Annotated in this window: 53 protein-coding genes and 3 pseudogenes (2 of these 56 running past the window's edge); 40 read left to right on the top strand and 16 right to left on the bottom strand. The window is 64.4% G+C overall.

All coding sequences use genetic code 11. From position 1 onward, the window contains the following. Positions 1–807: the 5' portion of an Ldh family oxidoreductase gene (locus tag AAFF27_15315; protein XAH21392.1), read on the bottom strand. Its footprint begins 216 nt before the window's first position; only the first 807 of its 1023 coding nucleotides appear in the window; the start codon lies at positions 805–807; the stop codon falls past the left edge of the window. Positions 808–891: 84 nt separating this feature from the next. Between AAFF27_15315 and AAFF27_15310 the strand changes: the two genes are divergently transcribed. Then, on the top strand, positions 892–1611 hold the full coding sequence (locus AAFF27_15310; protein ID XAH21391.1) for a GntR family transcriptional regulator: 720 nt from the start codon (positions 892–894) through the stop codon (positions 1609–1611). Here AAFF27_15310 and AAFF27_15305 read toward each other — a convergent pair. Next, positions 1522–1893, bottom strand: coding sequence for a hypothetical protein (locus AAFF27_15305; GenBank protein ID XAH21390.1), 372 nt, complete (start codon positions 1891–1893; stop codon positions 1522–1524). The two genes, AAFF27_15310 and AAFF27_15305, sit on opposite strands and share 90 nt — an antisense overlap. Positions 1894–2082: 189 nt before the next feature. Further along, a complete protein-coding gene (locus tag AAFF27_15300) occupies positions 2083–2859 on the bottom strand; it encodes an SDR family NAD(P)-dependent oxidoreductase (protein ID XAH21389.1) in 777 nt (258 codons plus the stop codon). 238 nt (positions 2860–3097) lie between these two features. On the opposite strand from AAFF27_15300, the gene AAFF27_15295 reads away from it, so the two are divergent. The 10 genes from AAFF27_15295 to AAFF27_15250 all read left to right on the top strand — a co-directional run bounded on the left by AAFF27_15295 (position 3098) and on the right by AAFF27_15250 (position 14952). Further along, positions 3098–4006 carry a LysR family transcriptional regulator gene (locus AAFF27_15295; protein ID XAH21388.1) on the top strand — a complete coding sequence of 303 codons (909 nt, stop codon included), beginning with the start codon at positions 3098–3100 and terminating at the stop codon, positions 4004–4006. Between the two features lie 238 nt (positions 4007–4244). Continuing rightward, positions 4245–5972, top strand: a complete 1728-nt coding sequence (locus AAFF27_15290; protein XAH21387.1) for a tannase/feruloyl esterase family alpha/beta hydrolase — start codon at positions 4245–4247, stop codon at positions 5970–5972. A 229-nt stretch (positions 5973–6201) separates the two neighbouring features. Then, complete coding sequence (locus AAFF27_15285; GenBank protein ID XAH21386.1) at positions 6202–7914, top strand: tannase/feruloyl esterase family alpha/beta hydrolase; 1713 nt, start codon at positions 6202–6204, stop codon at positions 7912–7914. 392 nt (positions 7915–8306) lie between these two features. Then, the gene (locus tag AAFF27_15280; protein XAH21385.1) at positions 8307–8501 is read left to right on the top strand and encodes a hypothetical protein; all 195 of its coding nucleotides are present in this window, start codon (positions 8307–8309) and stop codon (positions 8499–8501) included. Further along, entirely contained in the window at positions 8498–9268 is a 771-nt protein-coding gene (locus AAFF27_15275; GenBank protein XAH21384.1) for an ABC transporter ATP-binding protein, read from the top strand. Before AAFF27_15280 ends, AAFF27_15275 begins: the two co-directional genes overlap by 4 nt. Then, positions 9268–9975: an ABC transporter ATP-binding protein gene (locus AAFF27_15270; GenBank protein ID XAH21383.1), complete on the top strand. Its 708-nt coding sequence runs from the start codon at positions 9268–9270 to the stop codon at positions 9973–9975. Before AAFF27_15275 ends, AAFF27_15270 begins: the two co-directional genes overlap by 1 nt. Positions 9976–10042: 67 nt before the next feature. Beyond that, positions 10043–11245 (top strand): ABC transporter substrate-binding protein, encoded by a 1203-nt coding sequence (locus AAFF27_15265; GenBank protein XAH21382.1) that lies wholly within the window; start codon positions 10043–10045, stop codon positions 11243–11245. Positions 11246–11287: 42 nt separating this feature from the next. Next, the gene (locus AAFF27_15260) at positions 11288–12163 is read left to right on the top strand and encodes a branched-chain amino acid ABC transporter permease (protein ID XAH21381.1); all 876 of its coding nucleotides are present in this window, start codon (positions 11288–11290) and stop codon (positions 12161–12163) included. Between the two features lie 76 nt (positions 12164–12239). Continuing rightward, a complete protein-coding gene (locus AAFF27_15255; GenBank protein ID XAH21380.1) occupies positions 12240–13220 on the top strand; it encodes a branched-chain amino acid ABC transporter permease in 981 nt (326 codons plus the stop codon). A gap of 70 nt (positions 13221–13290) precedes the next feature. Beyond that, positions 13291–14952 carry a tannase/feruloyl esterase family alpha/beta hydrolase gene (locus tag AAFF27_15250; protein ID XAH21379.1) on the top strand — a complete coding sequence of 554 codons (1662 nt, stop codon included), beginning with the start codon at positions 13291–13293 and terminating at the stop codon, positions 14950–14952. Between the two features lie 121 nt (positions 14953–15073). Here the strand turns inward: AAFF27_15250 and AAFF27_15245 are convergent, their stop codons facing one another. The 3 genes and pseudogenes from AAFF27_15245 to AAFF27_15235 form a co-directional block, all read right to left on the bottom strand. Beyond that, the gene (locus AAFF27_15245) at positions 15074–15361 is read right to left on the bottom strand and encodes a hypothetical protein (GenBank protein XAH21378.1); all 288 of its coding nucleotides are present in this window, start codon (positions 15359–15361) and stop codon (positions 15074–15076) included. Between the two features lie 100 nt (positions 15362–15461). Next, a pseudogene (locus AAFF27_15240) lies at positions 15462–15744 on the bottom strand (IS4 family transposase). Positions 15745–15864: 120 nt separating this feature from the next. Then, a complete protein-coding gene (locus AAFF27_15235; GenBank protein XAH21377.1) occupies positions 15865–16842 on the bottom strand; it encodes a LysR family transcriptional regulator in 978 nt (325 codons plus the stop codon). Between the two features lie 89 nt (positions 16843–16931). Here AAFF27_15235 and AAFF27_15230 point away from each other — a divergent pair, with 89 nt between their 5' ends. Together AAFF27_15230 and AAFF27_15225 are read left to right on the top strand one after the other, a co-directional pair. After that, complete coding sequence (locus AAFF27_15230) at positions 16932–17906, top strand: tripartite tricarboxylate transporter substrate binding protein (GenBank protein ID XAH21376.1); 975 nt, start codon at positions 16932–16934, stop codon at positions 17904–17906. A gap of 11 nt (positions 17907–17917) precedes the next feature. Further along, positions 17918–18724, top strand: coding sequence for an alpha/beta hydrolase (locus tag AAFF27_15225; GenBank protein ID XAH21375.1), 807 nt, complete (start codon positions 17918–17920; stop codon positions 18722–18724). Positions 18725–18972: 248 nt separating this feature from the next. Here AAFF27_15225 and AAFF27_15220 read toward each other — a convergent pair whose 3' ends face one another. After that, the gene (locus tag AAFF27_15220; protein XAH21374.1) at positions 18973–19251 is read right to left on the bottom strand and encodes a hypothetical protein; all 279 of its coding nucleotides are present in this window, start codon (positions 19249–19251) and stop codon (positions 18973–18975) included. 18 nt (positions 19252–19269) lie between these two features. Here AAFF27_15220 and dusA point away from each other — a divergent pair, with 18 nt between their 5' ends. Beyond that, a complete protein-coding gene (gene dusA, locus AAFF27_15215) occupies positions 19270–20277 on the top strand; it encodes a tRNA dihydrouridine(20/20a) synthase DusA (GenBank protein XAH21373.1) in 1008 nt (335 codons plus the stop codon). 89 nt (positions 20278–20366) lie between these two features. Here the strand turns inward: dusA and AAFF27_15210 are convergent, their stop codons facing one another. Further along, entirely contained in the window at positions 20367–20747 is a 381-nt protein-coding gene (locus AAFF27_15210) for an STN domain-containing protein (protein ID XAH21372.1), read from the bottom strand. A 225-nt stretch (positions 20748–20972) separates the two neighbouring features. Here AAFF27_15210 and AAFF27_15205 point away from each other — a divergent pair, with 225 nt between their 5' ends. The 12 genes and pseudogenes from AAFF27_15205 (at position 20973) to AAFF27_15150 (ending at position 34615) form a co-directional block, all read left to right on the top strand. Then, positions 20973–21545 carry a sigma-70 family RNA polymerase sigma factor gene (locus AAFF27_15205; protein XAH21371.1) on the top strand — a complete coding sequence of 191 codons (573 nt, stop codon included), beginning with the start codon at positions 20973–20975 and terminating at the stop codon, positions 21543–21545. Continuing rightward, the gene (locus AAFF27_15200) at positions 21542–22540 is read left to right on the top strand and encodes a FecR family protein (GenBank protein XAH21370.1); all 999 of its coding nucleotides are present in this window, start codon (positions 21542–21544) and stop codon (positions 22538–22540) included. Before AAFF27_15205 ends, AAFF27_15200 begins: the two co-directional genes overlap by 4 nt. Positions 22541–22665: 125 nt before the next feature. Further along, the gene (locus AAFF27_15195; GenBank protein ID XAH21369.1) at positions 22666–25116 is read left to right on the top strand and encodes a TonB-dependent receptor; all 2451 of its coding nucleotides are present in this window, start codon (positions 22666–22668) and stop codon (positions 25114–25116) included. A gap of 2 nt (positions 25117–25118) precedes the next feature. Then, entirely contained in the window at positions 25119–26513 is a 1395-nt protein-coding gene (locus AAFF27_15190; GenBank protein ID XAH21368.1) for an MFS transporter, read from the top strand. Positions 26514–26555: 42 nt separating this feature from the next. Then, positions 26556–28232 carry a serine hydrolase domain-containing protein gene (locus tag AAFF27_15185; protein XAH21367.1) on the top strand — a complete coding sequence of 559 codons (1677 nt, stop codon included), beginning with the start codon at positions 26556–26558 and terminating at the stop codon, positions 28230–28232. Further along, a pseudogene (locus AAFF27_15180) lies at positions 28229–29644 on the top strand (M81 family metallopeptidase). Before AAFF27_15185 ends, AAFF27_15180 begins: the two are co-directional and overlap by 4 nt. A gap of 75 nt (positions 29645–29719) precedes the next feature. Further along, a complete protein-coding gene (locus AAFF27_15175; protein XAH26247.1) occupies positions 29720–30610 on the top strand; it encodes an alpha/beta hydrolase in 891 nt (296 codons plus the stop codon). A 140-nt stretch (positions 30611–30750) separates the two neighbouring features. Then, complete coding sequence (locus AAFF27_15170) at positions 30751–31587, top strand: MotA/TolQ/ExbB proton channel family protein (GenBank protein ID XAH21366.1); 837 nt, start codon at positions 30751–30753, stop codon at positions 31585–31587. 34 nt (positions 31588–31621) lie between these two features. After that, the gene (locus AAFF27_15165) at positions 31622–32050 is read left to right on the top strand and encodes a biopolymer transporter ExbD (protein XAH21365.1); all 429 of its coding nucleotides are present in this window, start codon (positions 31622–31624) and stop codon (positions 32048–32050) included. Positions 32051–32062: 12 nt separating this feature from the next. After that, positions 32063–32497, top strand: a complete 435-nt coding sequence (locus tag AAFF27_15160; GenBank protein ID XAH21364.1) for a biopolymer transporter ExbD — start codon at positions 32063–32065, stop codon at positions 32495–32497. After that, complete coding sequence (locus AAFF27_15155; protein XAH21363.1) at positions 32494–33156, top strand: energy transducer TonB; 663 nt, start codon at positions 32494–32496, stop codon at positions 33154–33156. Before AAFF27_15160 ends, AAFF27_15155 begins: the two co-directional genes overlap by 4 nt. Positions 33157–33160: 4 nt before the next feature. Continuing rightward, positions 33161–34615 (top strand): M81 family metallopeptidase, encoded by a 1455-nt coding sequence (locus AAFF27_15150; protein ID XAH21362.1) that lies wholly within the window; start codon positions 33161–33163, stop codon positions 34613–34615. 73 nt (positions 34616–34688) lie between these two features. On the opposite strand, the gene AAFF27_15145 is transcribed toward AAFF27_15150, so the two are convergent. Further along, a complete protein-coding gene (locus tag AAFF27_15145; protein XAH21361.1) occupies positions 34689–35324 on the bottom strand; it encodes a GntR family transcriptional regulator in 636 nt (211 codons plus the stop codon). A gap of 409 nt (positions 35325–35733) precedes the next feature. Between AAFF27_15145 and scpA the strand changes: the two genes are divergently transcribed. The 10 genes and pseudogenes from scpA (at position 35734) to AAFF27_15095 (ending at position 47144) form a co-directional block, all read left to right on the top strand. Then, a complete protein-coding gene (gene scpA / locus AAFF27_15140; GenBank protein ID XAH21360.1) occupies positions 35734–37911 on the top strand; it encodes a methylmalonyl-CoA mutase in 2178 nt (725 codons plus the stop codon). Continuing rightward, positions 37814–38173 (top strand): annotated as a pseudogene (locus tag AAFF27_15135) (GIY-YIG nuclease family protein). The gene scpA and the pseudogene AAFF27_15135 overlap by 98 nt, the downstream one beginning before the upstream one ends. Before the next feature lie 282 nt (positions 38174–38455). Beyond that, positions 38456–39454: a methylmalonyl Co-A mutase-associated GTPase MeaB gene (gene meaB, locus AAFF27_15130; protein XAH26246.1), complete on the top strand. Its 999-nt coding sequence runs from the start codon at positions 38456–38458 to the stop codon at positions 39452–39454. Positions 39455–39492: 38 nt separating this feature from the next. Continuing rightward, the gene (locus AAFF27_15125) at positions 39493–41025 is read left to right on the top strand and encodes an acyl-CoA carboxylase subunit beta (protein ID XAH21359.1); all 1533 of its coding nucleotides are present in this window, start codon (positions 39493–39495) and stop codon (positions 41023–41025) included. 48 nt (positions 41026–41073) lie between these two features. Beyond that, complete coding sequence (locus AAFF27_15120; protein XAH21358.1) at positions 41074–41358, top strand: hypothetical protein; 285 nt, start codon at positions 41074–41076, stop codon at positions 41356–41358. Between the two features lie 58 nt (positions 41359–41416). Next, on the top strand, positions 41417–42628 hold the full coding sequence (locus tag AAFF27_15115) for a serine hydrolase (GenBank protein ID XAH21357.1): 1212 nt from the start codon (positions 41417–41419) through the stop codon (positions 42626–42628). Between the two features lie 63 nt (positions 42629–42691). After that, entirely contained in the window at positions 42692–44740 is a 2049-nt protein-coding gene (locus AAFF27_15110; protein ID XAH21356.1) for an acetyl/propionyl/methylcrotonyl-CoA carboxylase subunit alpha, read from the top strand. Beyond that, positions 44740–45762: a biotin synthase BioB gene (gene bioB, locus AAFF27_15105; GenBank protein XAH21355.1), complete on the top strand. Its 1023-nt coding sequence runs from the start codon at positions 44740–44742 to the stop codon at positions 45760–45762. Before AAFF27_15110 ends, bioB begins: the two co-directional genes overlap by 1 nt. Further along, the gene (locus AAFF27_15100; GenBank protein ID XAH21354.1) at positions 45759–46247 is read left to right on the top strand and encodes a VOC family protein; all 489 of its coding nucleotides are present in this window, start codon (positions 45759–45761) and stop codon (positions 46245–46247) included. Before bioB ends, AAFF27_15100 begins: the two co-directional genes overlap by 4 nt. Positions 46248–46253: 6 nt before the next feature. Then, entirely contained in the window at positions 46254–47144 is an 891-nt protein-coding gene (locus AAFF27_15095) for a LysR family transcriptional regulator (GenBank protein XAH21353.1), read from the top strand. A 182-nt stretch (positions 47145–47326) separates the two neighbouring features. Here AAFF27_15095 and AAFF27_15090 read toward each other — a convergent pair whose 3' ends face one another. The 3 genes from AAFF27_15090 to AAFF27_15080 are packed head-to-tail and all read right to left on the bottom strand — an operon-like array spanning position 47327 to position 49443. After that, a complete protein-coding gene (locus AAFF27_15090) occupies positions 47327–48109 on the bottom strand; it encodes an SDR family oxidoreductase (GenBank protein XAH21352.1) in 783 nt (260 codons plus the stop codon). A 54-nt stretch (positions 48110–48163) separates the two neighbouring features. Further along, positions 48164–48553 carry a Rid family detoxifying hydrolase gene (locus AAFF27_15085; protein XAH26245.1) on the bottom strand — a complete coding sequence of 130 codons (390 nt, stop codon included), beginning with the start codon at positions 48551–48553 and terminating at the stop codon, positions 48164–48166. Between the two features lie 11 nt (positions 48554–48564). Further along, a complete protein-coding gene (locus AAFF27_15080; GenBank protein ID XAH21351.1) occupies positions 48565–49443 on the bottom strand; it encodes a PhzF family phenazine biosynthesis protein in 879 nt (292 codons plus the stop codon). Positions 49444–49615: 172 nt separating this feature from the next. On the opposite strand from AAFF27_15080, the gene AAFF27_15075 reads away from it, so the two are divergent. The 4 genes from AAFF27_15075 (at position 49616) to AAFF27_15060 (ending at position 54287) form a co-directional block, all read left to right on the top strand. After that, entirely contained in the window at positions 49616–50557 is a 942-nt protein-coding gene (locus tag AAFF27_15075; GenBank protein ID XAH21350.1) for a LysR family transcriptional regulator, read from the top strand. Between the two features lie 156 nt (positions 50558–50713). After that, positions 50714–51694: a tripartite tricarboxylate transporter substrate binding protein gene (locus tag AAFF27_15070; protein XAH21349.1), complete on the top strand. Its 981-nt coding sequence runs from the start codon at positions 50714–50716 to the stop codon at positions 51692–51694. A 1-nt stretch (position 51695) separates the two neighbouring features. Then, positions 51696–52688, top strand: a complete 993-nt coding sequence (locus tag AAFF27_15065) for a succinylglutamate desuccinylase/aspartoacylase family protein (protein XAH21348.1) — start codon at positions 51696–51698, stop codon at positions 52686–52688. Between the two features lie 93 nt (positions 52689–52781). Continuing rightward, entirely contained in the window at positions 52782–54287 is a 1506-nt protein-coding gene (locus AAFF27_15060) for a methyl-accepting chemotaxis protein (protein ID XAH21347.1), read from the top strand. Between the two features lie 99 nt (positions 54288–54386). Here AAFF27_15060 and AAFF27_15055 read toward each other — a convergent pair whose 3' ends face one another. The 4 genes in view from AAFF27_15055 to AAFF27_15040 are tightly spaced (at most 37 nt apart) and all read right to left on the bottom strand, a layout consistent with a single transcriptional unit that may run on beyond the window. Further along, positions 54387–55205, bottom strand: coding sequence for a GntR family transcriptional regulator (locus AAFF27_15055; GenBank protein XAH21346.1), 819 nt, complete (start codon positions 55203–55205; stop codon positions 54387–54389). A 37-nt stretch (positions 55206–55242) separates the two neighbouring features. Continuing rightward, the gene (locus AAFF27_15050) at positions 55243–55749 is read right to left on the bottom strand and encodes a MaoC family dehydratase (GenBank protein XAH21345.1); all 507 of its coding nucleotides are present in this window, start codon (positions 55747–55749) and stop codon (positions 55243–55245) included. Beyond that, the gene (locus AAFF27_15045) at positions 55746–56861 is read right to left on the bottom strand and encodes a CoA transferase (GenBank protein XAH21344.1); all 1116 of its coding nucleotides are present in this window, start codon (positions 56859–56861) and stop codon (positions 55746–55748) included. The genes AAFF27_15050 and AAFF27_15045 overlap by 4 nt, the downstream gene beginning before the upstream one ends. Next, positions 56858–57671, bottom strand: the 3' portion of a protein-coding gene (locus AAFF27_15040) for a CoA transferase (GenBank protein ID XAH21343.1). Its footprint extends 386 nt past the window's final position; only the last 814 of its 1200 coding nucleotides appear in the window; its start codon lies beyond the right edge, outside the window; it ends in the stop codon at positions 56858–56860. Before AAFF27_15040 ends, AAFF27_15045 begins: the two co-directional genes overlap by 4 nt.

Below are 57671 nucleotides of genomic sequence, written 5' to 3'. Positions count from 1 at the left end.
ATCGCCCTTGTTGCACGGCTGCCGGGAGTCCAGGGTGCCGCACACCTGCGTGCCCGTGGCTGACGCGGTCAGGCTCGCCACCATCACCTCGAAAGCCAGCCCCAGCGCATAGCCCTTGGCATCGCCGAAGGGGGCGATCGCGCCGGACGTAGCCGCCTGCGCATCCACCGTTGGGTTCCCGCGCGAGTCCAGCGCCCAGCCGGGCTGCAGTGGCCGGCCGCGGGTGGCGTAGTCGTGGATCTGCCCCATGGATACCGCGCTCGTCGCCATGTCGAGCACGAAGGGCAGGGGCTTGGCGGGCACGCCTATCGCGATCGGGTTGGTTCCGATCAAGGCGCGCCGCCCGCCCCAGGGGTGGACCAGGGCTTCGCTGGTCGACAGAGCGATGAGTATTTGTCCCTGCTGCGCGATGCGTTCCGCGTACAGCGCCAGCATTCCCAGATGGTTGCTGTCATGGATGACGGCGGCGGTCAGCCCTGTCTCCCGGGCCCGGGAGGAAAGCTCTTGCAGTGCTGCAAGCGCCACCACCGGCCCGAGGCCCTTGGCGCCATCGACCTGCAGCAGGGCGCTGCCGCGCCAGGTATGCAAGCCGGTTTGCACCGGGTCCGCCACGCCATTGCGGATGCGCTCGATCACCCGGGGCAGCCGCATCACGCCGTGGGATGGGCGGCCGCGCAGCTCCGCCTCCAGCAGCAGTTCTGTCTGGATGCGGGCGTTGTCTTCGGGTACGCCGTGAACTGTCAGTGCCCGTACGCAGTGCGCTTGGACGGTGGGATAGGGGATGGGAATAGCTTCCACAACTGCCATATATAAAATCCGATCGGATATACGATTTAATTAATGGTATGGTTGCCACCATCCTGTGTCAAGCCATCTTTTCGGAGCCTCACCATGTCAACCGTCGACTCCAAGCTGAGCAAGCTGTTGGTGAACCTGGACCAAGACGCCAGTCCCGGCGTGATCCGGCGCGCGTCCCTGGGTGACGAGGTCTATGAAAGCCTTCTGTCCCAACTGATCTCGCTGAAGATCGCACCGGGCAGCCGCATCGCGATCGATGCGCTAGTGCGCGACCTGGGGGTGTCGCAAACGCCCATCCGCGCCGCCCTGATACGGCTGGAGAACGAGGGCTTGGTCGTCAAGACCCACAACATTGGCTACAGCGCGGCGCCCATGCCCAGCCAAAACCGCTTCTCGCAGATCTACGAAATGCGCCTGTTGCTGGAGCCGCACGCCGCCTTCTTGGCGGCGCGTGGGCTGCAGGCCAAGGACGATGTAGAGCTGGATGCCATCGTGGCCGGCATGGAGCGGCCCGATGCCGATGACGCCAAGGTGGCCTATGGCAAGTTCGCAGTGCAGGATGCCGAGTTCCACAACTGGATCGCCCGCCATAGTGGCAACGACCTCATCGTCGAGACATTAGCCCGCCTGCATTCGCATATGCATCTGTTTCGGCTGCGCTTCCATGTGCAGGTGACGCAGGAGGCGATCCATGAGCATGCGCTCATCGTCGAGGCGCTGCGTTCAGGCAATGCCGAGCAGGCGCATGACGCAATGCGGCATCACCTGGAATGTTCCCGGCAGCGCATGGCGCCGTTCTTTCAGCCTGATTGAATGGGTGCTTGCCTCGGCAACCCGGGGGTACATGTGCGCCATTCCTGTTTGCTGGGGCCGAAGTTCCGCAAAGTGCTGGACGTTTGAGAACGTGTCTACGATCTCTATGGCGCGGTGCGCCGTCCATGGCTTGTCCTGCCGGCGGAATGCGCAGACGACCGGCAGGTCGAAGTTCGTTGCGAAGGCAATGATGTTGGCACCGGCCTCGCGCGTCCACCCGCCACCGCCCAGTACCAGCAATGGCCGATCGGCGCGCTGCAGTTCAGCGGCCAGGCCGTCCATGGCCTCCTTGGTCGGGCACGGACACAAGATTGGTCAGCATGTCCTCGGGCAACGCCAGGGCCGGCCCAATGTTGCGACGTGGAACGCGCGGCTGATGAATCCGGGCAGGCACCGAGTACCGTCGGCATGGTCGACCACATTTTCGAGTCGACCATGCGTTTCTCCAAGGCAACTGCTTCCAGTGCCCGCTCAGGATTGCAGTCCTGCGGTCACGCCTACACCGGCGGCGAGGTAACCTCCATCTACGGCCAGCAGCACGCCGTTGATGTAAGCGGCTGGCTCGCTGGCGAGGAAGGCGATAGCACTCGCCACGTCACCGACCGTCCCAAGGCGCTTCGCCGGAATCATGTTCTCGAACGCGCGCTTCGTGTCGGGCGTGTAGATCTCCTCGGTCAGCGGGGTGCTGACTGGGCCCGGGGCGACTGAGTTTGCAGTGATTCCGTAGGCACCAAGCTCCATCGCGAGTTGCCGAGTAAGCCCTGCGACGGCGGCCTTGGACGTGCCATAGGCAACCCTGCCGATGCCGGCGCGTTCGGCGCTGATGGAGGTCAGATTAACGATGCGTCCGTACCGCTGGGCGATCATTCCTTTGGCTGCACGCTGCGCGCACAGGAAGGTACCAGTCACGTTCACTTCCATGATGGTGTTGAAGTCGCTTGCCTGGCAGTCAAGCAGCGGCACGACGTTGATGATCCCGGCGCTGTTCACTAAAACGTCCGGGCACTTTCGCCACTTCTCGATCGCCTCGAAAGCCCGATCGACCGAGTCGGCCTGTCGAACGTCCATCACCAGCGCAAGAGCCTGCCCCCCGATCGCTTCGATCGCCCGCGCCACGGCGCTGACCTTGTCGCTCTGGATGTCGATGACGGCGACGTGAAAGCCATCTTCCGCCAGCTTCATCGCGGCTGCTTCGCCGATGCCGGACCCCGCACCGGTAACGGCCGCCACCTTGAGGCGTTGCGCCATTTGAGGCTTTGACATCAGTGTGCCCCCGCCTTGCGCAGATCGGCCAGCGCCGTTAGGTGGTCTCTCAATTCATCGCGCACTGGCCAATCGGCAGCGTTCATGGTTTACGTCTCCTGTATTGCCGCTCGGAGCAGGATGCGTCCACGAATCAGCACTGTCGGCAGCAGTATCTGACTTCCTCCTCTTCGCAGCTACGGCAAACCATGCAAAACTATGGTGCAAAAAAGCACGAAGAGACATGCCAAAATTTCCTGAGTGGACTGACGTCCGGTACTTTCTCGAGGTCGCAAGGACTGAAAAGGTCACTCTCGCGGCCGAGCGGCTTCAGGTTGAGCATTCGACCGTATCGCGTCGTATTGATCGCCTCGAGCATCAGCTAGGGACCGTGCTGTTCGACCGGCGCCGCAACGGCTATGTGCTGACAGACGCCGGTCGCGCACTCGTCCCCCACGCGGAGGCCATGGAGAGTGCACTCCTCGACGCGATGGACGAGACTCGATCCAACGCGAACGAAGTTGCGGGCACCGTTCGGGTCGGTACGTTGGAGGCCTTTGGCATTTGCGTCCTCGCTCCCCGGTTGGGACCTTTTAGAGCGCTTCACCCCAACTTGCATGTCGAACTGATGGCACAACCGCAGTTCCCCAGCCTCGCCACGCGGGAAGTCGAAATCCTCGTTACCGTGGAGCCGCCCCAAGTGGGCCGCTACAAGGTGGCTCGACTGCTCGATATGAACTATTACCTGTACGGTTCGCCCGAATATCTCGCGAGCCGGCCGCCCATCCGCGACATGGAAGACGTCGCCACGCACGAATTTGTGGATTACGTGCACGACGGCTTGATGAGCGAGCGCTTCCGCTTTCTCCAAGAAGTGGTGGCTCGTCCGAAGCGTGCTTTCTCCTCGACCAGCATTCTTGCGCAACGCGAGGCTGCAGCAGCTGGAATGGGCTTGGTTCTCCTCACTCCGTATGTCGTTGGGGCGCGCTCTGACCTCGTGAGTGTGTTTCCGGGCAACCCACAGGTCACGCGGACCCTCTGGCTCGCCGCTCCCGAAGACCTTTTCAAGATCCGGCGAGTACGACTGACTTGGGATTACATCCGGCAGCTCGTGTTGAAGGAGCCACAGCTCTTCGAAGCGAGCACGGGCTGAATCTCGTGCTTCCCCTTACGGAGGGCATAGGGTGGGCGCAGGGCGGCCCATTGCACCTGGGGCCCCGGCGCAGTCGCAGGGCAGCATCGTGCATCCATGCACGATGGGGTTGCGCCAATCGCCGTTGCAGAGCAGAAGCGCCCTCGCGATACTGAAAAGAGCCACGCTGCCGCAGGCCTCGTCGGATTGAGTTCTCTAGCGGTTCGCATTCAAGCTCAGTCCTCCGAGGAGACGCAAGTTGAAATTAAGCGATTCGGCGGTGATGAACGCTCTCGCCGCGATGGTTGTCGTCGCCGCCTTGTCAGCGTGCGGCACGACGTTTGATCGTCCTCCAACGGCGCAGTTCGCCTCCCCGAAAGACTGCCAGGAACTGAACGGCATGGTCATCCCTTGGTCGACCATCGGCATGCCGACGAATGGCGCCAGCGTGACCAGCACGGAGCTCGTTCCTGCAGCAGGTATTGGCGCAGCCGCTGTCGGGGAATATTGCAAGGTTCTGGGTGACATCAACCCGGTCGACTCGCGCGCACCCAAGATCAAGTTCCAAGTGAACCTGCCGGTTGCCTGGAACAATAAGGCCATGATGTTCGCGGGCGGTGGGTACAACGGCATCATGGCCCCGAGCACGTTGAACGTGCCCGCCGGCCCGGCCGACAAGCAAACTCCGCTTGGGCGAGGCTATGCCACGTTCGGCAGTGACTCCGGTCACCAGGCCAATGCCAATGGCAACCGGGATGGCACTTTCGGCTTGAGCGACGAGGCGCTGAACAATTTTTCCAGCGACGCCCTCAAGAAAACGCGCGACGTGGCGATGACGATTATTACGGCTCGTTATGCGGCGACTGCGACGAAGACCTACTTCACCGGGGGCTCCACCGGCGGCAGGGAGGCGCTGTTCGCGGTGACACGTTGGCCGCAGGACTTCGACGGCGCTATCGTGTTGTACCCGGCCTGGAACGCAGCCACCCTAAACCTGCAATTCGGCCGGATGACACGTGAGCTGGCCAAGCCAGGGGCCTACCCGAACCTCGCCAAGCGCCAGGTGCTGTACAACGCAGCCGTCGCTGCGTGCGACGCGTTGGACGGTGTCGACGACGGCCTGATCAGCAACGTGAAGGCCTGCAATGCCAGCTTCAACCCTGTCACCGCGACGCTCAACGGCGCACCGATCCGCTGTGAGGGTGGTGTGGACGCGGGTGACTTTTGCCTTTCCGATGCGCAGATCGCGGCCTTCAATATATTGAACACGCCGTTGGTGCTGGACTATGCGGTCGCTAGCGGTGAGCGTACTTATCCTGGCTTCAACACCTGGGGCACGGACTTCGGCAACCCTGGCGCTGGCCCATTGCAGCCGACGGTGTTGACCCTTTCTCTTGGCACCGAGCAGCCGGCGAACCCGATGCCCGCAGTAACCGCCACGGCGATGCCGCCGTTCGGCAGCACGTTCTGGGACCAGTGGGTAAAGTACTTCGTCACTCGTGACCCCACTTTCAATTCGCTCGCGTTGGATCCGCAGGATCCCGGTCCGTGGCGAGAGCGCATCCTGGACCTCACGCGTGTCCAAGACGTCAACGTCAGCGACCTGACCCCGTTCATGGCCAAGGGCGGAAAAATCCTGATGGCACACGGCTCCCAGGACGCTCTAGTGAGCACGCGCGCCACCGCGCAGTTCTATGAACGCGTGCGCAAATCCATGGGCGCAGCCAAGGTGGACAGCTTCATCCGCTATTACGAAATTCCGGGGTACGGCCATGTAGTCAGCAACGTGTTCAACGCCGGCTGGGACTCGGTGACGGCACTGGAGGATTGGGTCGAGAAAGGTACCGCCCCTGGCAAGCAAGTTGTGGCCGACAAAGGTGCAGTGCCGGAGCGCACCCGACCTCTGTGCCCCTATCCCAGCTGGCCCCGGTACCACGGGTCGGCGGACGTGAACTCGGCGCAGAACTTCAACTGTGTGACGGAGTAGGCGCGCACCGTGGCCGAGAAGTGTGAAGGGCTCGGCAATCAGCTCGTTGCGCCGTCGACCAAGTGGCGGTGCAACCGCTTGGGGGTCGCAATCCCGCATGACCGACTCGACCGCATCACGTTTTCAGATTTGGGCTGAAGCGCCCAATTCACCGTCAGACCGTCAGACCGTCAGACCGACGGTTCGACTCGCCCAGTAGTGCCCCTTTATATAAACAGCAGGAGACAACATGCGACAGCCTCAACCTTCTCTCGGTCGCCATGCCCTTTTCGTGGCGCTTTCCGCTTCCGCCCTGGTGGTCGCCTGTGGTGGTGGTGACGGTGGCAACAGGCCGCCGCAGCCGTTGAGTTGCGGAGATTTGACTGGAATGACGATCGCGGCAGCCAATATCGGTCTGCCGACAACAGGCGCGATAGTCACCGCTGCGACGCTGGTCGCGGCCGCCGGCAGCGGTGTGGGTGCCACGCCCGAGTACTGCAAGGTCGGCGCCGCGATTTCGCCCGTCGATTCTGCGGCGCCGAAGATCCTGATGCAGGTCGCCCTTCCGAGCACCTGGAACGGCAAGGTAATGATGTTCGGCGGTGGTGGCTATGACGGGACGATCCCTGACGTGACCGGCAACGTGCCGGTGGGCCCCGCTGATCAGCCAGCTCCGCTTGGTCGTGGCTACGCGACATTCGCAAGCGATTCCGGCCATCAGGCAAATGCGCTCGGCAGCCAGGATGGCTCCTTCGGCGTCAACGACGAGGCCGTCAACAACTTCTCCGGGGACGCGCTGAAGAAGACGCGCGATGTGGCGATCGCGATCATCAACGCCCGCTATGCCGTGAATGGACCGGCCAAAGCGTACTTTGCCGGGGGTTCTTCGGGTGGCCGCGAAGCGCTCAAAGTAGCGCAAGATTGGCCGCAAGACTGGGACGGTGTAATAGCCTTGTACCCGGCCGGAGCGGCCGCCAGCCTCGATCTTCAGTTCGGCCGTATCACGCGGGCGCTCGCGCAGCCTGGCGCGTATCCCAACGCGGCGAAGCGAAAGGTGCTTTACGACGCGTCGATTCAGGCGTGTGACACGCTGGACGGTGTTGCCGACGGGCTGATCAGCAATATCAAAGCCTGCAACGCGAACTTCAATCCAACGACGGCGACCGTGAATGGCCAGCCACTGCGCTGCGCGGGGGGCGCTGACACCGGCGACACCTGCCTGTCGGATGCGCAGATCGCGGCGTTCGATGTCATCAACACGCCGATCACATTCAGCTACACGCTGGCGAGCGGCGAGACACAGTATCCCGGCTTCAACACGTGGGGGACCGACTTCGGTATCCCGAACGCCAGCCCCCTTCAGGCTGCTGTTTCGTTCCTTTCGTTGAACAGCGCCCAACCTTCCAGCCCGATGCCAAATGCGGCGCCGTACGGCAGCGTGTTCTGGGATCAGTGGGTGCGCTTTTTCGTGACGCGGGATGCGAACTTCAACTCGCTGACACTCGACCCGCAGAACCCCGGTCCATACCAAGCGCGAATCAGCACGCTGACCGGCCTTCAGGACGTCAACAAGACCGACCTCACGGCCTTCCAATCCAAGGGCGGCAAGATCTTGATCGCACACGGCATGAGCGATGCGCTCGTCAGCACGCGGGCGACGGAGCAGTATGTCGACCGCGTTCGCGCGACGATGGGTGATGCCCGCACCGACTCGTTCCTGCGCTACTACGAAATTCCTGGCTACGGCCATGCGGCCAGCACCGTCTTCAACGCATCCTGGGACTCGTTGACAACTCTCGAGAACTGGATCGAGAAAGGCACGCTGCCACCGAATCAGATCGTGACCGACACCGTTGGTGTGCCCGGCCGCACGCGTCCGCTCTGCGATTACCCCGCTTATCCGCGCTACAACGGCAGCGGGGACGTCAACTCCGCCTCGAGCTTCAGCTGCTCGATGCAGTAACCCAGCCGTCCCACACGGCAGCGTCGGCCGACGCTTCCCCACCGGCAATGCCTTGCACCGCCGGTGTACCCCGATGCAGAGGGCGCTATGAGCGCCGCTCTCCGTATGCGCATCGTGATTCCTTTCTCCAAAAAAGTGTTGATTTCCAGCCAGAGGTGACGGGGGCAGGATTCCATGGAAATCAACTCCCTCGGGAATTCCTTGCGGTGCCGTCCTGTGCAATCCGAGTCGCATCTTCGTACGGCTCGTTGTGCATCAATGCACGATGACGTTGCGCCAAACGCCATTGCGGAGCAAAAACGCTCCCGCGATACTGAATCGAGCCAATTTGCCGCTGGAGTAAAAGCCCAGCCCACGCGACTTAGGCTGTACCGACGTTTAGGAGACAAACCATGCAAATTCCGAGCGCACGTTCGCTTGTTCCGCTGCAGCTCGCTGCCGGCGCCATCAGCGTCCAAGCCAAGGACATCGTCATCACACACATCGGCGCTCATCCGGGCGCCGACGGTCTGTACGGCACCGAGGTTAACCAAGGGTTCACGCGCCGGTTTCCTCTGTTCTTGCATTCAAGTGGACCGCAGGAATGAGCGACGTCATCCTCGAAACACGCCAGCTCACCAAGGAATTCAAGGGGTTCACCGCGGTCAGCAAGGTCAATCTCTCGGTGGTGCGTGGCTCCATCCACGCGCTGATCGGCCCCAACGGCGCGGGCAAGACCACCTGCTTCAACCTGCTCACCAAGTTCCTTGAGCCCACCACCGGCACGATCTTGTTCAACGGGCAGGACATCACGGGCGAACGCCCGGCGCAGATCGCGCGGCGCGGCGTCATCCGCTCGTTCCAGATCTCGGCCGTGTTTCCGCACCTCACGCTGCTCGAGAACGTGCGGCTGGGCCTGCAAAGGCGCCTCGGCACCTCGTACCACTTCTGGAAGAGCGAGAAGTCGCTCAAGCCGCTCGATGCGCGTGCGCGCGAACTGCTGGCCGAAGTGGGCCTCGAAGAACTCGCCGGCGAACAGACCGTGAACCTGCCCTACGGCCGCAAGCGCGCCCTTGAGATCGCGACCACGCTGGCCATGGAGCCCGAGCTGATGCTGCTCGACGAACCGACGCAGGGCATGGGCCATGAAGACGTGCACCGCGTGGCCGAGCTCATCAAGCGCGTGTCGGCCGGACGCACCATCCTGATGGTCGAACACAACATGAGCGTGGTCTCGACCATCGCCGACACCATCACCGTGCTGCAGCGCGGCGCCGTGCTCGCCGAAGGCCCGTACGCCGAAGTCTCAAAGAACCCGCAGGTGATGGAGGCCTACATGGGCACCACTGACGGCCAACTGCAGGGTGCGCACTGATGACCGCCGCACTCGAAATCAAAGGGCTCCAGGCCTGGTACGGCGAATCGCATGTGCTGCACGGCGTCGACATGGTCGTGCAGCCGGGCGAAGTCGTCACGCTGCTAGGCCGCAACGGCGCGGGCCGCACCACCACGCTGCGGGCCATCATGGGCCTGACCGGCGCGCGCAAGGGCAGCATCGAGGTCAACGGCAAAGAGACCATCGACACGCCGACGCACCGCATTGCGCACCTCGGCATCGGCTACTGCCCTGAGGAGCGCGGCATCTTCGCCAGCCTCTCATGCGAGGAAAACCTCCTGCTGCCGCCCGAACTCAAAGGCGCGGGGCAGGGCATGTCGGTCGAAGAGATCTACGCCATGTTCCCCAACCTGGCCGAACGCCGCAACAGCCAGGGCACGCGCCTGTCGGGCGGCGAGCAGCAGATGCTGGCCGTCGCGCGCATCCTGCGCACGGGCGCCAAGCTGCTCCTGCTCGACGAGATTTCCGAGGGCCTCGCGCCGGTCATCGTGCAGGCGCTGGCCCGCATGATCACCACGCTGCGCGACAAGGGCTACACCATCGTCATGGTGGAGCAGAACTTCCGCTTCGCCGCGCCGCTGGCCGACCGCTTCTACGTGATGGAGCACGGCCGCATCGTCGAGAAGTTCGGCGCTGCCGAGCTCGAAGCCAAGATGCCAGTGCTCACCGAGCTGCTCGGCGTCTGAACAACAAGAAAAGTCCACAAAACCGTTTCTCGCATCCCGCAAAGATTTCTTCAGGAGACAACAAGCCATGAACAAGAAACTCGGCCTCATCGCCATCTCCACGGCCATCGGCATCCTCGCAATGAGCGCGGGCGCCGTGCAGGCGCAGGAAAAAGTGAAGATCGGCTTCGTCACCGACCTGTCGGGCCTGTACGCCGACCTGGAAGGCAAGGGCGGGGCCACGGCCATCCAGATGGCCATCGACGATTTCGGCGGCAAGGTGCTGGGCCAGCCGATCGAGCTGCTGACCGCCGACCACCAGAACAAGGCCGACATCGCCGCCTCCAAGGCCCGCGAGTGGGTCGACACGGCCGGCGTCACCATGATCTTCGGCGGTACCAATTCCGGCACCGCGCTGGCCATTGCCAAGGTGGCGGAAGAGAAGAAGCGCGTGTACTTCAACAATGGCGCAGGCAGCTCGGCGCTCACCAACGAGCAGTGCAGCCCTTACACCGTGCACTATGCCTACGACACCGTGGCGCTGGCCAAGGGCACCGGCACGGCGGTGGTCGACCGCGGCGGCAAAAGCTGGTTCTTCCTGACGGCCGACTACGCCTTCGGCCACGCGCTCGAGGCCGACACCACCAAGGTGGTGAAGGACAAGGGGGGCACGGTGGCGGGCGCGGTGCGCCATCCGCTGAACGCGTCGGACTTCTCCTCATTCCTGCTGCAGGCGCAGAACTCCAAGGCGCAGATCCTGGGCCTGGCCAACGCCGGCGGCGACACCATCAACTCGATCAAGGCCGCCAAGGAATTTGGCATCAACAAGACCATGAAGACCGCCGGCCTGCTGGTGTTCCTGTCTGACATCCACAGCCTGGGCCTGAAGAACACCGAAGGCCTGCTGCACACCACCAGTTGGTATTGGGACCTGAACGACGACACGCGCAAGTTCGGCAACCGCTTCTTCGAGAAAACCAAGCGCATGCCAACCGACGTGCAGGCAGCCGACTACTCCGCCACCATGACCTACCTGAAGGCTGTGGCCGCAGCCAAGACCACAGACGCCGACAAGGTCATGGCGCAGTTGAAGAGCATGAAGATCGACGACTTCTACGGCAAGGGCCAGATCCGCGCCGACGGCAGCTTCATCCACGACATGTACCTGGTCGAAGCCAAGTCGCCGGCCGAATCCAAACAACCCTGGGACTACCTGAAGGTGCTCCAGACGCTGCCGGGCGACCAAGTCTTCACGACCAAGGCCGAAACGAAATGCGCTCTCTGGAAGTGATCCTCCGCAGGCGCGCAGCCGCCCGGGTTTGTTGAAACGCTTATGACCATTTCCCTTCCTGCGCTTTTGAGCCAACTCCTCCTGGGGCTGGTCAACGGCTCCTTCTACGCCATCCTGAGCCTCGGGCTCGCGGTGATCTTCGGCCTGCTCAACGTCATTAACTTCGCGCACGGCGCGCTGTTCATGATGGGCGCCATCCTGACCTGGATGGCGATGGAGTATTTCGGCATCAACTACTGGGTGATGCTGATCGTGGCGCCCCTCGTCATCGGCCTGTTTGGCGTGCTGATCGAGCGCTTGCTGCTGCGCTGGATCTACAAGCTCGACCACCTTTACGGCCTGCTGCTCACGCTGGGTCTCACGCTGCTGATCGAGGGCGTGTTCCGCTCGGTCTACGGCGTGTCGGGGCTGCCCTACGACGCGCCCGATGTCCTCTCCAGTGCCACCGACCTGGGCTTCATGGTGCTGCCCAACTACCGCGCATGGGTGGTCGTGGCATCGCTGGTGGTCTGCTTCGCGACCTGGTACGTGATCGAGAAGACTCGGCTGGGCGCCTACCTGCGTGCCGGCACCGAGAACCCACGGCTGGTGGAAGCCTTCGGCGTCAACGTGCCGCTGATGATCACGCTGACCTACGCCTTCGGCTGTGCGCTCGCCGCTTTCGCCGGCGTGCTGGCGGCGCCGGTGATGCAGGTGTCGCCACTGATGGGACAGAACCTCATCATCGTGGTGTTTGCGGTGGTCGTGATCGGCGGCATGGGCTCCATCATGGGCGCCATCCTCACGGGCCTGGGATTGGGCGTGATCGAAGGGCTCACCAAGGTCTTCTATCCCGAGGCATCGTCAACGGTTGTGTTCGTGATCATGGTCATCGTGCTGTTGATTCGCCCCACCGGCCTGTTCGGCAAAGAAAAATGATTGCTCGTCCCCAGGCTGCGCGCGCTTCGTGTCGCTTCGGGCGGCCGTGCGCGGCGACCTTCTTGCTTAAGAATTCATGAAGAAAATTTCTACCGTCGTCTACACATTGCTGCTGGTCGCGCTGGTGCTCGCGCCGTTCTTCGGCGCCTACCCCGTGTTCGTGATGAAGCTTATGTGTTTCGCGCTGTTCGCGGCGGCGTTCAACCTGCTGCTGGGCTACACGGGTCTGCTGTCGTTCGGGCATGCGGCCTTCCTGGGCGGGTCCGCGTACGTCGCGGGCCATGCGATGAAGGTCTGGGGCCTCACGCCCGAGTTGGGCTTGATCGCGGGCACGCTCGCCGGCGGTTTTCTGGGCTGGATCTTCGGCCTGGTGGCGATCCGCCGCCAGGGCATCTACTTCGCGATGATCACGCTGGCGCTCGCGCAGATGATGTTCTTCGTCGCGCTGCAGGCCAAGTTCACGGGCGGCGAAGACGGCCTGCAGGGCGTGCCGCGCGGCAAGCTGTTCGGCTTGATCGACCTGTCGAACGACCTGACGATGTACTACGTGGCGCTGGTCGTGGTCGTGCTGGCATTCTTGCTGATCGTGCGCACCGTCCACTCACCGTTCGGGCAGGTGTTGAAGGGCATCAAGGAGAACGAGCCGCGCGCGCTGTCGCTGGGCTACGACGTGAACCGCTTCAAGCTGCTGGCCTTCGTGATTTCAGCGGCGCTGTCAGGCCTGGCCGGTTCGCTCAAGACGCTGGTGCTGGGCTTCGCCACGCTGTCCGACGTGCACTGGACCGCCTCGGGCCAGGTCATCCTGATGACGCTGGTGGGCGGGTTGGGCACGCTCTCGGGTCCGCTGATGGGCTCGGCTGTGGTGGTGCTGCTGGAGAACAAGATCGGCGAACTTGGCAACTTCCTGGCGCGCATCACCACGGTGGACTGGTTCAGCACGCTGGGCGAGTCGGTGACCATGGTCACGGGCCTGATCTTCGTGATCTGCGTGCTGGCGTTCCGCAAGGGGATCATGGGCGAGATCATTGCGTTCATCGAGCGGCGGCGCGCGAAGTAGCGCAGCGCCGTAACGAAGAAGTAGAGCCTCGGCTCCTCGGAAAATAAAACTACCTCCATAAAAGATTGCCATGAAGAAGCAAAGGGAGACAAAATTGAAACGTACGAATCGACTTCGCCTTGGCAGTTGCATCGGAGGCATCAGTCTCCTTCTCGCAGCCTGTGGAGGCGGCTCCTACAGCTCGCTAGTTCCCGTGGTAGTAGGTACCACTACTCCGCCACCCATTACTCCAACGCAACCAGAAGGCGACAACCCGCCTCCATCTGCAGCGAGTGTCTGCGCGAAACTCAACGGGGCAACGAGTGGCGGCGTAGCTGGGTTAAGCGCGAAAGTTGTTCCCGCAACCTCAAGCACACCCACGTACTGCCAAGTCACTGGAACGATTCCCGCGCAACTAGGCATTGAGATCCTCTTCCCGGACAAATGGAACGGCAAGCTCTACTACCAAGGCGGCGCTGGTATGAACGGGTCGATTCCGGCGCTACCGGTCGCTGCTTTGTCGAAAGGGTACGCTGCAGTAGGAAGTGACGGAGGTCACAAGGGCTCAGCCTTCGATGCCAGCTTTGCCCTCAATGATTCCCTGGCGTTGAACATGTGGGGGCATCTGTCCATCCCCACTACGCTGGCATCTGCGAAGGAGGTCGTTCGAGATGCATATGGAAAATTCCCCGATCGATCCTATTTTGAAGGTTGCTCGACGGGTGGCAGAGAAGCGCTCATGACAGTGCAGCGCTACCCATACTTGTTTGACGGCGTCATCGCGGGCGACCCTTCCTATGACTTTGTTGGACTAATTGGGTGGTTCAATCGAAATGCAAAGGCCCTGGCAGCGCCGGGCGGTGCATTACCTAACGCAAAGCTAAAACTTCTTTCACAATCGGTCCGCGACGTGTGCGATGCCTTGGATGGCATTGCCGACGGCATAGTTTCCAATCCTGCCGCCTGTAGCAAGTCTGGTTTTGATCCGAAGGCCCTACGCTGCGCCGGCGGAGGCGACTTGGGAGACGCATGTCTTTCAGATGGTCAGCTGAACTCGATCGCCGCCCTGACAACGCCTGCAGAGTTCGGGATCGCGCCAAACGTCTATACGCAAGTCGGACACCCATTCACTGGAAACGAAGATACGCAGTGGCCCGCGGGTTCCACCGGTGCTGCACGCGACGGGGATTTCACGTTCAGCGCTGGATACATTTTTCAAGACACAAGCATCAAGAACATCATCGCGAGAAATGCTGCGGTCAACCCGCTGACCTTCTCGTACGATCAGGATCTGAATGCCCTGTTCTCAACAGCGTCCATCGTCAATGCCACCTCCAAAGACATTCGCCCATTTATCAATGGTGGAGGCAAACTAATCATGTGGCACGGAGGCGCTGATGATTTCTACCCAGCTCAAGGAACGGCGAACTACTACGATGCTATGGTTTCGGCAGTTGGAGGAAAAACCGTGGCAGATTCCGCCGTTCGGTTCTATGTGGCCCCGGGGGTTGGGCATTGTGGAAATGGCCCCGGCGCAGCGCCGACTGATCTGCTGCAGTCCCTCGACGACTGGGTAACGAGGGACGCGCCGCCAAATACATTGTTGGCGACGAAACTGACCTCCAGTGGTGACATCGCCTTTACTCGCCCCTTGTGTCAGTATCCGACGTACCCAAGGTACGTTGGGCCCTCGGATGACGCAGCAGCGGGAAAGCTCGCCACTAACTACACATGTACTGCGCCGGGTCCATGAATACTGGGGGCCGCCTCACGACGGCGAGCGCGGCAGAACGGGGACCAGTACGCGGAACGCGACAGACGAGGTATTTGCCGAATTGGGTTTGGCTGTGCGATCGGTGCATGAATCGATCAGCCTACCAATCATCGGTGGCTTGATTGCAGCCGGTCTGGGCATTGGCGTGATTCCGACGACGGCGCTCGCGCTGATGAACCGGCATGATCTCGTCACACGCTCTCTCAAAGCCATCCCTTTCAAGGTGTTTGAGCAGTGTCTTGCGCAGCACGCGAGCGGTGGCCAACCGCTTGCGTGCGACGGCAGCAGTCACATAGCCCCCGGGCTTGTCTTTCTTGGGCCCGCGCTGAGCCCTGGCGACACTGAGCGGTGAGATGCCTCTGGCCAGGCGCAGCAGGTAGCCCGCCACGCGCACCGGGGGCGCCTCGGACCACTCCAGCCAGGCCTGCGGCTCCAGCGCAATGTAGCCGTCAGCCGTGCAAGCTGGGCTGGGTGCCTGTGGCAGCAACCACCGACGCCAGGCGTGCTGCGCGGCCTTGCACCAGCGCGCGCAGTATCCGGGGTTCGGTGCGTTTGACCTTGTCGTACAGCGCGGCCAGGGTCACGGGCAAGCGCTCCATCTTCTTGGCACGCCGCGTGCAACGAGGGCCGCAGGCCCAATGAGACCAGCAGCATCCGCTCTACTGCGGTGGACATCAGCAGCTCGCGCGGGTATTGGCGCTGGCGACCCGCTTCGAACACTTCGTCTATCCACTGCACCGGCAAAGCCTGCTCCAGTGCTGCGCGCGCCATCACGCTGACCGGCCCTTCACGCTCGAAGCGCTCCAATACTTCTTTCCACATCCGCAGGCTTCCTCTTGATATCTCCGAGGTTACTGCTTGTCGCTCACAAGACCTTGAGAGGGATGGTTCTCAGAGCCTCTTGTCGGACGATCTGGCACGCGGAGCGCATGGGCTTTCGCTGAGCGTCAGGTGCAGGAACTGGCCGAAACAAGCTGCGGCTTGACCCACGCCAGCCTCAGGCTGCAGGATTCCGATCGGCTCGAGGGCCGCGGCGTCGCCGACGCGCAATTCCACCAGCGCGCCTTCTTCCAGCAGTGGCCGTGCCAGGTTGAGCGATATTAAGGAGAGCAGGGGCCGATGCTGCAGCAGATGCCATAGCATGTTGAGCGACTGCGTTACCACCGGATACGTCCTCGGCAGCTCTGGAAAGCTGCATGCGAGTTCATCGAAGCGCTGCCGAGCGGCAACGCCGGCCGGCAACATCAGCCACGTGGCCTGTGCGATGTCCGCCAACTTCAGCGGCCGGGCGTCGGCCAGCGGATGGTCTGAGCGGCACAGGATCACGTATCGGTCATCCCGCAGCGGATGGAACTCCCACCCCTCCGGGAGTACAGGCGGCCGGCGGCATACGACCAGATCCACCTCACCTCGCGCAATGGCCAGCAGTTGGTCTTGACCTTCCGCCTCCGCGAGTTGGACCTGGACGGCGGGGTACCGATCACTGAATGCGGGCAATGCGTCGAGTAACAAGCCGTTGATGGCAGCGCCGGAGGCGACCAGTCGGACAACGCCCTGGCCCTGCTGGTGGCGCGCGCTCACGACCTCCGCGCCGTCGGCAATTCCCAGCATCAATTGGCGGGCCACCGGCAACAAGTCGGCGCAGGCCGGTGTCGGCCGCACGCCGCGCGCGTGACGCTCGAACAGGCGCACTTCGAGCAACTCCTCCAGATAGGCCAGTGTCTGAGACACCGAAGACTGCGTCATGCCGATTGCATCGGCAGTGCGCTGCACACTGCCGAGTTCTGTCAGGACCAAGATCACCTGCGCGTGGCGGAACTTGCCACGGGCGAGCAGCCGATTCAGAAGGGCGGTAGCACTATGCGGCATAGGTATCGGAAAGTCTAATGGATACCGCTCAGATTTAATTGGCTAGCGATGGGTGCGCGGACGAAGATGCGGAAAACAAGGAGACAAGCATGAATTCCCTTTTGCGCATCGCGGCCGCCCTTGCGGCCGGCATACTGGCGACCTCCGCCGCCCACTCACAAAGCACGGACTGGCCCGCGCGTCCGATTCGCATCATCGTCCCCGCGCCGGCTGGGGGGCCGTACGACCGCGTCGCTCGGCCCCTGGGACAGTACATGGCGAAGACACTCAAGCAACCCGTGGTAGTTGAGAACCGGCCGAGTGCAGGCAACATCGTCGGCACCCAGGCTGGCGCAAGCGCAGCGCCCGACGGCTATACGCTGACCATGACCGGGATGCTCAACACGATCGCGCAAGGCATCTACGAAAACGTGCCCTTCGACATCGCCAAGGACTTCGTGCACGTGGGTGCAGTTGGCGAAAGCCCTCAGTGGCTGGTGGCGCGCAGCGATGCGGGGATGAGCACCTTCCAGGACCTGGTACAGCAGGCCAAGCGGGAGCCGGGAAAGATCAACTACGCAAGCTCCGGCGCGGGCAGCACCGGGCACCTCGTGATGGAACTGTTGCAGCGTGCTGCCGGTGTGCAGTTAACGCATGTGCCGTACAAGGGCGGTGCGCCCGCTCTGCAGGACGTGCTCGCAGGCGTCGTGTCGGTGATCGTGATCCCGCCAAGCGTCGCGCTGCCTTATGTGCAAAGCGGAAAACTCCATGTCTTGGCCGTCTCCAGTGCCCAACGCATGGCCACGGCGCCGGAGGTTCCCACCTTTGCAGAACTGGGCTACAAGCAGCTCACTGTGGCCTCCTGGGTCGGGTTATCCGCGCCCAAGGCCACCTCCTCGGCCGTGGTTCGCAAGGTCAACGCTGCGATCAATGCCGCCTTGAGTGAGCCTGCGTTGCTCAAGTTGTTGGAGACGGAGGGCCTGATGCCGCTGCCAGGAACGCCAGACCAATACGCGCAGATGGTGCGCAGCGATACCGAGCGCTGGGGCCAACTGGTACGCAGCATGAATCTCAAAGCCAACTGAGGTCTTCTCCTATGCCTTTCGTGCAAAGCCATGGCCGCGCTATCTACTACGAGCGCCATGGGGAGGGTAGCGAGCCTGTTCTTTTCTGCCATGGGGCTGGCTCCAACGCGGCGACGTGGTGGCAGCAGTTGCCCGCGTTCACGCAGCGTCACACGTGCCTGACGATGGACATCCGCTGCTTCGGGCGCTCTGTCGCGCCGCTGCAGGAGTTTTCGCTGGAGAACTTCGTAGACGATGTCCTTGCCATCCTCGATCGCGAGAAGATCGACCGCGTCACGCTGGTCGGGCAGTCACTGGGCGGGATGATCGGCATCAAGCTGGCCCTGACCAATCCCTCGCGCATCGCTGCTTTCATCGCGTGCGACACATCGCTGGCGCTCGATCACCCTGCATTGCTCGACGCGATTTCACGACGGCAGATCACGCACCGCGCGGTCACGATCGAACAACGCTCACTCGGCAAGTGGTTCCTTGAGCACCACCCCGCCAAGGCGATGCTGTACGCGCAGATCAATCATTTCAATCAGAGCGCCTATAAGCTCGACGCGGCGGAATGGGGCTCAGCACTGGGCGCGCTCATGCAGCCGGGACGGCTCATTCCGATGGACGCGCTTGCTGACGTGCGCTGCCCAACACTGCTGCTGGTCGGCAGTGAAGACCCGATCGTTCCTGTTTCCGTGATGCGTGAAGTGGCGGAACGCGTAAGCGAGAGCGAGCTTGCCGTCGTGGCGCAGGCTGGGCATTCCGCCTACTTTGAGAAACCGGAGGAGGTGAACCGGCTGATCCTGGAGTTCATCGCACGGCGGGCGAGGTACTGATCAAAGTTGATTTTCATCCAAAAGTGACCCGCTAAAGCATCCCACCGGATGCGGCAGATCCCGTCCTGGCGCATCGCTGTGGCGAGTGCAAAACACATGATTCGCCCAAGGGGATGATCTGCCGCGGATTGCTGGTGAGGTAATCGGCAAGCGCTTGCAGTTCGCCGAGGGTAGGGCGGCGCTTCGCTCCAAACCCTTGCCGGCCAGGCTCAGGCGCTTGAGCGCGGTGCGGGCCAGATCAATGGGCTCTACCTGAACGCGAATCCGTGAACGGCCGCCGCGTGAGAAACTACCAGCTTGATGTAGCCGATGCCCATGCTGATGGTGACGGGACCGGCGCCTTCCTTGCCGCGGTCCTGGCCGAACTGGATGAGCCGTCGCGCGCGAAGTCCTTCGGCTTCAGCTTGCCCCGCTTCGTCTTCAGCGCATCGAGGGTGAAGGCCTTGGAGCGCCGAGGGGCCGCAGCACTTCTTCATGTCGATGACCTGCAGATCGATCAGGCCGCCAAACGTGAAATTGGAGTGCACACGAGGGCTTCCAAGTGTATGAATGATGAGGGTAGATTGTTGATTTACAAGGAAAAAATCCTTTCTGTCGCGCCAATGATGGATTGGACCGACCGCCACTGCCGCTACCTCCACCGGTTGCTGACCCGCCATGCGCTGCTCTACACCGAGATGGTGACCACCGGCGCGCTGTTGCATGGCGATGTGCCGCGGCACCTGCGTTTCAACGCAGAGGAGCATCCGGTGGCCTTGCAGCTGGGCGGCAGCGAGCCGGCGGACTTGGCGCAGGCGGCGCGGTTGGGGGTTGAGTGGGGTTATGACGAGGTCAACCTGAACTGCGGCTGCCCGTCTGAGCGGGTGCAGCGCGGTGCCTTTGGCGCCTGCCTTATGAACGAGCCGCAACTGGTGGCGGACTGCGTGAAGGCCATGGTGGATGTGGTGGATGTGCCGGTCACGGTCAAGCACCGCATCGGTATCGACAAGGTCGAGAACTATGGCTTTGTGCGTGACTTCGTTGGCACGGTGGCCGAGGCGGGCTGCAAGGTGTTCATTGCCCACGCGCGCAATGCCTGGCTGCAGGGCCTGAGCCCCAAGGAGAACCGCGAGGTGCCGCCGCTGCGCTACGAGTTGGTGCATCAGCTGAAGCGCGACTTCCCGCATCTGGTGATCGCGATCAACGGCGGCTTTACTGCAAGCGCGCAGATTGCCGAGCAACTGGCGGTGCTCGATGGCGTGATGGTGGGCCGCGAGGCTTATCACAACCCCTGGTCGATGGCCGGCTGGGACGCGGACTTCTACGGCGCGGCGCCCTCCGCGCAAACGCGCGAAGACGTGGAAGAGGCGATGGTTGCCTACATGGAGCGCGAGGCGGCGCGGGACGGTACGCCGTGGGCCTCCATCGCGCGGCACATGCTTGGTTTGCGCCACGGCCTGCCGGGCGCTCGGCATTGGCGCCGGGTATGGAGCGATCACCGCCTGAAGTCGCTGCCGCCGCGCGAGGTGATGGCGCTGGCGCGCCAACCTGCCGCCGCCACGGTGGATGGTTGAAACCTACGGAAATTTTGAAGAAAAGTGCCCGAAACCCAGGCGGGACTAGGGTAAGTAGCTACTATTTTTATAGTTGCTGCATGCGCAGATCAGGGTTTCCTGTCTGCGGCGGCCGGTGCGTTGGTGGCGCTTGTGGTGGGCGGCGCGATAAGCACGATGGCGCCATCCGGTCCGCGGCGGATGTGCAGGCGAGTACCGTCCAACAACCGGTCCAGGGCTGCCTCAGGGGCGATTTTTCCTTTGACGCCTCGCGTTGACAGGTCCTTGACGTCTTCTATCTTGTAGATGAGTTGCACGCCTGACTGCGCGATGTAGGCGTCGAGTGCGGGCCTGAGCTCGCCGCTGCGCACGTCGAACTCCCGGGTAGAGGCGTATGACAGGCTCGCCATGAGTGCGCAGGCGGCTGCGATGGCGATGCGCCGGCTTGCTGCGAGGTGGCGGATCGGGCTCTGCCTCCCAATTCGATTCATGTAGGGGTGTTTCCTGCGAAATGGGGTTTCTTGTTACCCCTATGAGACGAGCGCGGCCGAGCTTTCCGGTAATGGCCGCGCCTCATTTCAGTGCACCCCTGAAATTTCGTGCGGTTTTCGTGCGGTGTTACCGGAAATCTTTCGGCCATTCGTCTCTATGTCTGTCGCCAATCCCGGCGAGCTGTGATCCACCGGCCTTTTGCTAGGCCCCCCAGGAGCGCTTCTTTGGTTCTCAGTGACTTGGACAACTGGTTCGTGAGGGAGGTGCTGCCGATGGAGGCCGCGCTTACGCGTTTTCTTCGCCGCAACTGGCGCGACGACGCTGAAATACCCGACCTGCGCCAGGACGTCTACATACGCATTTATGAGTCAGCCGCCAAAGGCGTGCCCGATCTGGTGAAGCCCTTTGTCTTCACCACGGCACGCAACCTGTTGATCGACCGTGCGCGACGGGCGCAGATCGTCTCCATCGAGATCATTGCCGACCTCGATGCGCTCGATTTTTCGGCCGACGAACTCACGCCCGAGCGCCACGCTGCGGGCCGTGGCGAGCTGCGGCTGCTGCAGACGGCGCTCGACGCCTTGCCCTCCAAGTGCCGCCGCGTCGTGGAGATGCGCAAGATCGACGGCCTCTCGCAGCGCGAGGTGGCCACGCAACTGGGCATCACCGAAGACACAGTCGAGCGGCAGGTGTCGCGAGGCGTGCGGGCTCTGGCTGACGCGCTGCTCTCCAGCGGCGTGCAGCTCGACACCAAGGCCTTCGGTCGGGCACAGAATGACAAGAGACTCTCGACATGACGGAAGCCCAACACATTGAATCCATTGCCGCCGACTGGCTGGCACGCCGCGACAGCGGCGCATGGACCGACACCGACCAGCAGGCCCTGGACGCCTGGATCGCCGAATCGATCGCGCACCGCGTGGCCTGGCTGCGGCTCTCCAGCGTCTGGCAGCGCAGCGACCGGCTGAGCGCCCTGCGGGCACCACCGGCGCAGGCGGCACCACCAGCAGCCGAGCCCGTACCGCAGGCAGCACCCGCGCCACGGCTGCCGCGTTTCTCCATGCAACGCATTGCTGCTGGCGTACTGCTCGCGGCCGCCGGTTGCGGCTGGCTGGGCTGGCAGTACACGCAGGGTTTGCAGGGCGAGCACTACGCCACCGCCGTAGGTGCCCGCCAATCGGTCGCGCTGCCGGATGGCTCGGTGCTCACGCTCAACACTGCAACGCACGTACGCACCTCGGTGAACAAGAGTGAGCGCAAGGTGTGGCTCGAAGACGGCGAGGCCTTCTTTGATATTGCACACGACAAGCAGCACCCCTTCGTCGTGATGGCCGGCGACCGCCGCATCACCGTGCTGGGCACGCGCTTTCTGGTTCGGCGCCAGGGCGATCAGGTGAACGTGACGGTGGAAGAAGGGCGCGTACAGATTGCGTCAGCGCAGGGCGACAAGAGCAGCAAAGGCGGTGAGCCCACCGTGCTCACGCGCAACCAGGCGGCGGTGGCCAGTGCCGGCAACTTGCTGGTGCTGTCGAAGGCGCAGAAGCAGATCGACGACGAGCTGAGCTGGCGCCAGGGCCGGCTGGTGTTCGACCAGATGACCTTGGGCGATGCGGCGGCCCAGTTCAACCGCTACAACACCAGGCAGTTGGTGATTGCCGACCCGGCCATTGCGCGTATCCGCATTGGTGGCAGCTTCGACGCCAGCAACATGAGCGGCTTCGTGGCCTTGCTCAAACAGGGGTTTGGCCTTGCGGTTCAAGAGAACGGCAAAGAAATAAGGATTTCCAACTAACTTATTACCGGAATGTGACGGGGCATTCGTCTCAGTGGGTACCCAAACAAATACCACGCTGGAAGATCATCATGAATCGAGTCGTGCCAAGCCCCCGTCTGCTGTCCGTGAATAAGCGCAAATGGATGGCCATCCGCCCTTGGGTCGTGGGAGGTACGTGGGCGCTGATGGGAGGGCTGTCCATGCAGGCCCAGGCGCAAAGCCCGGCGCAACAAGGCTTCGATGTCGGCGGCGGCGACCTGAAGACCGCACTCGATGCCTATGCCGCCCAGGGTGGCGTGCAGTTGCTCTACAAGGTTGACGATGTCAGTGGCGTGGCCACGCGAGGCGTGAAGGGTGCGCTCTCGCCGCAAGAGGCGCTGTCGCGCCTGCTTGAAGGAACCCCGCTGCTCACGCGCCGCGGCGACGATGGTGCGATCGTGATCTATGCCGCTGCGCCGGCTGTCCATGCGGCGACGCCACCGGCCGAAGAGCGCCCCCAGGCGCTCGACAGCGTCACCGTCACGGCCACCCGCCGCCGCGAGCCGGTGCGTGAGGTGCCGATGCAGGTCAACGTGCTGCCGAGCGAGAAGCTGGAGCGCGAAGGCGCCAAGAACCTGGCCGACTACATTGCCGACCAACCAGGCGTGACCCTCACCAGCAGCGGCACCGTGGGTGGCTCGCTCAGCATGCGTGGGCTGACCACCGGCCCTTCGCAGACCATCGCCACCGTGGGGGTGTACATCGACGACGTGGCAACGGGCATGAGCTCGGCCTATGCGCTTGGCGGCTTCAGCCCGCTGGACATGGGCATGCTCGACCTGCACCACATCGAGGTCCTGCGCGGCCCGCAGGGCACGCTGTATGGCGCGGGTGCCATGGGGGGCGTGCTCAAGTACGTGACCAATCAGCCTGATTCGAGCGAGTTCTCGGGCTCGGTGAAGTTCGGTACCTCATGGACCGAGGGCGGTGGCCCTGGCAACACGGTAAGCACCGTGCTCAACGTGCCGATCAAGGAGGATGTGGCTGCCGTGCGCATCGCCGCCTTCAGCGACCGCGTGGGTGGCAGCTATGACGCCGTCGGCCCAGCCGCGGGCAACAACATCGACCGCGGCCGTACCGAAGGCGGCCGGATCTCCTTGATGGTGACGCCCACCAGAGACCTGACCGTTCGCCTGACGGCCACAACCCAAGAGGTGCGTCGCCAGGGTCTGGGCTTTGAAGACATGGATATCGCGACCGGCCGCTCGATCAATGGGGCCCGGGCGCGGCAGCTGTACACGAGCGAGCCCTACAGCAACCGCACGACCTTGCTGGGCATGGATGTGGAATACGACTTTGGCTGGGCCCGCCTGAACTCGATCACCTCGTCGCAGGACGTGAAGATCCGCAACTCCGCAGACATCAGCAGCGTCTACCTGCCCGTGGTGAGGGGCGCGGGCCTGCCGGCCACCTCGGTCCCGCTGATCAGCAACGTGGACCAGCACCGGGTCAGCCAGGAGTTTCGCCTGACCTCGCGCTCGGGCTCCTCGATCGAATGGCTTGCCGGCCTCTACCTGAACCGCGAGCGCGGCAGCACGGATGGCCGGATCGATGCGAACCTGAGCGGCGGGCTTCCCGACATCAACCTGCTGATGTCGGCCAAGCCCAGCCGCTACCGCGAGACGGCGGCCTACGGTGACGTCACCTGGCACGCAACGCCCGCCTTGTCCTTCACCGGTGGCGTGCGCGTGGCACACAACAAGCAGTCCTACACCGACGCATCTTCTGGCCTGTTGGTGGGCCCTGTGCCCTCAACAGGTGGCGGAACCTCGGCCGAGAGCCCGACCACCTACCTTGCTACCGTCAAGTACGCCCTCACGAACATCAGCAATGTGTACTTCCGCGCGGCGAGCGGCTACCGGCCGGGCGGGCCCAACGGGCTCAAGCCCAACACCAACCGGGACGTCGTGAAACCGATGTTCGAGTCGGATTCGCTGTGGAGCTATGAGCTGGGCTACAAGGCCGACCTGCTGGACCGGACCTTGTCTGTGGAAGCCACCGTCTACGACATCGAGTGGAGCAACATCCAGCAGCCGATCCGCGATGGCGGCTTCGGCTTCTACACCAACGCAGGCGATGCCCGCATCCGTGGCAGCGAGCTGATGCTCAACTGGCTGCCCAACCGCGATTGGCGCGCCCACACCTCCGTGTCCCTGATCGATGCACGCCTGACCACCGACGCTGCAGGACTCCAGGCCAAGGCCGGCGCGCGCTTGCCGACGACGCCGCGCTTCTCGGCTGCGGCCGGGGTGACACGCAACTTCAAGCTTGCCGATCACGACGCCTACGTTGGCATCAGCGCGCGCTACACCGGCAAGCGCGATGCGGGCTATCCCGGCAGCACCGTGGCGCCCAGCATCAAGCTGGCGGCCTTCACGCAGATCGATCTGCAGGCCGGCATTGATTTCAAGCGCTTCAATGTCTCTGCCTACGTCCGTAATCTGGCCGACAGGCGGGGCATCCTGTCTGCCGAGGCGGGCCTTGTCCCGAACCAGGCGCTGGTCGCGGTGGCCCCGCCGCGCACCATCGGCGTGGCCATGACCGTGCCGTTCTGACCATGTCGAGCATTACTCCGGGTTCGGTGCCGTTGACGATGGAGGCACCACATGCCGGACCGCTTGCAGCAACCCAGAAAGCACCGCTCAGCGCCTGGTACGCGCTGGCCGTGCTGGTCGTCGCAACGGTGTTGGGCGCGGTCGACAAGGTCGTGCTCACGCTGCTGACCGAGCCGATGCGGCACTCGCTCACCTTGTCCGACACCCAGCTGGGTTTGCTGCAGGGCGCGGGCCTGGTGCTGTTCACCGGCATCGCCACGCTGCCGCTGGGCTGGCTCAGCGACCGCTACGACCGCCGCGTGGTGCTGGCCGCCTGCGTGGTGCTGTGGAGCGCCGCGACCGGCCTGCGCGGCACGGCAGAGGGCTATGGCGTGTTGTTCATCGCCTCCATTGGCCTGGGAGTGGGCGAGGCCGGTCTCACGCCCATCACCAACAGCATGATCCCCGACCTGTTCCCACGGGCGCAGCGGGTGTTGGCCAACGCGGTGTTTGCGCTGTCCATCATTTTCGGCGGTGCCCTGGGCGCGCTGGCGGGCGGCAGCGTCGTGAACCTGACCGACCACATACGGCACCTGCTGCCCGTGTCCATGCAGGCATACGAGGCATGGCGGCTGACCTTCTTCGTCATGGCCGCGCTGGGCGCGCCCGTGGCCTTGCTGGTGCTGTCGATCCGTCGAACCAAAGGCCGGGGCAAGGCAGGGACGCCAGCGGCAGAGGGCTTCGATGCCGTCACCCCCGACAACGCCATCACCTTCCGTGAGCACCTGCGCGCGCATTGGCGCACCTTTGCCTGCCTGGTGACCGGCTTTGGCCTGGGCTCGGTCGGGCTGAGCTCGATCGGCAGCTGGCTGCCGATCGTCGCGGCGCGCGAGTTTGGCGCGACACCGGCAGAGGTGGGGCGAGGCATCGGCCTGGCCTTCCTCACCGGCACGCTGGTCGGCGGCGCGGTGGGTGTCGGCGTGATGCGCTTCATGCAGCGCCGCATGGGGCCTGCGGCCGCACTGCGCATCATCATGCTGGGCAATCTCGCGGCTGCGCTGTTGTCGGTCCTGATGCTGTTCATGCGTTCGTCGACCGACGTCTTCATGCTGCTGGCCTTGCTGGTCGTGCCCCTCATTAGCGGCGCGGTGCTGCTGCCCAACGTGCTGCAGGACGCGGCCCCGGCGCACCTGCGCAGCCGGACCATCGCCTTGCTCACCATGGCCAGCCTGCCTTTCGGCGTGCTGGGCCCGCTCACGGTCGGTGTGCTGTCCGACAGCCTCAAGTCCGTGCCCAACGGCTTGGCCACCGCCGTCGTCGCCACGACGCTGATCGGCGGCGTCCTGGGGGCGCTGATGCTGCGTTTGTCCGAAGGCGCATTTGTGCGCCTGATGCGCGCGGCACAGACCTCTTCCTGATGCCTTCGATGTTCTTCCCTGTCCCAACAACCCGAGCTTTCCATGTCTGAATCCACTCCCACCCCGGTTGCCCAGGTGCCGGCCGGACTTGCCGCGATCGATGCCTTGCTGGCGCCCCTCAACCGCAGCGATGCGCCCGGTCTGGTGATCGGCGTCGCGCAAAACGGCAAGCTGCTGTATCGCCGTGCCTTTGGCATGGCCAGCCTGGAGCTGGGCGTGGCCCTTACGCCAACCACCCGCATGCGCATCGCTTCGACCAGCAAGCAGTTCACGGCATTTGCCGTGCTGTTGCTGGCCGAGGACGGCCTGCTCGACATCGACGACATGGCGCAAAAGCACCTGCCCGAGCTGCCGCAGCTGAGCGCCAACGGCCCCACGCTACGTCAGTTGATGACCCACACCAGTGGCTGGCGTGGCCATGACGAGCTGTGGGCCATCGCGCACGGGCTGACCTTTCATGCGGCGGGGCCGGGGCTGCCGGCGATGGCCCGCCAGAGCGAGCTGAACTTCGAGCCCGGCACGCAGATGGTCTACAGCAATGGCGGCTACCACCTGCTGGCGAAGATCATCGAGCGCGTCAGCGGGCAGAGCTTCAACGCCTTCCTGAAGGCGCGCGTATTCGGCCCCTTGGGCATGCCCGACACCGAATCGGTAGACACCGATCTGGAGGTACACGCCCGCCTTGCCGGCCTCTACATGCCGGCGCTTGGCGGCGGATGGAAGCGTGGCCTCTACCCCTGCGAACTCGACGGCGGCGGCTCGCTGATCTCGACGGTGGACGACATGCTGCGCTGGCTCGAACACCTGCGCAGCAGCGAAAGAGCCGTGGGCAGCGCCGAGACCTGGGCGCTGTTGTCGGCACCGACCACGCTGTCTTCTGGCGCCACGGTGAGCTATGGCTGCGGGCAGGCCCGGCATCCCTACCGCGGGGTGGAAATCATCCACCACGCGGGCGCCGTGCTTGGCGCATCGTCGCAGATGCTCACCGTGCCTGGCCATGGCCTGGACATCATCATCATGGCGAACGGGGCGCCGGTATCGCCAAGCGCGCTGTCGATCAAGCTGGTCGAGCTGCTGCTGGCCGACAAGCTGCCCGAACCCCAGGACGAGCGTCCAAAAGCTGCGGCGTACCCTGCGCTGCTTGGCCAGCGCTACCACGCACCGACCACCGGCAGCGTGGTCAGCTTTGCCGACGTCGGCGGCAAGCTGGCCATGTCCTGGCAGGGTTCTGCCAACCTGGTCATGCACGAGGACGAAAGCCGCTTGTGGCTGGGCCTGCAGGACCTGCCCACCAATGACCTGGAAATCGATGTGTCCGATGTGGTGGATGCAGAGAAAGCGCCCCACGCCTTTACCCTGCGCGAGGGCGGGAACCCGCGCCGCTTCGAGCTGCTGCCCGATGTGCCGCCCGACGCCGCCTCGCTGGCAACGCAGCTGTGCGGCAGCTATCGCAGCGCAGACCTTGACGCCAGCGCGCAGATGGAGCTGGTAGACGGCAACTTGCTGTTGACCGTGCAGGGCCGCTACGGCCACCAGGCCGCAGCACTGAAGATCCTCTCGGACGACGTCATGGTGCTTACCTCGACCGACCCGGTGCTGGCCCAACTGGGCAGATCGATCCTCAACGTCGAGCGCAATGCGGGCCAGGTCGTGGGCCTGCGCCTGGACACCTTGCGCACCCGCCGCATCCACCTTGTTCGCCAAGAGGCCAGCGCATGAAGTTCTTCACCACCCTTCTTGCCACGGAAACCAACACCTTCGTGTCGGCCCCCACCGGCTGGGGCAGTTTCAACGAATACGGCGTGTTCCACGGTGACTCCAGCACGCGTGATGCAGACGGCTATGGCATGTTCGCGATAGAGCTGCGCAGGCTGCTGGCAGCCGAAGGCCACGACATGGTCGAGAGCCTGCTGGCCTTTGCGCAGCCGCTGGGCCGCACCGTGCGCGCGGTGTATGAAAACCTGCGCGACGAGATCCTTGCCGATCTGACCCGGGCCGGCCCGGTGGATGGCGTGATCCTGGTGCTGCACGGCGCCATGGTCGCCGACGGCTACGACGATTGCGAGGGCGACCTGATCTCGCGCGTGCGCGCCATCGTCGGGCCCAAGGTGCCGATCGGTGTCGAGCTGGACCTGCATTGCCACTTCACGCAGCAGATGCTGAGCCAGTCGGACGTGATCGTGGGCTACAAGGAGTACCCCCACACCGACGTGGCGCTGCGCCTGCGCGAGCTGACCCGCATCGTGATCGACGCCGCAGAAGGCCGCGTGCGGCCCACCACGGCCGTGCACGATTGCCGTATGGTCGGCCTCTGGCACACCACGCGCGAGCCCATGGCCGGCTTTGTGCGCCGCATGCAGGAGTGCGAGCAACTGCCGGGCGTGCTGTCGGTATCGTTGGGCCATGGCTTCCCATGGGCCGATGTGCCTGAGGCGGGTGCCAAGCTGTGGGTGGTGACGGACAACAATCCGGCGCTGGCCGCGAAACTCGCGGATGAACTGGGCCAGGAATTCTGGAACCTGCGCCACCAGATCGGCGCAGGCGCGCTGTCGGTAGACGAGGCCTTGCGCAAGGCGCTGGCAGTGGAGGGCGGCCCCGTGGTGCTGGCCGACATGTCAGACAACGCCGGCGGCGGCGCCACCAGCGATGCCACCTTCATCCTGCGTGCCGTGCTGGAGCAGAACATCGCCAACGTGGCCATGGGTGCCTTCTGGGACCTGGGCGCGATCCACCTGTGCCATGACGCAGGTGTTGGCGCCAGCTTCGACCTGCGCCTGGGCGGCAAATGCGGAGAGGCCTCGGGCGACCCGGTTGACCTGCGCGTAACGGTCAAAGCCGTGCACGACGACTACACGCAAGCCGGCCTTACACCTGGCACGCGCACGGTCCTGGGGCGCAGCGTGTGGGTGCAGGCCGCCAACGGCCTGGGCATCGTGCTCATCAGCAAGCGCAGCCAGGTCATGTCGACCGACATGTTCACCGGCCTGGGCATTGATCTGGCGGCCAAGAAGCTGATCGTGGTCAAGTCTGCGCAGCACTTCCACGCGCAGTTCGCGCCCATCGCCAAGGCGGTGTTCTATGTTTCCACGCCGGGTGCGCTCAGCAACGACTTCGCCGCGCTGCCCTACCGCGTGCGCGACCTTGACTACTGGCCGCGCGTGGAACAGCCGCAGCGCGGCAGCAAGCCGGCAGCGCACGCCTGGCACATGCCCGCGCCCGGCGAGCTCTATACCGTGGGCGGCCGCAAGATGCACCTGCAGCGCAGCGGCCCCGCGCCGGCCAGCGCCACGCAGCCCACGCTTGTGATCGAAGCCGGCGGTGGCTGCGCCTCGCCGCTCTATGCACGCCTGCAGAAAGCGCTGGCGGCCAAGTACCCGGTGATCAGCTATGACCGCGCGGGCATGGGCTGGAGCGATGCCGACGATGCGCCCTTCGATGGGCAGCGCAACGCGCGCGACCTGCATGCGCTGCTGGCCGCCGCCGGCGTGAGCGGCCCGATCGTGCTGATCGGCCATTCGCTCGGTGGTTTGCTGAACCGCGTCTATACCGCTCTGTATCCAGAGCAAGTGGTGGGGCTCGTCATGCTTGACGCCAGCCACCCGGACCAGTTCGAGCTGTTCCACGCGTTGCCAGAGGCGCCGCTTGCCGCAGAGCGCGACAAGCGCGCCAGGTTCCAGGCTGGCGGCCCACCGCCGCCGGAATTTGCGCCGGTGCAGGCCATCTTTGCCGACATGCCCCATGTCTTGCAGCAACTGGCCGCGACCTACACGCCGCAAGCCCTCGACACGATGAAGAAGGAGCTGGTGAGCCTTCCAGACGTGGCCCGGCAGGCCGGTGCGTCACCCGATCTGGGGGCGCGTCCGCTGTCGGTGCTGTGGGCAGGGGTGCTGCAGAAGCTGCCGCCTGGCACCGAGGGCGCTGCCGCGGTGCAGCAGCGCTGGCCCGAGTACCAGCAGGCGCATGCGGCGCTGTCGACGCGAGGCCGCCTGAACGTGGTCGAAGGCGCCGAGCACATGACCCTGGTGCTGTTGCCGCCCTTCGTGAGCCGCGTGGCCGAAGAGGTCGACCAGGTGATGGCCCAGCTCGAAGGCGCTTGATTCGTAACTACTCAGGTCTCTACACCGTTCGGGCTGAGCTTGTCGAAGCCTGCCACGCATCGCCAAGCCCTTCGACAGGCTCAGGGCGAACGGGGTGAGTAGTTACCTTGATTTCTCTTTCCTTTTTCCCGGAGAACCCCATGATGAAAACGCTTATCGCAAGACTGCTGGCGCCGGCCTCTGCATTGATCCTGGCCTTCTGTCTTGTGGGCGCAGCGCCCGCGGTCCAGGCCCAAACCGAAGCTGCGTCGACGACGGACGCCGCGAGCACTGTGGCGCCTGCCGCCGCTGCGCTGGCACCGGCGGCAAGCGCCAAGGTCGACAGCCCCTATGGTCTGGGCGCGCTTTGGGCGCAGAGCGATGCCGTGACCAAGGCCGTGCTGGCCATTCTGGTGATCATGTCGATGGCCAGTTGGTATGTGATCGTCATCAAGCTGTTTGAGCAGACCCGCATGGGCCGGCAGGCCAAGCAGGTAGATGACGCGTTCTGGAACGCCAGCAGCGTGCAGGCCGGCACCGAGAAGCTTGCCGAAGGCAGCCCGTTCCGCTTCATCGCCGATGCCGGTGTGCATGCCACCAAGAAGCACGACGGCCTGCGCGGCAAGGTGGACTTTGCCGACTTCGTGGACCTGTGCATCCACCGCGCCACAGAGCGCGTGCAGCGGCGCCTGAGCAACGGCATGTCCTTGCTGGCAACGGTGGGCTCCACCTCGCCGTTCGTGGGCTTGTTTGGCACCGTCTGGGGCATCTACCACGCGCTCACCGCCATTGGCGTGGCCGGGCAGGCATCGATCGACAAGGTGGCCGGCCCGGTGGGCGAGGCGCTGATCATGACCGCCATCGGCCTGGCCGTCGCCGTGCCCGCCGTGCTGGGCTACAACTGGCTGCTGCGCCGCAATATCACCGTGATGGACGACGTGCGTGAGTTCAGCGGCGAGCTGCACTCCGTGATCCTGGCCGGTAGCGCTCCGGCCTGACACCCTTGCCACTGCACACCACCCAAGGCGCACCATGGCAATGAACATTCCATCGGCTGGTGGTGACGAGGACCAGGCCATCGCCGCCATCAACACCACGCCGCTGGTGGACGTGATGTTGGTGCTGCTGATCATCTTCCTCATCACCATTCCGGTCGTTAACTATTCGGTTCCGGTGCAGGTGCCGAAGGAGCGCAACGAGGTGCGCGAAAGCAAGCCGGAGACCGTCGTGCTGTCGGTGGATGCGGCAGGGCGGATCTACTGGTACGACACCCCCGTGCGCGACGTGGAAGGCCTGGCCGACAAGCTGAAGAAGGTGGCCGCGCAGACCCCGCAACCCGAGGTGCACATCCGCGGCGACTGGCAGTCTGACTACGAGCCGGTGGGCAAGATCATCTATGCGTGCCAGGCCGCCGGCATCGTCAAGGTGGGCTTCATCACCGAGCCACCCGCGCGCAACTGAGAAGACACAGCCATGCGAAAACAAAAGCAAGGGCGCCGCAGCGGCACGCCTTCCGATGAGCCCATGATGGACATCAACACCACGCCGTTGATCGACGTGATGCTGGTGCTGCTGATCATGCTGATCATCACCATTCCGATCCAGTTGCACGCGGTCAACCTGAACATGCCCAACGGCAACCCGCCGCCGAGCGACATCAAGCCCGAGGTGTTGCGCATCGACGTCGATGGGCGCAGCACCATTCTGTGGAACGGCGACGCCATCGCCGATCTGCCGGAGGTCGAGCGGCGCTTCGAGCAGGTCGCGGCGCAAGCCGTGCAGCCCGAGGTGCATCTGCGCCCCGACAAGCACGCCCAATACAAGGTCGTGGCCGGCGTGATGGCCGCGGCGCAACGCGTGGGCCTGACCAAGCTGGGCATCGTCGGTTCGGAGCAATTCATTCCATGAGCCGATCCAAAGACTTCGATCCCAAAACCCGCTTCGGTCCGGTCGGCATCGGCCTGATGGTGTTGTTTCACCTCTTGCTTGGATACGCGCTGGTGTCCGGTCTGGCGCGCCAGACGATAGAGCTGATCAAGAAGCCTATGGACGCCACCATCATCACCGAGGTCAAGCTGCCTCCGCCGCCGCCACCCCCACCGCTGCCGCCCAAGAAGATCGTCCGGCAAGAGGTGCCAAAGGCCCCGCCACCACCGCGACCGGCCTATGTGCCGCCGCCGGCGGTGACACCACCCGTGAGCACGGCACCCGCCATTACTGCCGTGCAAAGCGTCGAGCCCGTGGCGCCGCCGCCTGCTGCACCACCGGCGCCGCCCGCACCACCCGCGCCACCAGCGCCGCAGCGATCGGCCTCCACCGACATCGCGGTGGCCTGCCCGAAGCAGGTCAGGCCCGAGATGCCGCGCAAGGCACTGAACGAAGGCATCAGCGGTGTCGTCGTGGCCGAGGTGCGCATCAAGGGCAACCATGTGACCGATGTGCGCTTTGTGTCGGGGCCGCGCGTCTACCACGCGGCGGTGCGCGCGGCGATGATGCGCTACGAATGCCAGACCACGGGCGACGCCGAGATCCTGGCCACGCAGGAATTCATCTTCAAGTTCGACTAGCCACATGAGAGTCTTCAGCGCCACCCTCGCGGTAGAAACCAACACCTTCGCGCCGATGCCAACGGGCCTGGCTTCTTTCAAGGACTTTGGCTACTACCCGGCGGGCCAGCATCCCGACCAGATGAGCCTCTATGCCGGCCCGCTGTGGGCCGCGCGCCTGCGCGGTGCCGAGCGCGGCTGGCAATTGTGCGAGGGCCTGGTGGCCGGCGCGCAGCCCGGCGGCACGACCACGCGCCATGCCTACGAGACGCTGCGCGAAGAGCTGCTGGCCGACCTGCGCGCGGTGCTGCCCGTGGATATGGTGCTGCTCGGCCTGCACGGCGCGATGGTGGCCGACGGCTATGACGACTGCGAAGGCGACCTGCTGGCGCGCGTGCGCAAGATCGTCGGCCCGGGCGTGGTGGTGGGCGTGGAGCTTGATCCGCACTGCCACCTGACGCCGGCCATGGTGGCCCATGCCGACTTGATGATTGCCTTCAAGGAGTACCCGCACACCGATGTGCTGGAGCGCGGCCTTGAACTGGTCGACCTGTGCGCCGCCATGGTCGAAGGCCGGGTCAAGCCGGTGTCTGCCATGGTCGATTGCGAGATGATCGTCACCGTCCACACCTCGCGCGAACCGGCGCGCGGCTTTGTGGACCGTATCCAGTCGCTTGAAGGCCAGAGCGGCGTGCTGTCGATCTCGATTGCGCACGGCTTCTCATGGGGCGATGTGCCCGAGATGGGCACCAAGCTGCTGGTCTACACCGATGGTGATCAGGCGCAGGCCGATGCGCTGGCGCGCCAGTTGGCCGACGAGCTGATCGCCATGCGCGATGGCCTCACGGTCCATTACCCCGGCATCGACGCCGCGCTGGATCAGGCACTGGCCTTCGACGGCGGCCTGGTGGTGCTGGCCGATGGCGCCGACAACCCGGGCGGCGGTGCGGCGGGTGACGCTACCTTCATCCTGCGCCGCATGATCGAGCGCGGCATTGGCAACGCAGCCCTGGGCCCGATGTGGGACCCGGTTGCGGTGCGCATCGCCTTCGATGCCGGCGTGGGCGCCAGGCTGCCCATGCGCATCGGCGGCAAGATCAGCCCGCTCTCGGGCGATCCGCTTGACCTGGAATGCACGGTAAAGGCGCTGAAGCACGGCCTGGTGATGAGCGGCCTGTCTGGCACGCCCACGCCCATGGGCGATTGCGCGCTGGTCGAGGCCCACGGCATCGAGATCGTGCTGATCACGCTGCGCAACCAGGCCATGGGCACCGACCTGTTCACGCAGTTGGGCTGCGAGCTGGCACACAAGAAGATGGTCGTGGTGAAGTCATCGCAGCACTTCTATGCCTCGTACTCCAGGCTGGCGCAGCACGTGATCTATGCCGGCGCGCCCGGCGTCGTGACGCTGGATATCAGCACCCTGCCGTATCGCAAGCTGCGGCGCCCCAAGTGGCCGCTTGATGTAATCGCAGGTTGAGGGAATTTTGAGGAAAAGTGCCTGAAGCCCAGGCGGGGCCTGGGCTATTAGCTATGAATAACGTAGCGAACAATCAGGCCGCAGCTTCCAGCCCGTTCAAAAAGTGCTGCTGCATGCGCTGCGTGGCGGCACCCGCATCGCCTGCGGCAATCGCGGCCATCAGGGCGCGGTGCTCTTGCAGCGACTCCTGCAGGCGGCCGGACTTCAGCAGCGAGTTATGGCGGTTGAGCTTCATCACCTTGCGCAGGTCGGCCACCATCTGGTCGCGCCAGCGGTTGTCGGCAAAGGCCAGCAATTGCATGTGGAAGCGCTCGTTCAAGGCAAAGAACTGCTCGCGGTCTGCTATGGCGGCCTCCAGCTCGTCGTGCAGGGCTTGCAGCGCGCGCACCTGCTCGGGCGTGGCGCGGGCGGCAACCACGCCGGCGGCGTCGCTCTCCAGCAGGCCCAGCAGGTGGTAGACGTCGGCCAGGTCCTTGTCCGACACCTCGGTGACATAGGCGCCGCGCCGCACCTTCATGGTCACCAGGCCTTCTGCCGCCAGCACCTTCAGCGCCTCGCGCAGAGGGGTGCGGCTGATGCCGTATTCCTCGGCCAGCTTCATCTCGTCGATCCAGCTGCCCGGCGCCAGCTCGCGCTGGAAGATGCGCTGCCGCAGCAGTTCGGCAACTTCTTCGTAGAGCGGGCGGGGCGCAAGGGACAGGGCAGACATGGGCCGGATTCTAGGCGTTAAAAATTCAGAATCAATAATTACGGATGGGCTACACTGCCCGCCGAGATGAATGCTAGAGCCTGTTTGCGATCTGTATGGGGATCGCGTTGGAGTGCAATCGGGATGAGTGAGTGGCCCAGTCTGCGCCGCATGGGCTCATGCCCATGCAAGCAGATGGGGCGCTCAATCGCCCGATTTCACTCCAACCCTTCGGGCAAGAGTCTTTGCGGGCGGTCTGCTGCGTTGCGGCGCTTGCCAATAGCCGAGCTATTGGCTGCGCACCGCGCCTTGCATCCCATCCCGCAAAGACTCTTGCGCGACCCCATAGAGATCGCAAACAGGCTCTTAGGGCGCGCCAACCGGACCGACTGGCGCATGTCAATCACGAGCCAGCAGACTGAAAAGCGCCATGAGCCAGGACAACACCGCCCCTTCCTCCAAGCCGGAATTTGCCCGCGCCAGCCTTGAGGCCTGGCAGAAGGCTGCGGCCAAATCCGCCCCTGGCGGCGACGTGGCGGCGCTGAACTGGGTCACGCCCGACGGCATCACCGTCAAGCCGCTGTACACGGCGGCCGACGTAAAGGATTTGCCCTACGCCGACACGCTGCCGGGCTTCGAGCCCTTTCTGCGCGGCCCGCAGGCCACCATGTACGCGGTGCGGCCCTGGACCATCCGCCAGTACGCGGGCTTCTCGACCGCAGAAGAATCCAACGCCTTCTACCGCAAGGCCCTGGCCGCGGGCGGGCAGGGCGTGTCGGTGGCGTTTGACCTGGCCACCCACCGCGGCTACGACAGCGACCACCCGCGCGTGACCGGTGACGTCGGCAAGGCCGGCGTGGCGATCGACAGCGTGGAGGACATGAAGATCCTGTTTGACCAGATCCCGCTGGACAAGGTCAGCGTGTCCATGACCATGAACGGCGCCGTGCTGCCGGTGCTGGCGGGCTACGTGGTGGCGGCAGAAGAGCAGGGCGTGGCGCAAGACCAACTGAGCGGAACCATCCAGAACGACATCCTGAAGGAGTTCATGGTCCGCAACACCTACATCTACCCGCCCGAGCCCAGCATCCGCATCATCGGCGACATCATCGAGTACACGGCGCAGCGCATGCCCAAGTTCAACTCGATCAGCATCAGCGGCTACCACATGCAAGAGGCCGGCGCCAACCAGGCGCTGGAGCTGGCCTTCACCCTGGCCGATGGCAAGGAATACGTGAAGACCGCGCTGGCCAAGGGCCTGGATGTGGATGGCTTTGCCGGGCGCCTGAGCTTCTTCTGGGCCATCGGCATGAACTTCTACCTGGAAGTGGCCAAGATGCGCGCCGCGCGCCTGCTGTGGTGCCGCATCATGAAAGAGTTCAACCCCAAGAACCCCAAAAGCCTGATGCTGCGCACGCACTGCCAGACCAGCGGCTGGAGCCTGACCGAGCAAGACCCGTACAACAACGTGGTGCGCACCACCATCGAGGCCATGGCCGCGGTGTTTGGCGGCACGCAGAGCCTGCACACCAATGCGCTGGACGAAGCCATTGCGCTGCCGACCGAGTTCAGCGCGCGCATTGCCCGCAATACCCAGCTCATCATCCAGGAAGAGACCCACATCACCAGCGTGATCGACCCCTGGGCCGGCAGCTACATGATGGAAAAGCTCACCCAGGACATGGCCGACGCCGCCTGGACCATCATCGAAGAGGTCGAGGCCATGGGCGGCATGACCAAGGCGGTCGACAGCGGCTGGGCCAAGCTCAAGATCGAGGCCGCCGCAGCCGAGAAGCAGGCGCGCATCGACTCGGGCAAGGACGTGATCGTGGGCGTCAACAAATACAAGCTCAAGACCGAAGACGCCATCGACAGCCTGTCCATCGACAACGTGAAGGTGCGCGACGGCCAGATCGCGCGGCTCAAGGCCATACGCGACAAGCGCGACAGCACCAAGGTGCAGGCCGCGCTGGATGCGCTCACGGCGGCGGCCGAGTCCGGCCAGGGCAACCTGCTGGCCTTGTGCATAGAGGCCGTGCGCCTGCGCGCCACGGTGGGCGAGGTGTCTGACGCGCTGGAAAAGGTCTTTGGCCGCCACCGCGCCGACACGCAGAAGGTCACCGGCGTCTACGCCGCCGCCTACGACTCGGCCGAAGGCTGGGACAAACTCAAGGAAGAGATCAACGCCTTCGCCGAGGCCGAAGGCCGCCGCCCGCGCGTGATGATCGCCAAGCTCGGCCAGGACGGCCACGACCGCGGCGCCAAGGTGGTGGCCACCGCCTTCGCCGACCTGGGCTTTGACGTGGACATGGGCCCGCTGTTCCAGACCGCCGAAGAATGCGCGCGCCAGGCCATCGAGAACGATGTGCACGCGGTGGGCGTCAGCACGCTGGCGGCCGGCCACAAGACGCTGGTGCCAGCCATCATCGAATCGCTCAAGGCGCAGGGCGCGGACGACATCATCGTGTTTGTCGGCGGCGTGATCCCGCGGCAGGACTACGACTTCTTGTATGAGGCCGGCGTCAAGGGCATCTACGGGCCGGGCACGCCGATCCCGGCCAGTGCAAAGGATGTGCTGGAGCAGATCCGCAAGGCCGTGGCGGTCTGATAGCCTTTTGCCGTTCGGGCGGAGCCTGTCGAAGCCGCGTTGTCATCTGTTCATGAAACCCTTCTACGTCTACTTGTTGCGCTGCGCGGATGGCTCGTACTACGCGGGCCATACCGATGACATTGACGCACGCATGCAGCAGCACGCGGTAAGCGATACCGGCTACATCGCCATGCGCAAGCCGGTCGAACTGCTGTGGCAGGGCGAGTTCGAAACGCGCGAGGGCGCGATTGCGTTTGAGCAGCAGATCAAGGGATGGTCGCGGGCGAAGAAGGAGGCGTTGGTGCGGGGGGATTGGGATGCTGTTCAGCAACTGGCGCGTTCCGGGAAGGTTGTAGACGGGGCTACCCGGCTTCGACAAGCTCAGCCCGAACGGTTGGGGGAGGAGCAGGCTTTGTTCAGTCAGCCCACCCCCGTTCGGCCTGAGCCCATCGAAGGCCCAGCACATTCACCATCAACCCGACTCCCCGTTCGGCCTGAGCCCGTCGAAGGCCCCACACCCCCACCATCTACCCCCACCGTTCGGCCTGAGCTTGTCGAAGGCATCCTCCACGCCCCCACGCTCCCCCAACGCCGCGCCATCGCCAAAGCCATCACCCTGCTCGAATCCACCCGCGTCGACCACCGTGCGCAGGCCGACGAGCTGCTGACCGCACTGCTGCCGCATACCGGCCGGGCCTTTCGCCTCGGCATCAGCGGTGTACCGGGCGTGGGCAAATCGACCTTCATCGAGGCGCTGGGCCTGCACCTGATCGCGCTGGGCCACCGCGTGGCGGTGCTCACCATCGATCCGTCTTCCACCGTTTCGGGCGGCTCCATCCTGGGCGACAAGACGCGCATGGAGCGGCTGTCGGTGCACGAGCAGGCCTACATCCGGCCCAGCCCATCGTCCGGCACGCTGGGCGGCGTGGCCGAGAAAACGCGCGAGGCCATGCTGGTCTGCGAAGCGGCGGGCTATGACGTGGTGATCGTCGAGACCGTGGGCGTGGGCCAGAGCGAGATCGCGGTGGCTGGCATGACCGACATGTTCGTGCTGATGCAACTGCCCAATGCCGGCGACGACCTGCAGGCGATCAAGAAGGGCGTGATGGAGATCGCCGATCTGGTCGTCATCAACAAGGCCGACATCGACGCCAATGCCGCAATGCGCGCGCAGGCGCAGATCACCTCCTCATTGCGCTTGCTGGGCATGCACGGCGGCCATGAGGGCGCGGGCCTGGGCGCTGCCTGGCAGCCGCGCGTGCAGCAACTGAGCGCGCTGCTGGGGCAGGGCGTGGATACGTTCTGGGACACAGTGACCGAATTCCGCAGCCAGCAGGCGGCCAGCGGCCGGCTGGCCTACCGGCGCCAGCAGCAGGCACTGGCCTGGATGTGGGAGCGCATAGACGCCGGGCTGAAGCAGGCGTTTCGCCAACACCCGCAGGTGCGTGAGCTGCTGCCACAACTCACGGCCGAGGTGCGCGCCGGCACACTGGCAGCCTCCACTGCAGCAAGAAATCTACTCGCAGCCCAGGCTGCACCTGGGCATGGTGCTATTGATTAAGTAGCGCCGCCGCAACGCCACAACGGAGAACCTTCCTCATGCAAGACATCCTCGAACAACTGGAAAAGAAGCGCGAGCAGGCGCGCCAGGGCGGCGGCGTAAAGCGCATTGCCGCGCAGCACGCCAAGGGCAAGCTCACCGCGCGCGAGCGCATCGAGCTGCTGCTGGACGACAACACCTTCGAAGAGTGGGACATGTTCGTCGAGCACCGCTGCACCGACTTCGGCATGGAAGACAACAAGATCCCGGGCGACGGCGTGGTCACCGGCTACGGCATGATCAACGGCCGCCTGGTGTTTGTCTTCAGCCAGGACTTCACCGTCTTTGGCGGCGCGCTGTCCGAGACCCATGCCGAGAAGATCTGCAAGGTGATGGACCAGGCGATGAAGGTCGGCGCGCCGGTGATCGGCCTCAACGACTCGGGCGGTGCCCGCATCCAGGAAGGCGTGGCGTCTTTGGGCGGCTATGCCGACGTGTTCCAGAAGAACGTGCTGGCCAGCGGCGTGGTGCCGCAGATCAGCATGATCATGGGCCCCTGCGCGGGCGGCGCGGTGTACTCGCCGGCCATGACCGACTTCATCTTCATGGTGAAGGACAGCAGCTACATGTTCGTCACCGGCCCCGAGGTGGTGAAGACCGTCACGCACGAAGAAGTCACGGCAGAGGAACTGGGCGGCGCCGGCACCCACACCAGCAAGAGCGGCGTGGCCGACATGGCGTTTGAGAACGACGTAGAGGCGCTGATGATGCTGCGCCGCCTCTACAACTACCTGCCGCTCAACAACCGCGAGAAGCCGCCCGTGCGCCCCAGCGGCGACCCGGCCGACCGCGCCGACCTGTCGCTCGACACCCTGGTGCCCGACAACGCCAACAAGCCCTACGACATGAAGGAGCTGATCACCAAGGTGGTGGACGACGGCGACTTCTTCGAGCTGCAGCCCGACTACGCCAAGAACATCATCATCGGCTTTGCGCGCATGGAAGGGCAGAGCGTGGGCATCGTCGCCAACCAGCCGCTGGTGCTGGCCGGCTGCCTGGACATCAAGAGCAGCATCAAGGCCGCGCGCTTCGTGCGCTTTTGCGATGCCTTCAACATCCCCGTCATCACCTTCGTCGACGTGCCCGGCTTCATGCCCGGCACCGGCCAGGAGTACGGCGGCATCATCAAGCACGGCGCCAAGCTGCTGTATGCCTATGCCGAGTGCACCGTGCCCAAGGTCACCGTCATCACGCGCAAGGCCTACGGCGGCGCCTACGACGTGATGAGCAGCAAGCACCTGCGCGGCGACGTCAACTTTGCCTGGCCCAACGCCGAGATCGCGGTCATGGGCGCCAAGGGCGCGGTAGAGATCATCTTCCGCGAAGACCGCAAGGACCCGGCCAAGCTGGCCGCGCGCGAGGCCGAATACAAGGCCCGGTTTGCCAACCCGTTTGTGGCCGGTGCGCGCGGCTTTATCGACGACGTGATCCTGCCGCATGAGACGCGCAAGCGCATTTGCCGGTCGCTGGTGATGCTGCGCGACAAGAAGCTGGAGAACCCGTGGCGCAAGCACGGCAATATCCCCCTGTAAGCGGGCGCGGGCACACGGACAAGCGCAGGCCATTCGAGCGGAGCCGACATGTTTGATTTCGTCGTGGGTATCGTGGGTTTCATCCTGGACGTCGTGCTGCTCCGAAAGGTTCGTGAAGCCAGGAAGCGGCCGGCGCGTTCCTGGCAGGAGGACGCAGCGGACGTGGCCCATTTCGAGTGGTGGCAGGTGCCGGTGTCGCTGGCGATTGCCACGGCAGGCGCACTCATCCTGCTCTTCGGTTTCGGTCTCCCTTTCTGGCTCAGCATCGGCGCACCGCTAGTGCTGGTCGCCATCTACTGGTCTTACCGGTATTGGGAAATGGTCAAGCGCTGAGGCGGTGAGCCCACACACAGAAGACAAAATATGTTCACCAAAATCCTGATCGCCAACCGTGGCGAAATCGCCGAGCACGGGAACATTCCCCTGTAAAAACGCCATGAAAAGCAAAATGCTTATGGCCGGTTGGGCGCTGGTCTTGCTGGTGTTTGCCTCTGCGGCGCAAGCGGCAGATGGCGCTTGCGATGCGCCGGTTGGCAAAGACTTTACGAGCGCGCCGCCCAGCCAGGTCGCCTTGTCTTCCACGCGCCTGGGCAGCATGCTCGATGCATTGGACGACTCCAAACTGGAAGTGCGGGCCTTGCTGGTGCTGCGCGACTGCAAGCTCTCGCTCGAGCGCTACAAAGACGGGCTGAGTCGCCAATACAACCATTCGATGTGGTCGGTCACCAAGTCGTTCTCCTCCACCCTGGTCGGGGCCTTGCTGTACCAAGAGAAGCTCAAGTCGGTGGACATACCCATCGCAGACCTGGTGCCTCAACCCTCCCGCATCAACGATAGCGATTGGGTCAAGGCAAGGCAGATTACGTTGAAGAACGTGATGCAGATGAGCTCGGGCTTGAACTACCAGCACGACCCTTGCTGCCACCCCATCTACGACCCTTTGAATGACCGCCTGGCTTACGCGCTTTCGCCGTCATTCGCTGCACCGCCGGGCACGCGCTTCAACTATTCGGATGCCGATGTGTCGATGACGGGCGCGGTCATCGCTGCCGTGGCGGGCGATGACCTGCTGAGCTTTGGCAAGGCCACGCTGTTCGAGCCTTTGCAAATGAGCAACTACGACTGGATGTTCAAGGACCGCACGGGCCGCTATCCCGGTGGCTGGGGCTTGCGCGTTCGGCCGATGGACATGCTGAAGCTGGGGCAGCTCTACGTGCAGCAGGGCGAGTGGAACGGCAAGAGAATCTTCGACGCCAGTTACGTGCAAGAGGCGACCCAGCCCGGGCCCAACAAGAGCTATGGCCTGCACTGGTGGATCGGTGATGCCAAGTTTGCAGGCACGCCCTATTTCTATGCCAGTGGTTTCAAGGGGCAGCGCATCTTTGTGTTCCCGGCGTGGCATGTGGTCGTCGCCTTGGCGGCCAGTGTTGACGACGAAAGAGCCTTGGTCGGCATCGTGGTGCGCGGTGTCATCGATGCAGTGGCCAAAGGGGCGGATGCGGATACCGAGAGCGATGTGGCGTTGCAAAAAAAGGAAGCCGCGGGCTTTCACGGCAGCATCCAGGCCCGGCAAGCCAATCAGGATGCACCTCGGCGCTTTTGATGAACTTTTATCTTCGCGAGCAGCGCACGCTGCTCCTCGTCGACAACCAATGAGAGCTTCATGATGTTCAAGAAAATTCTGATCGCAAATCGGGGCGAAATCGCCTGCCGCGTCATCCTCACGGCCAAGAAGATGGGCATTGCCACGGTCGCCGTTTATTCCGACGCCGACCGCGACGCCCGCCATGTAGAGCTGGCCGACGAGGCCGTGCACATCGGCGCCGCCCCCAGCCGCGACAGCTACCTGCAGGCCGACAAGATCATTGCGGCCTGCAAGCAGACCGGCGCTGAGGCGGTGCACCCAGGCTATGGTTTTCTGAGCGAGAACGCGGGCTTTGCCAAACGGGTGGAAGAAGAGGGCATCGTCTTCATCGGCCCCAAGCACTATTCGATTGCCGCCATGGGCGACAAGATCGAGTCCAAGAAGCTGGCCGGCGCTGCAGGCGTCAATTGCATTCCTGGTGTCAACGACGCGATTGAAACCGCTGAGAAGGCGGTGGAAATCGCCAAGGGCATCGGCTACCCGGTGATGATCAAGGCCAGCGCGGGCGGCGGTGGCAAGGGCTTGCGCGTGGCCTTCAACGACAAGGAAGCCTTCGAGGGCTTCACCAGTTGCCGCAATGAGGCGCGCAACAGCTTTGGCGACGACCGCGTGTTCATCGAGAAGTTTGTCGAAGAGCCGCGCCATATCGAGATTCAACTGCTGGGCGACTCGCACGGCAATGTGATCTACCTGAACGAGCGCGAATGCTCCATCCAGCGCCGGCACCAGAAGGTGATCGAAGAGGCGCCTTCGCCCTTCATCAGCGACGCCACGCGCCGTGCCATGGGCGAGCAGGCGGTGGCGCTGGCCAAGGCGGTGAAGTACCAGAGCGCGGGCACGGTCGAGTTCGTGGTGGGCAAGGACCAGAGCTTTTACTTTCTGGAGATGAACACGCGCCTGCAGGTAGAGCACCCGGTGACCGAATGCATTACCGGGCTGGACCTGGTGGAGCTGATGATCCGCGTCGCCGCCGGCGAGCCGCTGCCCTTGACGCAGGCACAGGTCAAGCGCGATGGCTGGGCCATTGAGTGCCGCATCAATGCCGAAGACCCGTTCCGCAGCTTCTTGCCCAGCACCGGCCGGCTGGTGCGCTTCCAGCCGCCAGAGCAGACCATGTTTGCGGCCGACACCCAGCACTGGCACGGCACGCGGGTGGACACCGGCGTGTACGAAGGCGGCGAGATCCCGATGTACTACGACTCGATGATCGCCAAGCTCATCGTGCACGGCACCGACCGCGCGCACGCCATCGCCAAGATGCGCGAGGCGCTCAATGGCTTTGTGATCCGGGGCATCAGCAGCAACATCCCGTTCCAGGCCGCGCTGCTGGCGCACCCCAAATTTGCAGCGGGTGACTTCAACACCGGCTTCATCGCCGAGCACTACGCCCACGGCTTCCGTGCCGAGGACGTGGTGCACGACGACCCCGACTTTCTGGTGGCCCTGGCCGCCTACATGCACCGCCGCAGCCGCGCGCGCGCCTCGGGCATCAGCGGGCAACTGGCGGGGCACGGCGTGAAGATCGGTGAGCAGTTCGTGGTGGTCACGCTGGGGGCCGAGGGCAAGAACGTCTACACGCCGGTGTCGGTAACCGACTTTCATGGAAAAACAGGCGCTAGCGTAGTGCAGGCGGGGGCTTTTAGCTACAAGATAGATAGCGGCGCCGGCATGGGCCAACTGCGGGTGCAGGGCATCTGCAACGACAAGCCTTTTGTTGCGCAGATCGAGCGCGGCACGCAAAAGAACCCGCTGGCCATGCGCATCCAGCACAACGGCACCCAGATCGAGGCCATGGTGCTGTCGCCGCTGGGCGCGCGCCTGCACCAGCTGATGCCCTACAAGGCGCCGCCAGACCTGAGCAAGTTCCTGCTCTCGCCCATGCCCGGCTTGCTGGTGGACGTGGCGGTGCAGCCCGGCCAGAAGGTGCAGGCCGGCGAGAAGCTGGCCGTGATCGAGGCCATGAAGATGGAGAACATCCTGTTTGCCACCCAGGACGGTGTGGTGGGCAAGGTGGTCGCAGGCAAGGGAGAATCGCTGTCTGTCGACCAAGTCATCATGGAGTTTGCGTAATGAGTGCAGTGGATCTTCAAGACGTGCAGGCCGTAACCCTGCACCGGCCGCCCAAGCTGGTGGCCCCCGCCGGCCCCTGGCCGGTCGAGGCGGTGCAGGCGCTGCTGGATAAACCGCTGCTGGATCTGGTGTTCCAGGCGCAGACGGTGCACCGCCAGCACTGGCCCGCGGGCGATATCGAGCTGGCCACGCTGCTGTCGGTCAAGACCGGCGGCTGCCCGGAGAACTGCGGCTACTGCCCGCAGTCGTCCGAGTTCGACACCGGCGTCAAGGCGCAAAAGCTGATGGAGGTCGACGAGGTAGTCCGCGCCGCCCAGGCCGCCAAAGACGCCGGCGCCACCCGCTTCTGCATGGGCGCCGCCTGGCGCGCGCCCAAGGACCGCGACATCGAGAAGGTGGCGGCGTTGATCGGCGCCGTCAAAGGCCTGGGCATGCAGACCTGCGCCACGCTGGGCATGCTCGAATCGCACCAGGCGCTGGCGCTGCGCGATGCGGGCCTGGACTACTACAACCACAACCTGGACACCGCGCCCGAGTACTACACCGACGTGGTCAGCACGCGCGCCTACCAGGACCGGCTCGACACCCTGCAGCATGTGCGCAGCGCCGGCATCAGCGTGTGCTGCGGCGGCATCGTCGGCATGGGCGAGGCGCCGGTGCACCGCGCCGGCCTGATCGCGCAACTGGCCAACCTGCAGCCCTATCCGGAATCCGTGCCGATCAACAGCCTGGTGCGCGTGCCCGGCACGCCGCTGGCCGACAGCGATCCGATCGACCCGTTCGACTTTGTGCGCGTGATCGCCGTGGCGCGCATCACCATGCCCAAGGCGCGCGTGCGCCTGTCCGCCGGCCGCCAGCAAATGGGCGAGGCCGTGCAGGCGCTGTGCTTCATGGCCGGCGCCAACTCCATCTTCTACGGCGACAAGCTGCTGGTCACCGGCAACCCCGATGTGGAAGCCGACGTGCAACTGCTGCGCAAGCTGGGCCTGAACCAGCGTCACACGGCGGTGACCGAAGCATGAGCGCGCCCCTGGCAAGACCCTTCAAGGTGCTGGGCGTGCAGCAGATCGCCATCGGCGGCCCCGACAAACTGCGCCTGCAAAAGCTCTGGGTCGACATGCTGGGCCTGGAGTTCACCGGCACCTTCCGCAGCGAAAGCGAGAACGTGGACGAGGACATCTGCGCCATCGGCAGCGGCCCGTTCAAGGTCGAGGTCGATCTGATGCAGCCGCTGGACCCAGACAAGAAGCCCGCCGTCCACACCACGCCGCTGAACCATGTCGGCCTGTGGATCGACGACCTGCCCCGCGCCGTTGAATGGCTTACCGCGCAAGGCGTGCGCTTTGCGCCGGGCGGCATCCGGCGCGGCGGGGCGGGCTATGACATCTGCTTTCTGCACCCCAAGTCGAACGAGCAGTTTCCGATTGCGGGCGAGGGCGTGCTGATCGAGCTGGTGCAGGCGCCGCCCGAGGTGGTGCAGGCGCTGTCTGCCGTCGCCGCCGGATGACGCGGCGTGCAGCTCAAGTGGCTTGAGGATTTTTTGGAGCTGGCGCACACGCGCAGCTTCACCCGCGCCGCGGAGCTGCGCCATGTCACCCATCCCGCCTTTGGCCGGCGCATCAAGGCATTGGAGGCCTGGGCCGGCACGCCGCTGATCGAGCGCAGCGGCACGCCCATCCGCCTCACCGCCGCCGGCGAGGCCCTGCTGGAATCCGCCGAGGCCACGCTGCGCGGCCTGCAAGGCGTGCGCGAAACCCTGCATGTGGCCGCCGGCCAGCAGGCCGGCACGGTCACCCTGACCACCGGCCGCACGCTGGCGCGCACCCTGTTGCCAGACTGGCTGGCGCGGCTGCAGCCGGCGCTGCAAGGGGCAGAGCTGTGCATCAAGACCAACAACCTGGCCAACGCCGCCGCCATGCTGGAGCAGGGCGAGGTCGACTTCGCGCTGATCTACCACCACAGCGTGCTGGCGGTGAAGCTCGACGCCCGGCGCTTTGTGCACGTCACGGTGGCCACCGACCGCCTGGTGCCCATGTCGCGCGCCGACGTGCAGGGGCGGCCCTTGTTCCAGCTGTCTGATGCCGGGCCGACGCCTTTTCTGGCCTACCCCACCACGCTGGCCATGGGGCGCCTGCTGGAAGACCACCTGGCCAACCACCCGGCCGCGCCGCAACTGCAGCGCCGGCTGGAATGCGATTCGGCCGACGCGCAATACGAGTACGTGGACCGCGGGCTGGGCGTGGCCTGGCTGCCCTGGTCCCTGGGGCACGGCGCCTGCCAGAGCGGGCAGTTTGCCGTGGCCGGCGGCAAGCAGATGGAGATCCACTTCGAGGTGCGCCTGTACCGCCCCAAGCGCCGCCTGAGCGTGGCGGCAGAGGCCGTGTGGCGGGCGTTGGCGGGCTGAGCAGGTTTTGCTCGCTGCCTCTGAAAATATTGGTCAAACATGCCTCTAGCCCAGTTGTGGCCTGGGCTATTAGCTATCTATTTTGTAGTATTGGCGTGCTACCAACCCAAAGGAGGCATGTCGCGGTGAAATGCATGTCGCTATGTGCAGCTCGACCTTCAGGGCTATGTCTTCAGTCATGCTCAAACGACGGGGCTTTGACCGCCATCGACATTGATGGCTGTCCCGGTGACGAAGCCACCGGCCTCGGATGCCAAGAACGCTGCCAGGCTGGCGAACTCCTCTGCCTTGCCAATTCGGCCCAGCGGAACCGCGCCACCCAAGTCTTGAAGAAACTCGGAATAGCGCTTGTCCTTGGCACTCTTGTCGTAGAGGCGCTTCCACTGGTCGCTCTCAATCAGGCCGACAAGTAGTGAGTTCACCAGCACGTTGTACGGCGCACCTTCGTTTGCAAGCACCTTGGTAAGCGCCATGCCTGCCGCACGGGTGACGGAGGTCGGTGCGCTATTTGCCTTCGGTGCCTTGGCCTGCGTATTGAGAACGTTGATGATGCGTCCCCACTTCCGCTGCTTCATACCTGGCAATGCCAGCCTGGACAGCCGGATGGCTGCGAACAGTTTGAGGTCGATGTCCGCCTGCCAGATCTCGTCCGACGCCTCTTCGAACGAGCCCGTCTGGGCCTTTCCCGCGTTGTTGACCAGGACGTCGACCTGACCGAATGCTTTCACGGTTGCATCAAATGCATGCTGGGTGCCTTCTGCGGTTGCCACATCGGCCACAAAGCCAACAACGTTGCCTTGCGAGCACGCATCGAGTTGCTCCACCGCGACCGTCAGTGCCTCTGCGCCTCGCGCGACGATGGCGACCTTGGCTCCGTTGGTGAGAAATTCCTGGGCCATGGCGAAGCCCAATCCGCTGCTGCCGCCAGTGATAAGGGCTACGCGGCCATCGAGACGGATGTTCATGAATCTTCTCCAGCAGCCGTTAGGCCGCAATCTTCAGATGTTGAAAAAGGCGATTCAAGCGTTGGACGCCAAACGTACGATGGCCTCGATTTCTACCTCTGCTCCAAGGGGGAGCCAGGCCACGCCCAATGCCGTGCGCGCTGGAAACGGTGCAGTGAAGAACTCACCCATCACCTTGTTGACGAGCGCCCAAGAGTCCTTTTCGATGAGGAAGACACTCAGCTTGATGACGTCGGCAAGACTTCCGCCGCCCGCTTCGACGATGGCCTTCAAGTTCGTGAGCGTTTGGCGAATTTGCGCTTCCACACCCTCAACAAGCTTCATCGACTGAGGGGCGATGCCAATCTGACCAGAGGTGTAGACAAAGTCGCCGGTGACGACGCCCTGGGAGTAGGCGCCCAGAGCCTTTGGAGCTTGTTCCGTGGTGATGATTGTTTTCATGATCGTGTTTCCGTTCAGGTGTTGATGGTGCCGTCCAGGCAGGTCATGGATTGGCCGCCGATTTGCACTGCCCCATCGGTGCCGATGTTTACGGAGATGCGACCAGCGCGTCCCACCATGACGCCTTGGGTGCTGACGTACGAACGCCCAAAGGTCTCCGTTTGGCCGGTCTTGTGAATGAATGCAGCGATGGCGCCGTTTCCGCTGCCGCAGACGGGGTCCTCATTGATACCCAGAATGGGAAAGAACGCCCGCGATTCGATGGTTGCGTCAGGGCGGTCGGTGTGGAGACCAAACACGACGAAGCCGACGATGCCCATGGCCTTGCTGAACTCCCACAACATATCCAGCTTGGGCTGCAGTTGAAGCGTCTGGTCGGCCGTTGGCAACTGCACAACGATGAAGCTTGGGCCAACACTCACCCATTCAGCGTGAAGGATGCTGGAGCGCGGGATTCCGAGGATGTCCGTCACTGCCTCGAAATCTTGGTCACCGAGAGTATTGAAGGCGGCGGCCGGAAGGTCAAAAAAGATGCTGCGGCCAATCGGGTCGGTTTCGTTGACCTTCAGCTTCACCAGGCCAACACCGCACTCCTGCACCAATTGCCCATTGCGCGCTGAGCAGATTCCGGTTTCGAGAACGGCATGTGCAACCCCAATGGTCGGATGACCCGCAAAAGGAAGTTCCACCGTGGGTGAAAAGATTCGAACCTTGTAGTCGGCCTCAGGACTGGTGGGGCGCATCACGAACGTCGTCTCTGAAAGGTTTGTCCAGTTCGCGATGCCCTGCATTTGGTCGCCGCTCAAGCCATCGGCATCAAAGACAACGGCAACTGGATTCCCTTTGAATGGAACATCCGTAAAAACGTCGATCACCTTGAAATGCTTGTTCATTTGAGCCGTGTGTTGCGTGCAGTTGAGGGCCGGCGAGGAAGCGTTGCCCTTGGCCTTAACTCTAACCAGGCACGCCGTTTTATTGCTGCACACAGCACATCACATTGATGCATCAAGGAGCATCTTGGGTGCCACACTCTAAAATCGGAAACCATCATCCACAGGCAGACTTGTGACGGCCCCATCCATTTTTGAGGCGCAACATTCCGACGAATTCGCAGCATTCGTGGCCATCGCTGAGACGGGCTCCTTCACAGAGGCTGCAGACCGCCTGTCTCGTCATCCGTCCGTCATGTCCAAGCGCATGGCCTCTCTCGAGGCCAGGCTCGGGGTGAGGCTTATCGAACGGTCTACCCGCCGGGTGAGGCTGACGGAGGCAGGCAATGCCTTCCTGGAGCGCGTCAAGTTCGCAGCGCACGTACTTGAGGTGGCAGAGCAGGAGGCGACTCAACACTCAATGAACGCGACCGGGATACTGCGCGTGTCGCTTCCTGGCGCTTTGGGCCGCATGTGGCTGAGCCCACTCATGGTCGATTTCGCGAGCAAACACCCCGGCTTGACGGTCCACGCCGAGTATTCAGAAACCTATGTGGACGTCATTGCGGGTGGATTCGATGTGTGTGTTCGTGCCGGGACGCTGGAAGACAGCCGGCTAGTGGCCAGTCGACTGTGCGACCAAAGCCGGATTCTGAGTGCCTCTCCGGCGTACCTCGCAAGAGCCGGTGAGCCCCGGCATCCGTCAGAACTCAGCAAGCACAGCTGTCTCGGGCATACGGGCTTGAACAGCTATCCCGCTTGGCATCTCATGCGCGGAGAAACGAGGGAGACGGTCAGTGTCAAGAGCGCCTTCGTCAGCAATGAAGGTGAAGCCCTTCTCGATGCCGCCCGCAGCGGTATGGGAATACTCGGCTCAAGTAACTGGCTGGTGGCCAAGGACATCGCAGCGGGTCGGCTCGTGCGAATCATTCGCGGATGGACGTTCGATACGAAGTCAGCAATCTATATCGTTCGACCGTCTATCAAGTTCACGCCCCACAAGACAGCTGCGTTCTTGAGGTTCATGGAGAACGCATTTCGCAATGGACCACCGTGGATGCCGCCTCACCTGAAATGAGCCATGCCCTCAGCTGAACTTCCAGCGTTTGAGCACGGCTATCTCGTTGGGCTGGTCTGACGCATACGGTGAAATAGCACAAGCCCGTGCCATTTCAGCACCAGGCACGGGGCGCCCAACTCCCAGAATGCCGGCACCACTTCACGAGGTATCGCGATGAAAACAATCTCCTGGGCCTGCCACGCCGTCTTCAGCGCCTGTTTGCTGGTGAGCGCCGCACCGGCTTTGGCGCAAGCCGCCAGTTACCCGCAGCGCACGGTCACGCTGGTGGTCGGCTACCCGCCCGGCGGCAGCACCGATATGGTGGCGCGCACCCTGGCGCAAGAGCTGGCGCCGCGCCTGGGCCAGCCGGTGATTATTGAGAACGCCGGCGGTGCCGGCGGCTCCATCGGTGCGCAGAAGGTGGCCAAGGCGGCACCAGACGGCTACACGCTGCTGCTGGGTGCCAACAACGAGGTCGCCATCAATGCGTTGGTGAAGAAGTCGGTCCACTACACGCAGAAGGATTTCACGCCGATCGGGCTGGTGGCCACGCAGCCGCTGATCCTGGTGGCGTCGGAGGCCAGCGGCATCAAGAACACCGCCGACCTGGTCCGCATTGCCAAGAGCAAGCCCGGGCGCGTGACCTATGGCAGCTCAGGCGTGGGCACCTCGCTGCACGTGGCCGGTGAAATGGTCAAGCAGCAGGCCGGCATTTTCATGACGCACATTCCCTATCGCGGCACCGGGCCGCTCACCACCGATCTGCTGGGCGGCACGCTGGATATCGGTGTCTATGTGCTGTCCAGCGCACTGCCGCAGATCCGCAGCGGCAAGGTGGTGGCCATCGGCACGACCGAGGTCCAGCGCTCGCCGGTCACGCCCGACATCCCGGCCCTGGCCGAAACCCCGGCGCTGAAGGGCGTGGACGTCAACGTCTGGTTCATGCTGCTGGCGCCCGCGAACCTGCCCGAAGGCGTGGCCACGCGCCTGAAGACGGCACTGGCCGAATCCCTGAAGTCGGCCGAGTTCCGCAAGAAGATGGAAGCCGCCGGCTCCGTCGTGCAAAACGCGCAGCCCGACCTGCAGGCCTTCCTGGTCGCGGAGACAGCCAAGTACAAAAGCATCGTGCAATTTGCCGACATCAAGGATGAATGACGTGTCCGCCTTTTCCCTGCCCGTCCCTGATATCTCTGCCTGGCGCGCCGGCAACTGCGGCGTTGAAGGTGTCTGGCGTTTCGACTCCGGCCTGCCGGGCCGCAAGGTGCTGGTGACCGCGCTGGTGCACGGCAACGAGCTGTGCGGCGCCTGGGCCTTGAAGGGCCTGCTGGAGGCCGGGCTGCGGCCGCGCCGTGGCAGCCTCACGCTGGCCTTTTGCAACCTGGCCGCCTTTGACCGCTTCGATGCGGCCCACCACGACGCCTCGCGCTTTGTCGATGAAGACATGAACCGCCAGTGGCTGCCCGAGCGCCTGGCCGATGCCTCCACCCAGGAGCGGCGCCGCGCGGCAGAGCTGGCGCCCTTTGTCGAGCAGGCCGACTGGCTGTTGGACCTGCATTCCATGCACGAGCCAGGCCTGCCGCTGTCGCTGGCTGGTTTGTCTGCGGCCAACGTGGCGCTGGCGGTGCACATGGGCGCGCCCGAGCACATCGTGGTCGATGCCGGCCACAAGGATGGCGTGCGCATGCGCGACTTCGGCCGCTTCGCTGCGCCAGAGGCCTCCGGCGTGCGCTCGCTGCTGATCGAATGCGGCTTCCATGGCGATCCGGCCAGCCGGGTCGTGGCGCAGGACCAGTGCGCGCGCTTTCTCGAAGCCTCCGGTTGCTGGGATGCGGGCGAGTGCGACCAGGCCCTGCCGGGCTGGCGCCAGCCCGCGCCGGCCGCGCAATGGGTGCTGGAGGTGACGGGCGGCGTGGTCGCGCACAGCGAACATTTCAGCTTCACCGAAGCCTTCACCGGCCTGGAGACCATCCCCAAGCAGGGCACGGTGATCGGCTTCAACGAAGGGCCGGTGGTCACGCCCTATGACGACTGCGTGCTGGTCATGCCCTCGACCCGGCAGGCGCGCAAGGGCGTGACGGTGGTGCGCTTTGCGCGGCGGCGTCCCGCATCGGATGCACAAGCGCTTTCTGCCGTGGCCGTACCCGGGTAATACCTAGGGCAAACAGCCGGGCCGGGCCGGTTCTGCGGGCACGGATGCATTGAAGATGGAGGCCATCTCATTTGCAAACGAGGAGGTCGTGCCGTGCATGCATTCGATCCCTTCCGGCCCGCCCTGTGGCTGCTGCGCCGCCTGCGGCTGCCGGGCAAACTGGCGCTGCTGGCCGGCACCGCGCTGCTGGCGCTGGCCGCATCCTTCCACGCCGGGTCGCAAGGCGGCGGCCGTTGGTGGGTACCGGCGCTGGGCGCGGCCCTGATCGCCTACGGCGTGCTGGCGCTCTACCGCAGCATGGCGGCCGACCTGGCGGCGCTGACCCAGGCCATGCGCCAGGCGGCCGACGGCAACCTGCGGGTGCAGTTGCAGCAGCAAGGGCCGGATGAGTTGGGCGAGCTGTCCCGCATGCTGGGGCGCATGGTGCTCACGCTGTCGTCCATGGTGGCCGACATCCGCAGCAATGCCGCGCTGGTGGCGCATGCCGGCAGCCAACTGGCCGAGGGCAACCGCGCCCTGGCCGAACGCACCGAGCAGCAGGCCGCCAATCTGGAGCAAACCGCCGCCAGCGTCGAGCAGCTGTCTGCCACCGTGACACAGAACGCGCAGACCGCGCAGCGCTCTGACGGCCAGGCCGCTGGCGTGCGCGACGCGGCAGACGCCGGCGCCACCACCATGGCGCAAGCCGTGGCCTCGGTCGAGGCGATCCGGCAAGACGCGCGGCGCATGGGCGAGATCGTGGGCGTGATCGACGACCTGGCCTTCCAGACCAACATCCTGGCGCTGAACGCGGCGGTAGAGGCCGCACGCGCGGGCGAGGAAGGGCGCGGCTTTGCCGTGGTCGCGGCCGAAGTGCGCCACCTGGCCCAGCGCTCGGCCGCGTCGGCGCGCGAGATCCGGCAGCTGATAGGCGCATCAACCGCGCAGGTCGAGGCCAGCGCCGGCCTGATCCGCTCGGCCGGCGAGCGCGTGGCCGGCATCGCGCCCGGCATGCACGCGGTGGCGCAAAGCATGGCCGAGATATCGCTGGCCAGCGCAGAGCAAAGCGCCGGCCTGACCGAGATCACCACCGCCGTGCAGCAGCTCGACCAGCTCACCCAGCACAACGCGCGCATGGTCGAGCAGGCCGTGGCCCAGGCGCACAAGCTGGAGCTGCGCGCCTCCACGCTGGCCTCTGCCGTCCAGGCCTTCCAGTTGCAGCAAGGCACGGCCGAAGAGGCCGTGGCCTTGGTGCGGCGCGCACAGGACGCATGCCGCACGCAGCCTACGCCCACGGCCTGGCTGCAGTCCATCACCGACCCGGCCCAGCCCTTCCACGACCGCGACATGTATGTGTTCGTGCTCGATGCGCAAGGCGCTTACCGCGCCTTTGGCGGCAACCCGGCCAAGGTCGGCACGCAGGTGCAAGACATCCCCGGCATCGACGGCCAGGGCCTGCTGGACGCCATCGTGCAGCAAGCCCAGTCAGGCCCGGGCTGGGTCGAGTACGACATCACCCACCCGGTGACGGGCAAGGTGCAGACGAAGATGTCCTTCGTCACGCAGATCGGCAAGGGCTTGTTTGCCGGCTGCGGCGTCTACAAACGGTTGGCGGCTTAGAACGTGTTTGGCCTGCATATTTTGATGAAATATGCCTTTTGCCAAGGTGTGGCCTGGGCTTATAGCTATCTATTTGATAGTTGCGTGCTTTGCTTCAACTCAGGCGCGCCGCAGCTTCATGTTGAAGCGGAACTTGTCGGCCGGGTACAGGTTCACGGCGACCTCGGCCACCTTGCCTGAGGTGGTCTTGTAGGTGCGGCGCACCTCCACCACGCTGGAGCCGGCTTCAATCTGAAGGCCTTGGGCAAGTTCGGCGGAGACGCCGCGCACCCGCAGCATCTGCTCGACCTCGACCAGGCGCTCTCCATACATGTCCTCGATGAGCCGCCAGACGGGCCCGCGCTGGCGGCCCATCATGCGCTCCACGCCGGCGTACTCGGCGGCGACGAACACCTCGGTCCAGCAAATGGGCGCGGCGCCGGGCTCGTCGCTCAGGCGGTAACCCTGCAGCCGCAACCAGCGCCGCTTTGCCGGCAGTTCGAGGTCATCGTCGGCCACGTCTTCGCTGTGCACGAGGTCGGTGTGGTCCACCTCGTAGCGGCTTTCGGTGGCGTAGGCGATCAGCTCGTCGATCGATGTCACGCGGTGCACGTTGAAAGGCGTGCTGGGCTGTGGCGGCATCACGGTGGTGCCAGAGCCCTGGCGTGAGGCCACCAGGCCGTCGGTGCGCAGCTGGCGCAGCGCCTCGCGCACGGTGTGCCGGCTGACGGCGAAGCGCTCGACCAGTTCGCCTTCCGTTGGCAGTTGCGAGCCCACCGGGAACACGCCCTTGACGATGTCGCTGCGAAGCGACTGGACGACTTGTCGGTACAAGGGCTCGCCAGACGCTGCCGCAAGCGCCGGCAGCACGCGCGCGCGCGCCGCAGGCCGCTTGGCTGGCGGCGCAGGGGCCTTGGCATTCTTCGCAGTTTTGGGCATGAAGGCAATTTTGCCTCACGCGATTTGTACGGACCCGTCAGTCTTCGATGCCGTGTCCCCGCTTGGGGACCAGCACGGTGCGCTCGAAACGGATCACCTCGGTGCCATCGGCCTTCTTGCCCGATGTCTTGACGGTCACGATGCCCTGGGTCGGGCGGCTGGCTGATTCCCGCTTGGCCAGCACGGTGGATTCGGCGTACAGGGTGTCGCCGCAGAACACCGGGCTCACCAGCTTGATGTCGTTCCAGCCCAGGTTGCCGATGGCCTTCTGGCTCACATCGCTCACGCTCATGCCCACCACGATGGACAGGGTCAGGCAACTGTTCACCAGCGCCTGGCCGAACTCGGAGCGCGCCGCGTAGGCGTTGTCGAAGTGCAGGGGGTGCGTGTTCATGGTCATCAGCGTGAACGTGATGTTGTCGTTCTCAGTGATGGTGCGGCCGGGCCGGTGCTCGTACACGTGGCCGATCTCGAAGTCCTCGAAGTAGCGCCCGAAGCTCTCCCGGAAGCGGCCGGGAGCGATTTCTACGACGGTGCGGGTCATGGGTTGATTTCCTTCAGAAGCGCGTGGTGTTGATCGAGAAGAGGCGAGTCGAGGCAGGGCGCCGCGGGCTCGTGGAGGAAGCGGACGGGGCTGGCGATGTGCGGCCGCCCGTCGCCGTCGCGAGCCACCATGCGCCGCGCCGCCACCTGCGGGTCCTGCAAGGCCTCGGGCAGGGTGTTGACGGCGCCAAAGCAGACATCGAGTCCGGCCAGCCGCTCTTCCCACTGCGCGCGCGTGGCTTGCAGAAAGCTGTGCGCGAGGAAGTCCATCACCGGCTGCTGGTGCGCGCCCGGGCCGCGCAGGCACAGCGCCGCAAGCTCGGGGCGGCCCAGGGCATTGAGCAGCGCGTGGATGAACTTGGGTTCCTGGCCGGCCAGCGCAATGCGCGCGCCGTCGCTGGTGCGGTAGAGCCGGTAGAAGGCGCTGCCGCCCGTGGTGCGTTCGAGCTTGGGCTGCGGCTGGCGGCCCTCTGCGAAGGTCGGGCCTGTCACGTTGGGCAGCGCCGCCACCATGCAGTCCAGCATGGCGATGTCGATGTAGTCGCCCCGGCCCGTGGCCTGGCGCCGCAGCAAGGCCATCAGCACGCCATTGAGGCCCTGCAACCCGCTGAGCAGATCGGCCACGGGAATGCCCGGGATGGCCGGATGGCCGTCGTCGCCCAGGGTCAGGCTCAAGGTCCCTGAAAGCGCCTCTACCGCCAGGTCGTGCGCCGGCCGGTCGCGGTAGGGGCCGTCTTGCCCGAAAGCGCTGATCGAGCAATAGACGATGCCGGGGTTGCGCCCGGACACGGCTGCGTAGTCGACGCCCAGGCGCTTGGCAACGCCGGGGCGGAACGACTCGACGAAGACGTCGGCGCTGTCGGCCAGCGCCAGCAGGGCGCTGCGGTCTGCGTCCTGCTTCAGGTCGAGCACGATGCTCTTCTTGCCGCGGTTGAGGTTGCGGAAGAAGACCGTGTGCGGCCCGTCGGCCAGGCCGATGTGCCGGCCCGGATCGCCTTCGCCCGGCTGCTCGATCTTGATCACTTCCGCCCCGTGATCGGCCAGGCCGAGCGTGAGGTAGGGGCCCGGCAGGAAGTTGGACAGATCGATGACGCGAATGCCCGCCAGCTTCATGGCGTGCCTCCTTCTACGGCCAGCATTGCAAGAACGCGTTCCGTGTCGGCGCCCAGCGCGGCGCAGGGCCGCAACGCCGGGCGTTGCCCGTCGAATTTCAACGGGTTGGCGAGTACGCGCAGGCCAGGCTTGGCCGGATGGTCCACCTCTGCCAGCATGCCGCTTTCGTGGAAGAAGTCGCTCTCCAGTGCCTCGGCCAGGCCGCGCACCGGCGCAACCGGCAGCACGCCTTCGAGCCGGGCGAGCCAGTGGCTGGTTGGGTGGCGGCGGAACTCGGCGTCCAGCACTTCACTCAGGGCCACGCGGTGCTTGTTGCGCGACTCCATGGTCTGGAACAGCGGCGCATCGCGCAGGTCCGGGCGGCCGATAGCCATCAGCAGCGCTTCCCAGAACTTCTGCGTCATGCACATGATGAAGATCCAGCCGTCGGCGGTGGGAAAGGTCTGGACCGGGGCGATGGAGTAGTGCGCGCTGCGCTCCTGGCGCTGTGACACATGGCCTTCGTTGAGGTACCAGGTGGCCGCATAGCCCAACTGGTGCAGGGCGACGTCGTACAGGCAGGTGTCCACATCGCAGCCCTGGCCGGTCTCGCGTGCGCGCAGCAGCGCGGCCAGCAGCCCGATGATGGACGTCACGCCGGTCATGTGGTCCACGATGGAGGGCGCCCCGATGCGCGCGGGCGGCGTGTCGGGCTCGCCCGTCAGGTGCATGAGGCCGCTCTCGGCCTGCATCAGGTAGTCGTAGCCGGGCCAGGCGGCGCGGCTGGTGTCGCGGCCGTAGGCCGAGATGTGCACGCAGACCAGCGACGGG

Source organism: Xylophilus sp. GW821-FHT01B05, assembly GCA_038961845.1.
Lineage (GTDB): Bacteria > Pseudomonadota > Gammaproteobacteria > Burkholderiales > Burkholderiaceae_C > Xylophilus.
Note: the sequence above shows the minus strand (reverse complement) of the source record. Positions and strands in the feature narration are given on the sequence as shown.

Coding starts and splice junctions, on each gene's coding strand:
- AAFF27_15310 (XAH21391.1), top strand. CDS start 892: ATGTCAACCGTCGACTCCAAGCTGAGCAAGCTGTTGGTGAACCTGGAC.
- AAFF27_15305 (XAH21390.1), bottom strand. CDS start 1,893: ATGGACGGCCTGGCCGCTGAACTGCAGCGCGCCGATCGGCCATTGCTG.
- AAFF27_15300 (XAH21389.1), bottom strand. CDS start 2,859: ATGGCGCAACGCCTCAAGGTGGCGGCCGTTACCGGTGCGGGGTCCGGC.
- AAFF27_15295 (XAH21388.1), top strand. CDS start 3,098: ATGCCAAAATTTCCTGAGTGGACTGACGTCCGGTACTTTCTCGAGGTC.
- AAFF27_15285 (XAH21386.1), top strand. CDS start 6,202: ATGCGACAGCCTCAACCTTCTCTCGGTCGCCATGCCCTTTTCGTGGCG.
- AAFF27_15280 (XAH21385.1), top strand. CDS start 8,307: ATGCAAATTCCGAGCGCACGTTCGCTTGTTCCGCTGCAGCTCGCTGCC.
- AAFF27_15275 (XAH21384.1), top strand. CDS start 8,498: ATGAGCGACGTCATCCTCGAAACACGCCAGCTCACCAAGGAATTCAAG.
- AAFF27_15270 (XAH21383.1), top strand. CDS start 9,268: ATGACCGCCGCACTCGAAATCAAAGGGCTCCAGGCCTGGTACGGCGAA.
- AAFF27_15265 (XAH21382.1), top strand. CDS start 10,043: ATGAACAAGAAACTCGGCCTCATCGCCATCTCCACGGCCATCGGCATC.
- AAFF27_15260 (XAH21381.1), top strand. CDS start 11,288: ATGACCATTTCCCTTCCTGCGCTTTTGAGCCAACTCCTCCTGGGGCTG.
- AAFF27_15255 (XAH21380.1), top strand. CDS start 12,240: ATGAAGAAAATTTCTACCGTCGTCTACACATTGCTGCTGGTCGCGCTG.
- AAFF27_15250 (XAH21379.1), top strand. CDS start 13,291: ATGAAGAAGCAAAGGGAGACAAAATTGAAACGTACGAATCGACTTCGC.
- AAFF27_15235 (XAH21377.1), bottom strand. CDS start 16,842: ATGCCGCATAGTGCTACCGCCCTTCTGAATCGGCTGCTCGCCCGTGGC.
- AAFF27_15230 (XAH21376.1), top strand. CDS start 16,932: ATGAATTCCCTTTTGCGCATCGCGGCCGCCCTTGCGGCCGGCATACTG.
- AAFF27_15225 (XAH21375.1), top strand. CDS start 17,918: ATGCCTTTCGTGCAAAGCCATGGCCGCGCTATCTACTACGAGCGCCAT.
- dusA (XAH21373.1), top strand. CDS start 19,270: ATGAATGATGAGGGTAGATTGTTGATTTACAAGGAAAAAATCCTTTCT.
- AAFF27_15210 (XAH21372.1), bottom strand. CDS start 20,747: ATGAATCGAATTGGGAGGCAGAGCCCGATCCGCCACCTCGCAGCAAGC.
- AAFF27_15200 (XAH21370.1), top strand. CDS start 21,542: ATGACGGAAGCCCAACACATTGAATCCATTGCCGCCGACTGGCTGGCA.
- AAFF27_15195 (XAH21369.1), top strand. CDS start 22,666: ATGGCCATCCGCCCTTGGGTCGTGGGAGGTACGTGGGCGCTGATGGGA.
- AAFF27_15190 (XAH21368.1), top strand. CDS start 25,119: ATGTCGAGCATTACTCCGGGTTCGGTGCCGTTGACGATGGAGGCACCA.
- AAFF27_15185 (XAH21367.1), top strand. CDS start 26,556: ATGTCTGAATCCACTCCCACCCCGGTTGCCCAGGTGCCGGCCGGACTT.
- AAFF27_15175 (XAH26247.1), top strand. CDS start 29,720: ATGCCCGCGCCCGGCGAGCTCTATACCGTGGGCGGCCGCAAGATGCAC.
- AAFF27_15170 (XAH21366.1), top strand. CDS start 30,751: ATGATGAAAACGCTTATCGCAAGACTGCTGGCGCCGGCCTCTGCATTG.
- AAFF27_15165 (XAH21365.1), top strand. CDS start 31,622: ATGGCAATGAACATTCCATCGGCTGGTGGTGACGAGGACCAGGCCATC.
- AAFF27_15160 (XAH21364.1), top strand. CDS start 32,063: ATGCGAAAACAAAAGCAAGGGCGCCGCAGCGGCACGCCTTCCGATGAG.
- AAFF27_15155 (XAH21363.1), top strand. CDS start 32,494: ATGAGCCGATCCAAAGACTTCGATCCCAAAACCCGCTTCGGTCCGGTC.
- AAFF27_15150 (XAH21362.1), top strand. CDS start 33,161: ATGAGAGTCTTCAGCGCCACCCTCGCGGTAGAAACCAACACCTTCGCG.
- AAFF27_15145 (XAH21361.1), bottom strand. CDS start 35,324: ATGTCTGCCCTGTCCCTTGCGCCCCGCCCGCTCTACGAAGAAGTTGCC.
- scpA (XAH21360.1), top strand. CDS start 35,734: ATGAGCCAGGACAACACCGCCCCTTCCTCCAAGCCGGAATTTGCCCGC.
- AAFF27_15125 (XAH21359.1), top strand. CDS start 39,493: ATGCAAGACATCCTCGAACAACTGGAAAAGAAGCGCGAGCAGGCGCGC.
- AAFF27_15120 (XAH21358.1), top strand. CDS start 41,074: ATGTTTGATTTCGTCGTGGGTATCGTGGGTTTCATCCTGGACGTCGTG.
- AAFF27_15110 (XAH21356.1), top strand. CDS start 42,692: ATGTTCAAGAAAATTCTGATCGCAAATCGGGGCGAAATCGCCTGCCGC.
- bioB (XAH21355.1), top strand. CDS start 44,740: ATGAGTGCAGTGGATCTTCAAGACGTGCAGGCCGTAACCCTGCACCGG.
- AAFF27_15100 (XAH21354.1), top strand. CDS start 45,759: ATGAGCGCGCCCCTGGCAAGACCCTTCAAGGTGCTGGGCGTGCAGCAG.
- AAFF27_15090 (XAH21352.1), bottom strand. CDS start 48,109: ATGAACATCCGTCTCGATGGCCGCGTAGCCCTTATCACTGGCGGCAGC.
- AAFF27_15080 (XAH21351.1), bottom strand. CDS start 49,443: ATGAACAAGCATTTCAAGGTGATCGACGTTTTTACGGATGTTCCATTC.
- AAFF27_15070 (XAH21349.1), top strand. CDS start 50,714: ATGAAAACAATCTCCTGGGCCTGCCACGCCGTCTTCAGCGCCTGTTTG.
- AAFF27_15055 (XAH21346.1), bottom strand. CDS start 55,205: ATGCCCAAAACTGCGAAGAATGCCAAGGCCCCTGCGCCGCCAGCCAAG.
- AAFF27_15050 (XAH21345.1), bottom strand. CDS start 55,749: ATGACCCGCACCGTCGTAGAAATCGCTCCCGGCCGCTTCCGGGAGAGC.
- AAFF27_15045 (XAH21344.1), bottom strand. CDS start 56,861: ATGAAGCTGGCGGGCATTCGCGTCATCGATCTGTCCAACTTCCTGCCG.